Source organism: Sedimentitalea sp. (assembly GCF_039973035.1).
Classification (GTDB): domain Bacteria; phylum Pseudomonadota; class Alphaproteobacteria; order Rhodobacterales; family Rhodobacteraceae; genus Sedimentitalea.
This window is the reverse complement of record NZ_JBDWLR010000090.1, coordinates 56,557-111,775: the sequence shown is the minus strand read 5'-3', so window position 1 is coordinate 111,775 and position 55,219 is coordinate 56,557. Positions and strand designations below refer to the sequence as shown.

Sequence of the window (55,219 nt, the reverse complement as noted above, 5' to 3'; positions counted from 1 at the left end):
GCTGCAGGCGGTTTTGAAGGTCGGGTTCCAAGCCGTTGCTTGACGTCAAAAGCGGGGCAAAAATAGCCATCAGAACCAAAAGCAGAATGATCACGAGGCCGGTCATTGCGATTGGATTGGCGCGAAACGCCAGCCAGCTCAGATAACCGCGTTGGCAGCGCGCCTGAAGTGTCGATTGCGGGGCAGGTGACATTAGCCAGCCGCGCAGCCCTCCATTGGTTTGGGGCGATGTGCTGTCGGTCATGAGCGCGCCCTCGGGTCGACGAGTTTATAGAGCAGGTCAGACAGCATGTTGATCCCGACGAAACAGGTGCCGACGACAACAGTGCCGCCAAGGACCGCGTTCATGTCGGCGTTGAACAGCGACGTTGTGATGTACTGGCCAATGCCCGGCCATGAAAACACCGTCTCGGTCAGAACTGACCCTTCCAGTAGCGAGGCATAGGTCAGCCCGATGATGGTGATAAGCTGTACGAGCACATTACGAAACGCATGGCGCCAGATCACTGCGCCTTCGCTCACGCCTTTGACGCGGGCGGTCAGGATGTATTCCTGATTAAGTTGATCGAGCATGAAACTGCGCGTCATGCGCGCAATATAGGCCAGTGCAAACGCACCCAGAATGCTTGCGGGCAGGATCAGATGCGACACTGCATTCCAGAAGATGTCCCATTCCCCGGCAAGGGCCGCATCAATCAGGATGAATCCGGTTTGGGTCTCGACGATCCCGTCAAGGTAGACGTCTAGTCGTCCGGGCCCTGCCACCCAGCCAAGTTTGCCGTAAAATATCAGCAAGGCGACCATGCCAAGCCAGAACACCGGGATGGAGTAGCCGATCAGGCCCAACACCCTGACGGCGTGGTCGATGAACCGTCCCTGATTGACCGCAGCCCAGACCCCCATCGGCACACCGATCAGAACTCCCATCAGGGTTGCGATGGTGGCCAGTTCCAAGGTTGCGGGAAAGAACCGCTTGATGTCTTCAAGCACCGGCCGCGACGTCATGATAGACGTACCCAGATTGCCATGGGCCAGCTCGCTCAGATAGCGCCCGTATTGCTCATAGATCGGGCGGTCGAGCCCCATTTCCTTGTACACGCGGTCATAGGTTTCCTGCGGGGCGCGATCGCCGATGATGGCAAGAACCGGATCGGTGGGCATGACCCGACCGATTGTAAATGTGATCGCGGTTAGCCCGACAAAGGTCAGAACCAGCGTCAGCAAGACATTTGAAATGGCTTTGAGAGGGCGCTGCAGCGACAGGGATGAGCCCGTCGCTGCAGCTGTAGTTGTTTCGGTCAAATCACCGGCCTATTTGGTGATCGTGCGATAGAAGATCAGATCAAAGGTCGCGCCCGAAACATAGCCCTCGACCTCTTTGCGCAGGACTGACTGCTCCGTCTGCTGGAACATGATCGCATAGGGCGAATTGCTCTGAAGGCCCTTCTGGATGTCCTGATAGAGCTTTTCGCGCGTGGCCAGATCCGGTTCGTTGCGGGCCGCGACGACCATTGCGTTCGTATCGTCATCCGCCCATGCGTTACGCCAGGCCAGAACGCCAGTCAATTTCGCCTCGGGGCGGTTGTCCGGGTTATGGGCAAAGGCGTCCAAGTTGGAATGCGGATCGACATAGTCCGGCGACCATTGCGCCAGGATCAGCTGATGCTTTTGCGCACGGTACATGGGCCACAGGGTCTTGCCCTCGGCAGTGGTGATGGTTGCCTTGATCCCGGCTTGCGCCAGATTTGCCTGCACAGACTGGGCGATCTCGGGATAGGGCGAGTCTGTCAGAGTGTCGATCGCAACTTCAAACCCGTCCGGATAGCCGGCCTCGGCCAACAGTTCCTTGGCCTTTTCCACATCCAGGGAGAACGGAGTTTCGTCATAAGACCCCCACAAACCCGACGGCCACGCAGCCTGATGCACCTGAAATTGACCCTTGAGGAAGCTGTTGGACATGCCTTCATAGTCCACCAGATAGCGCAGCGCCTCGACCACCTTGGGGTTGCCAAGGATCGGATCGCTGGAATTGGCCGCCATGTAGATCAGGGCCGCCTTGCGATCGGCCTGCACCTTCAGGTCTTCATTGCCAGAAACGCCTTCGATCTGATCGGGGGTCAGATTGCGCGCGAGGTCTATATCGCCCTTTTCGATCAGCAGACGCTGGGCCGAGGGTTCCGGCACATGGCGGATGATCACGCGTTTCACACCCGGTGCGCCGTGGCGATAGTCGGGGTTGGCTTCGAGCGTAACCAGTTCGTTGGCTTTCCATGCCTTGAGCACGAAGGCACCAGAACCGGCGCTGTTGGTCTTGAGCCACGCATAGCCCATGTCGCCATCGACCTCATGCGCCATGACCTCTTTCATGTCGACAATCGACGCGATGCCTGCGGACATTGCGTTCAGGACCAGTGCGGGCGAAAACTCTTCGGTGATGGTGATCTTGGCCTTGTCGCCATCGACCACGACCAATTCGTCGACGTTTTCAGGCGTCCAGCCGAACTGCGAAAAGATGAACGATGGGGTTTTGCCCAGCTTGATCACACGGCGCAGGCTGTAAACGACATCTTCTGCCGTCACCGGGTTGCCGGAATGAAAGGTCATGTCCGGGCGAATGGTGAAGGTGATGGTTTTGCCATCTTCGGAAATGTCCCAGCTTTCCGCGACACCGCCGACCAAGGTCTGCAGGTCTTCGGCCTCAAACATCATCAAGCGGTCATAGACGTTGGCGATGACCTCGCCGCCGGAGAATTCGAACACCTCCGCCGGATCAAGCGTGATGATATCGGCAAAATCTTTTGCCATCACAAACGTGTCTTTGGGTGGTGCGGCCTGCGCCGACAGGCTCAGGAATAGGGACGCAAGCATAGCCAGCGGCCAGGCAATCAATTGCCGTAATATGGTCTTCATCCTAGTAACTCCCTGTTTTTATGCCTGTTCTGCGGACTTGGGTAGCAAGTGTTTACGCGCCGGATACCGAGTCGATCTGTCAGGCCTACGCCCACCGTTGAGGATTCAGAGCCAATCGTCAATAATGCTGTCATTGTTTACAATGTACGGGAATCTACCGTTTTCGCGGGAATAGCCGTGCCTGCCAAACCCATTCAGGAGCCTTTGATGACCGAACTCGTTCCCGTTTTCGATGGACATAACGATACACTTCTAAAGCTCGAAATTGCCGCCCGTTTGGGCAGGCCGCTGACCTTTGCAGAGCCTAATCCCACTTTGGATATCGATTTGCCCAGCGCTCGCAAAGGCGGGTTCGTAGGCGGCTTTTTCGCCATGTTCACACCGTCGCATCTGGACAGGTTCGATGCGGCGTTTGATCCTGATGACCCTAGCAATTTCGATCAGATCGACCAGCCTGCGGCCTTGAATTTCACACTGGCAATGTTTGCGCGGATGAGGCGGCTTGCGCGTGAATTGCCCGAAGATCTGGCAATTTGTGAACATGCCCAGGATGTGCGGTCTGCGATTGGTCGCAATCGGATCGCCGTTGTCCCGCATATCGAGGGCGCGGAATGCATCGACACGGATCTCAACGCGCTTGAGATGCTTCATGCGGCGGGTCTGCGCTCGCTGGGGTTGGTCTGGTCCCGTTCCAACGCATTTGGGCATGGCGCCCCGATGGAGGCCCAGCCGCAGCTTGATCCGGGAAAGGGGCTGACAGACGCCGGATTTGATCTGGTTCGAGAATGTGATCGCCTTGGCATTCTGGTCGACCTGTCACACCTCACCGAGGCTGGATTCTGGGATGTGGCGTCAGCGACGAACAAGCCCTTAATCGCCACCCATTCGAATGCGCATGCGGTGTCGCCCAGTGCGCGCAACCTGACAGATAGGCAATTGTCTGCAGTGGCGGAATCCGGAGGGGTTGTGGGACTGAACTTTCATGTCGGGTTCTTGCGGGCGGACTGCAAGCAAGACAGGAACACGCCGATCGAACAGATGGTCCGGCATCTGGATCACATGGTTGGCATTCTGGGGGAGGGTGGCGTTGCCCTCGGATCAGATTTTGACGGCTGCCTGCTCCCGTGCGAGATCGGCGGTGTGGCTGGGCTGACCAATCTGGTGGCAGGTATGCGGGATGCGGGGTTTGGCGACGCGCTTATTGCCAAGATTTGTCACAAGAACTGGCTGGCGGCGATTGACAAGGGTGTGCCGACGCCCGCCGCGTGACGCGCGCAATTAGCCGGGGCGCGGGCCGGTGTCCAACGCTCCCAGACTTGGAACATCCAGTTCCCGCTCCAGCTTGCGGCGCATTGCGCGTTCATAGTCATCAAAGCCCTGCGCGACCTCAAGAAACGCGCCGGGACCATGCAGCACCTCATCGCGGTAGAACTCGATAAGCGAAATTTCGGCCTCGTATTCAGCGGCATTCACGACAAGACCATTCACGGTTACGCCGCCAAACGGAAATTCCGCGTAGGCGGCAGCCGGAGGGAACCCTTCGTTGTTCTCGCCGTCCCCGGCAACGTCCAGCGTGTTGAACAGGCAGTTTGGCGCGCGTGCGAGCAACCCGGCGCCATAACCAAGCGCATAACCGATTGCTGTGGGAAACTCGTTGTGGCTTCGTTCGGATCGCCCGATTGTGCTTGCCACATCAACCAGCGCCGCCTGATCGGTTATCAATCGCCAGTCGACGATTATCTCCTGATTATAGCGCCCGCTCCATTCATAGACGGCCAGCGCCACGGGAAGGTCGCTGGCAAAAAAGGCGCGCCGCACTTCTGGGGCAATCAGCGAGGCGGCAAGCCCGCTGCGCTGTAGTTGGTCTTCGGCCTCATCGACCGAAGACGACACGTCCATGGCAAGTGCCAGTGCCAACCGGCATTCGGCGGCCTCTGCGCCACCGGCAAGGGCCAATCCCAAGGCGGCGGCGCGGATAATCACCAATGGCCAATGTTTTCCATGCTTGTCCACGGTTCTACGGGCTCAAGGGCATCGCCGTCCTGTAGCAGCTCGACCGAGATGTTGTCGGGGCTGCGCACAAAGGCCATGCGCCCGTCGCGCGGCGGGCGGTTGATGGTGACACCGTTGTCCATAAGGTGCTGGCACATGTCATAGATGTTATCGACGCTATAGGCGAGATGCCCGAAATGGCGGCTGTCGCTGGGCAGCCCGTCGTCACCGTCCCAGTTGTAGGTCAATTCGACCGGGCATTCTTCCTGACCCGGCGCGGCCATGAAAATCAGGCTGAACCGGCCTTGCTCGCTGTCCATATGCCGGGTCTTTTTCAATCCGAGCAGTTCAAAGAACGCGATCGTCTTGTCCAGATCGGCGACGCGTACCATGGTGTGAAGATATCGGGTGGTCATATTGTTCTCCTTGCTGACTGGCACATTAGCGTATTCCGTCACGACGGCCAGTCCGGCCAGGAGGATTTTAGAATTTTGATCCGACGCCGAGCGACAACGAAACTTCGCGGGATGAGTATCGGCTAAAGTTTGAATCCTTGCGCCCGGTGCGCAGGCGCAGCGTCGGCACGAACCCGGCATAGTCATAGCGATCAAAGATCAGGGTCAAATCCCCGTAAAGCGACTTGTCCTTGCGCGGCACCGCGCCATTGAGGCTAAAGAGAAACTGGTCATAGTCCGTATAACCCGCGACCAATCCCATCGACAGGCGGGCGGGGCCGACGGCGCGGCCAAGTGTATAGCTGGCACGCATGGATACCGTCGAATAGGTGCCGTTGATGCTGACCGCATTCGCGTCCTGAAATGCCAGAGCAAGATTAAAGATGTCGCCATTTTCCAGCGCCTTGCCATAGTCCGCCCCAAGGGTCAGCACCCGCGCGTCATTGGTGGTGTAGCGCGCATTGTACCGGCGCTCGGCACCTGCGCGGAGGGCGAACCGCGTGTCGGGATCGGGCCGCCAACTGCGTGTGGCTCCCACGCGCGCAAAACGAAAGTTGCGTTCACCGCCATACCAGCTTTCTCCGAATGCCACGTCAAAGCTGGCCTGACCTCGGGTCGTTTCGGACCCCACTGCAAGCGCGTGCGACAGCGAGACGGCGGCATAGGTCGATGCGAAATCCGATCCGGTTGCATCCGGGGCGGTCGCCTTGGCGCTGCCTGACAGCGATACCCGTTCAACGTAGAGCCGCGCGCCCAGTGTGGTCATACTGTTCTGATCGACGTGCAGGCGATAGGTTGGCGCGATGTCCAGCGATGCGATCAGCCCGGACAGCGCCAAACCGGCACCAGCAATCGTACCCTCGTCAGGAACGCCGTCGATGATATTGCGCGAGGTGTCAGAGCCGTAGTTTACATTGTCCGACGGGCGCAAATCGGCACGCAGGCGCAGCGACCATGGATTGACCTGACGCAGCAGTTTGTAATCTCTGGCGACGAGCTCTTCATCCGCCTCGGTTGGTGCGTGGATCGCGGTGCGCCGCAGCCAGAGCTGTGACAGGCTGTATTGTTCGCCTTCAAACGCCATCCGCGCCGCAAGCTGTGCGGCCTCAAAACGGGCGGCCCCGGCATCCGCATAGCGATAGGCGTAGCCAGCAGCACGGCGGGCAAGTCGCGGGTCGTCCAGCCGCGCATAGCTGCGGGCAATGATGTAATAGGCGAGCGGGTCCTTTGGGTCGGTTTTAAGCACGGCCTTGGACAGTTGAATAGCGAGACCCGGATCGCCGGACTCCAGCGCATCAATTGCCAGGTTGCGAACCTGTGCTGCGTCAAGCTCAATCGGTTGGGCATGACTTTGAATTGCCGACAAGGCCGTCAGGCTGAGCAACAACCCCAGACAGAGGGCCATCTTCCGAAACAGGTGAGAGCTAGGCGGGGAGGAAGCAGCACACGGCATCGACCGACGCCTTAGTTGCTGCGCTCAAGTACAAACAATCCAAACTCTTCAACTTCGGACACGCCGCCGACATGGCCCGTGGCATGGAGCGCACCCGCAACCGAATTGGCATTGGACCCACCAAAGGCACCGCCATAACTGCCGGCTCCTTGCTGGCCCTGGGTAATGTCGCCGGAAAAGGACCCATCGGACTGAATGTCAGTTGGCGCGATCTCAAGCGCCTCGAGTTCCGTTCCTTGCGCTGCATAGGTGCGGTTATAGACTTGCCCCTTGACGCGCATGGTCGAGAAATCTGCGTCGATACGGGCATCGCCATAGACGCGCGCGGCCTGTCTCGGACGTACAGCGGGGTCAGTACCCGGTGGCACTGGCAGCAGCGCATCGCCGTTGTCGGGGAGGTTCATGAGACCCACATATTCACCGTCGTACCGCACATCAGCATTCGCGGCGTTCGCCGCAGGCACGGCAAAGCCGTTCGCGGAGTAGGTCGCGCCGCCGTTGTAGTATCCGTCCAACCCACCGGACACGACCACCACCCCCTGCGCATTGTCGATCGCGCGCGCGTAGGCCGTAGTGTGGGTATTCAGCGCATCGGGTTGCCGCTCAAAGGCCTGATACTGGCCACGGGGTGAGTCCAGCGATGCCACACGGTCGTATTCGACGGCCAAAGGCGTCCCATTAAACGCGACACCGGTCACCACAAGGCGCGGGTTGGTCGGGTCGGGCGTATAAGAGGCCGCATCCAAATCGCTTTGAACGTCTTGAGGGATCGGGCTTGTCGGATCGACGGGATCCGTACCGCCGCTATCATCATCAAGAAATGGATTGCCACCGCTGCACGCCGACAATGCTGCCGCGAGTGCGACACCAACTACAAACCGCTTCATCTGCCTCATCAACCTTTTGATTGGTCGTTTAACCCAGAGTCCGTCCGCCGCATTGAAAAGTCAACGCGTATACATGTCAAAGGCGATTAACGTGGCCAATGTGTGACCCCGATATAGCGGTTCACGCGCGCGAGATCACAATATACAGTCAGGTTCTCAACAGATTCTGCCGGGAAAGGATTCGCTATGCCGCTGTCACCAGAACAACAGGCCGAAATCGACGCGTTGCGGGCCAGTCCGCAACCCACCTTGCGCGCCGTCGCGCCGGGGATGGAAAAGCATCTTTACACTGCGCGTCCGGTTCTGGACCACGGGTTTGTCAGAGTGATCGACTATATGGGCGACGATGCCGCGATCTGTCAGGCGGCGCGGGTGAGCTATGGCAAGGGCACGAAATCGGTTCAGAATGACGAAGGGCTGATCCGCTATCTGATGCGGCACTGGCATTCGACCCCGTTCGAGATGTGCGAACTGAAACTGCACGTCAAACTGCCGGTCTTTGTCGCCCGTCAATGGATTCGCCACCGCACAGCCAACGTGAACGAATATTCCGCCCGCTATTCAATTTTGGACCGCGAATTTTATATTCCTGCGCCTGAACACATCAACGCCCAGTCCGAGGTCAACAACCAAGGCCGTGGCGATGTGTTGCAAGGTGAAGAGGCGGCGCGGGTGCTTGAGATCCTCAAGGCCGATTCCGCCCGCTGCTATGACAATTACGAGGCAATGATCTCGGGCGACGGGCAGGCGGGGCTGGCGCGTGAGTTGGCGCGGATGAACCTGCCAGCGAACATCTATACGCAGTGGTACTGGAAAGTGGATCTGCACAATCTCTTCCACTTCTTGCGCCTGCGGGCCGACGCTCACGCGCAGTATGAAATCCGCGTCTACGCCGACGCGATCTGCGAGATGGTTGCCGACTGGGTGCCTGCGGCCTATGGCGCGTTTGAGGACTATCGTATGGGCGCCGTCACAATGTCGTCCCAGATGGTCGAATGCCTGCGCCGGATGCTGAAAGGCGAGGCCGTGACCAAAGAGAATTCAGGCATGAGTGCACGGGAATGGCGGGAGTTCGAAGAGGTTATCGCGTGAACCCCTGATCTGAGTGTTTTCCATTGTCGGTTGCGTTTCCTTGCAGCTTTCGGGAGTGCCAGGGTTCGTGAGCCGATATGGAGCCTTCGTTTCAGCTGATTTTGAGCGGCGGGCAGGCGGGCAACCGAGTTTTGCGGTAGTCCATTGATCCTTCGTCCACACACTTGAATTTGCATTGGTTCGTTCTTACCCATTGAAGTAAAGCTCAAGGGAGATTTCCAATGCAAATCCAAGTCAATACCGACAACTTCATCCATGGTGACGAACGGGTTGCGGAGGTGGCAGAGCTGGCTGTGAAGTCGGATCTCGGTCACTTTGAAGATCGGCTGACCCGTGTCGAGGTGCATCTTAAGGACCAGAATGCGGATAAGCATGGGCCGGACCACATTCGCTGTACGATAGAGGCTCGCCCGCGCGGTATGGGGCCCATCGCGGCTCATCACGATGCCGCTGATATTCCTGCGGCACTCAAGGGCGCGGCAAAAAAGCTTCGCGCCCGTCTGTCCAGTGAGTTTGACAAGCACGACGCGCATCATTGAGGTTCAGAACAAAGCAGGACAGCGATGCTGTCCTGCAATACGCGGTTGAGTGAATTTGCGCGATGGTTCTGTGGGTTGCGCATACTAGAATGTTTGTCTTGTGCGCGGATGAATGGGATCTACTCTAGCGCGAGCGCGACTTCCGCGGCGTCGCTCCATGGGCGAAACCTTCGAATTTTATCGGTGATTCGGTCAGGAAACACACTGTTTCCTGATTGTTTGGGGTGGACTCGACTCAGGCAGACCGGGATTATCACTGCATTGGTGCGTATGCCTGTCGTGAGTGGTGGGCCATTTTCAGTAAGAAGTGTTGGCGGCTTGGGGTGTGTTGCGTACTTTGGTGTGCGGACCAGACAGGTCAGAACTCTGCGGTTGCGATGCGCCGCAAGTCGCCGACAAATTTCCTTTGCCGACGTGATAACGTGTTTGCGCAGTTGGGCGTTACACGTATTCCTGACAATACTGTCCGGCTCTAACGCGTCCCGTATCTGTGCCGGGACGCGGCGTTTTCTTGCATCGGGCTGTTCAGAGCGGCTTCAGGTTGGCGGCCATTTCCCGACCGTCGCGACCTTCTTCCAGATCATAATCTACCTTCTGATTATCAGCGAGGCCGGTCAGGCCCGACCTTTCCACAGCCGAAATGTGCACAAATACATCCTTGCCCCCGGTATCGGGCGCAATGAAGCCGTAGCCTTTTGTCGTGTTAAACCATTTCACGGTGCCGGTTGGCATTTCCCGTGTCTCCTTCTAATTTAAGTAGCGCCCCGAAATCGCGGAGGCTTTCTTTTGCGTACGCCCCTCGGCCCGTGATTGCGCCGACCAACTGGAACAAGTGCACGAAAAAAGAGTGTACTGTTTCCAATTTCGCATGACCCGATGAAAAATCAAGAAAAAGGGGCTGCAATTCGCCGGATTGACGGATATTTGCCCATCGAACAAGGAGAGTTGCCATGGTGCTATATGGGCTAAAGACCTGCGATACTTGCCGCAAGGCGCTGAAATCATTGGCCGAGGCGCGTTTTGTTGACGTGCGTGGCGATGGCGTTCCGACAGATGTCCTCAAACGTGCACATGCGCAATTTGGCGCCGCCCTGCTCAATACCCGGTCCACAACCTGGCGCGGGCTCAATGAAACTGAACGCGCGCGCCCACCGTTTGATTTGCTTGCCGACCACCCGACCTTGATGAAGCGGCCACTGATCGAAAACGGCGATCAGTTGATGCTGGGGTGGGGTGCGGATGTGCAGGCGGCCCTTGGCGTCGTCTAAGTCGATACCTATCTCACTGTCACGCACAGGAGGGCAAAGATGCGCAACGCCGCACTGACTTTGGGAATACTGGCCGGTATCGCCGGCATGTTTGTCGGGTTCTTCAGCTACGGCTATACCGCCGCGATTGAACACTGGGGCGAGATCGATGGGCTGGCCGTTCAGGTGAGCGATGTCGACCTGATCCGCACCATGTCAGTACTCGCACCGATGCTGGCCATTGCAGGCGGTGCAATGGCGCGGGCACGGGCGCTGTGGGGTGGTGTGCTGTTGATCCTGTCGGCGGGCGGCATGTACCACGCTTTTGGTTTCAATGTGTTCACCATGTTCCCGATCGCCTTTGCGGCGACCGCCGGTCTACTGGCGCTTGCCGCCGGTAAGCCGGATCAGGAAACAGCTCATTTCTGATCCCGTCCGGCCCTGAGGTGTCCTCAGGAAAGCCGCCCGATGAGCCGGTCAAGCGACAGCGGACCCGCCCCCTTGACCACGATCACCAGCAAAACCATCACCCACAATGTCCGTTGGTCCATGATCAGACTGCCGGACGCGGCATCAAACCATGCCCCAAGGGTTGTCGCATCCGTGGCTCCATGTCCGACGATATCGGTGGCGGATTGCATAATAATAAAGCCGATCATTCCGATCGACGCCAACCTGCTGAACAGGCCAACAAGGATCAGCGCGGGCAGGATGAATTCGGCCCAGGTTCCGAGCAATGCGACAGCCCAGTAAAACACCCCCAATTGTGAACTGTCATAGCTTGCCGCCTCCATGGCGCGCGGAAAAATCTGAACATATGCGCCGTCAGAGGGTGAGAAGATACCGAATATTCCACTGCCGACCTTTGTGAGCGCCGATTTCCAGAAGTAGATCAACAGAACGGCGGCAAACACAAAGCGCGCAAGTGTTGGCAGGATCAGGCCGGACTGGCGGTCCAGCCAATCAAACACGGCATTGTGCATCGAGATCAGCGCGGTCATGGGGTCAGTCCTTGTATGTAAGTGATGTGATCGCATTCCCGGTGAGAAGCAGGGTAAGCGGAGTGGTCATGTCAAAATCAGGTGCTTCGCCAGTGGCGGTTTCCAGCGCGGCACCAATGCTCTGCCCCCGAGCGAGGGCGTCGATCCAAGCCGCGCCGCCGGGAGGCAGCAAATGTGGTAACGGGTCGAATTCTGGTCTGGTGATCAGTACATCCTGTGCGCCCGGCGTTGGTTTTGGCGCGTCGGTTTCCGTATTGAACAGCCAGATGTCGTGAATTGGCCAGCCGGAACACACAATCCGGACCGAAGGTGCCAGCGAAACCCGCGAGGCGAGCAGAGCATCTGGTGTCAATTCCGCCAACGCTTCTGGCGCGATCGGGGTGTCATCGGCGGCGTGATACGAACGCCGCAACGCCAGCTCCAGACGCGCTACATCGGGCAAATACCCTAGGTGGGACAATTGCGGCAGCGTGCTGATAAAGCCGGGCAAGGCCTCGCCATAAAACATCATGACAGGCGATGTCGGCGGGTGAGCCCGGACGAACTGCCCTGCCAACCCGTCCATGTTTTCTTTTCCAAGCAACTTTGCCAGCACGGGAAAGCCAGTGTGCAAAGCCTCGATGAGCGAGACAACCATGTTGTTGCGATACACGTCAAACCGCGCGCCTGCGGGCCGTCCGGCGCTGTCGCTCAGTCCAACGGGGGCATTGAGGTCCGGCTCGGTCAACGCCTTGCGGAACAGGGCCTCGGATACCATGCTCACGCCACGACCCGGTTCAGCAAGGTGGCGGCACGCGTGGCTTCTTCGCGCAGAACGGGCCAGTCCGGTACATCATTGTCCCACTCCACCAGAACAGGGCGCGGACCCGATTGGGCCAGCGTATGATCCAGCAGCGCCCAAACCGGGTCGGCCACCGGGGTTCCGTGGCTGTCAATGAGCAGAGGCGCGCCATGGTCATCGGTATCTTCGTCATGGCCGCCCACATGAATCTCGCCAACTTCGCCAAGGGCAAAACCGTCGATATAATCCTGTGGCGTGGTATTCAGGTTCGTCGCCGAGACAAAGACGTTGTTGACATCAAGCAGCAATCCACAGCCAGTCCGCTGTGCCAACTCGGCAAGGAAATCGGTTTCGGACCACGTGCTTTCGTCAAAGGCCAGATAGCTTGATGGGTTCTCAAGCAGCATCCGGCGGCCAAGGACGGTCTGAACCTGGTCAATGTGATCAGCGATGCGTGTGAGCGTGGCATTGGTGTAGGGCAGGGGCAGCAGGTCGTTCAGGAATTCGGCCCCGTGAGTAGACCAGGCGAGATGTTCGGAAAAGCTCGCGGGGTTCAGCCAGCCAACAAGCTGCTTCAGCCGCGCCAGATGGTCCGTATCCAGCGCGCCCTCGCCACCGATGGAGAGGCCGACGCCATGCACGGAAACTGGAAATTGCTCGGACAGAGCGCGTAGCTGCGCCAGCGGCCGCCCACCATCGCCCATGTAGTTTTCGGCATGAATTTCAAGCCATTCAACCGCGCCGGGGGCATTGGTGATTTCGGTGAAGTGCTGAGGCTTGTAGCCGACCCCGACACCTGCTGGCAGTGATTTGGTCTGATTTCTGGCATCCAGCATGGCACAGGTATCCTGTAGGTGGGGCGGGCCGAAATCGGCCCACCCGAATGCGTGGCTTATGCAGGCAGATCGCGCTTGAGAGCTTCGAGCGAACCGTGGCGCGCGGTGCCGTCGGCCATTGCCGGCAGGTCCATGTCAGCACATTTGCCCGCGTCGACAAGCGTCCAGGCGTTGCCCTGATAATCTACGGTCGATGTACCCGCGCAGGTGGTGCCGGGGCCAGCGGCGCAATCGTTCTGACCGGCCAGCGAAACGCCATAGCACTTTTCCTTGGCCTGCGCGCTTGCTGTGTTGGCGGTTGCGGCGAGCGCGGCGGCAACGGCGCCTGCTACGGCCAGTGTCTTTGCTGTGTTGGACATGGTTTGTCTCCCTTGCATTGATAAACGTTATTGATCGGTGATGGTGGAACGATACGTGGTCAGCAGCGCGACGTGAATTCACGAGCCCGTGCGTCACGTCCCCGTCAGGCCGTGTTACGGCAATCGAGAGTGAAACCGTCCAAAATTGGGGGGGAATTGTCAAATGTTTCAATCCGGCCCGGTTTTCGGGGCCGGATTGTTACGCTTGGATCGCGAATATTACAGAAGATCCGGAGGCGTCGCCTCGTGTGACAGGGCCGCTGTAACATCTGCCAGCGCCTGAACGCTTGTGCGCTTGTCGCCCAGTCGGCGCACCGACACGGTCCGCTCTTCGATTTCGCGCCCGCCAACCGCAAGGATCACAGGAACCTTGCCCAGCGAGTGCTCGCGGACCTTGTAGTTGATCTTTTCGTTGCGCGTGTCAGCCTCTGCACGCACACCGGCCTTTTGCAGTTCGGCAATGACCTCATGCACATAGTCATCAGCCTCGGAGGTGATTGAGGCAACGACAACCTGACGCGGGGCGAGCCAGAATGGCAGCTTGCCTGCATGCTCTTCGATCAGGATGCCGATGAACCGTTCAAACGACCCAAGGGTTGCGCGGTGCAACATGACCGGGGTGTGCCGATCGCCGTCTGCGCCGATATAGGTCGCGCCCAGCCGTTCGGGAATGATGAAATCCACCTGCAAGGTGCCACATTGCCAGTCCCGGCCAATTGCGTCGGTCAGCACGAATTCCAGCTTGGGACCGTAAAACGCACCTTCCCCCGGGTTGAGATCATAGGCACATCCGGCGGCATCGCAGGCTTCTTTCAGAAGCTTGTCGGCCTTGTCCCATTGTTCATCCGTGCCGGCGCGTACCTCCGGCCGATCCGAGAACTTGACCTTGAAGCTTTCAAAGCCGAGATCGCTGTAGACGTTGGACAGGAAGTCGAGAAATCGCTTTGTCTCGGATTCGATCTGGTCTTCTGAGCAGAAGATATGAGCGTCATCCTGTGTGAAACCGCGCACCCGCATAATACCGTGCAGTGCGCCCGAAGGTTCATACCTGTTGCAGGATCCGAACTCGGCCATGCGCAGGGGCAGATCGCGATACGATTTCAGCCCCTGCTTGAAAATCTCCACATGGCAAGGGCAGTTCATCGGCTTCAGCGCGTTGACGGCCTTTTCCCGTGCATGCTCCTCGTCGACTTCGACGATAAACATGTTCTCCTGGTATTTGTCCCAGTGCCCCGAGGCTTCCCACAGTTTCCGGTCGACCACTTGCGGTGTATTCACTTCAACATAGCCGCCGCGAGTTTGCTGGCGACGCATATAATCCTGAAGCTGGGTGTAGATTTTCCAGCCGTTGGGGTGCCAGAAAATTTGACCCGGTGCTTCCGGTTGCAGGTGGAACAGGTCCATCTCGCGGCCCAGCTTACGGTGGTCCCGTTTCGCAGCCTCTTCCAGCATGTTGAGATGCGCTTTCAGCTTTTCCTTGTTCTGAAAGGCAACTCCGTAAATTCGCTGCAACATCGCGCGGTCACTGTCACCACGCCAATAGGCACCTGCGATCGACATCAGCTTGAACGCATCACCCGGCACCTGCCCGGTATGTTGCAGGTGTGGGCCACGACACAGATCCTGCCAATGCCCATGCCAATACATGCGCAGGGGTTCGTCGCCCGGAATGGCTTCGATCAGCTCGACCTTATAGGGTTCGTTGTTGGCGGTGTAATGCTTGATCGCACGCTCGCGATCCCAGACCTCGGTGGTCACGGGGTCGCGCTTGTTGATGATCTCTTTCATCTTCTTTTCGATCAGCCCCAAATCTTCGGGGGTGAACGGATCCTCGCGATCGAAATCATAATACCAGCCATTGTCGATCACCGGGCCAATTGTAACCTTTGTGTCGGGCCAGATTTCCTGCACGGCACGGGCCATGATGTGCGCCAGATCGTGGCGAATCAGCTCGTTGGCCTGCGCCTCGTCTTTCAGGGTGTGAAGCGCGATGTCGGCATCCACGTCGATCGGCCACGCCAGATCCCAATGCTGCCCATTGACGGTCGCACTGATCGCCTTTTTGGCCAAGGAAGTGGAAATATCGGCTGCAACCTGCGCCGCGGTGATACCGGCGTTATAGGATCGTGCATTGCCATCAGGAAGAGTGAGAGAGATTTGGGCCATCTGGGCCTCCTCGTCGGTTTGGCGCCCACTGAACGCCCGGTTGCGGGTTATGTATGTGCCGCCTATTTGGGGCGCACTTAAGGGCAAGTCAACCGGCTATTGCACGACATCGGGACTTGCTTCCAATGATGTTGGCCTTGATAGTCCGCGCCAAAAGCTTCGGGTTCGGCAGGCCGGGGCATTGGAAGCCTAAGCGCGGAGTTTCATGACATGATCGCAACGGTTCGCGCTCTCGTTACACTTGTGCTGTGTGCCGGGCTGCTGTCCTGCACGCGTCCGCCCGATCTGATTGGCATCGATAATGGCACCGAGCCGGTTCTCAGCGTGAGCGACGCCAGCCGCCAGAAGATATTCATTGCAACCACCCGAGAAGCGACCGAAGCCATCGGAGTCTTCTATTCGGGCGAGCGTGCTCCTGATCTGGGGTTGTCCTCGGTTGTAGTGTCGATCCCGCCGAGCCATCAGTCAGGCATGATTGAGCGGCCAACGCGGTTGCCTCCGGACCCCAGAACCGAATTTGCAGTGATCGAACCGTCCGTCTATGCCAACTCGGACTCATTTGTGGCGGGTCTCAATGCCGAACTCGCGCGGCGGGCACCTCAGGACCGCGACGTGCTTTTGTTCATCCACGGCTACAACAATACCTTCACGGATTCGGTCCTGCGGATCGCGCAGTTCGTCGAAGACACGAATTTCTCGGGCGTACCGGTGCTGTTTGCCTGGGCGTCCGCCGGGAAGGCATCTCACTATGTTTATGACCTCAACAGCGCGCTTGCGGCACGACCGCAGTTGCTGAAAACAGCCAGAATACTGGGGTCGTCACGCGCACGGGGGATTGATCTGTTTGCTCATTCAATGGGGTCGCTGGTGACGGTGGAAGCCTTGGTCGAGGCGAGCGTATCGGAGAGGCCATATACCTTTGACAGGGTGAACAACGTCATGTTCGCGGCCCCGGATATTGATCTTGATCTGTTTAAGACTCAGTTGAACCGTATGCAGGGCGACACTGGGAACTTCTTTGTGTTCGTGTCCAGAGATGACCGTGCTTTGATGGTCTCGCGGCGGATTTCAGGGGGTGTCGAGCGGGTCGGTGCTGCGGATGCGGCGGAGCTTTCCAGTCTTGGCGTTACTGTCATCGACCTAAGCGAAATAGACGACTCCGCATCGGGGACGCATTCCAAGTTTGCCGGCTCTCCCGAGGTGGTTCAGTTGATCGGCTCAAGCCTCGAAAAGGACAACTTTGACACCAAGGTAAAGCCCCCGACACTGGTCGAAGTGCTGAACGATGTGCCGGTCGTTCGGGTGCTTGTCCCGGATTAGGGCGTATCTCTTGTTGGCGTGGGGACATCCTGCCGGATGGCCTCGGAAAAACCTGGCTTCAACCCGTACGCGTTGGCGCGGCGGTCGATCCTGCCCAATGCCCGCAGATCCGAGATTGAATACCGCATGTCCAGCGCCTGTTGGTCATAGGCGTAGTCGGGCACATATCCGTTCGCCAGCAAGCGCCAGTCAAATGGCAGACCGTTGCCGATCGCCCGCATCATGCGCACCACGACGGTTGTACAATTCGTGGTCAGGGAATTGTAGAACGCGGGCTGCCGCGCCAGCGCGTTTGCATCGCGCACGTATTCGGTCAGCAAGGCCCTTGCTGTCTTTGGGCTGGTGTGCAGTCGAAACAGTTGCACGTCTTCGTCGCGAAAGTTCGACCGCACACCTACAACGTCGCGTTCATCCGCCGCCAGAATGATCAATGTGTTGGACTTGAACGCATCCGCGATCGGGGAAAATTTGCCATCCACCTCGCGTCGCACCTCGACAGACCACGCAAGGTATTCACCGTCCGAAAAGCCGAAGCTGACGATGAAATGAGCCATCAAGGGGCCTGCCCAGTAGGACAGGAACATATCCACTGTTTGCAACTTGCTCAGGTCATAACTGCGGGTTTCCCACTGAGGCGTCGCGTCGTGGGCGCCGTGCCAGTCAAAATTGCGCCTATTCTCAAGTGTGAGGATGTCGCCATCGATCTGCCCGGTTACCTGTCGGGCCACATCCGGCGCCCAGTTGCGATCGGCCGGGGGCGTAATTCCGCCCCACCAGAACAGAATCCCGGCAAACACCAACCCAAACAGACCGAGCACACCGACCCTGCGCCGCGTGAACAGACCCAGACAGACCAGAAAGCCAAAGAATGTAAACGCGCCGATCACATAGGGTTTCTGCTGTTCAGCGACCGGCCCGTGATACCAGAACGCCAGCGCGCCCCACAGGGTCGCGAGCGCAATAGCCAACAGGCACAGGATAATAGGGATGAGGCGAATGATCCGGAACATGGGCGACCTTTGTTGAATAAATGAAGCCTTACGAAGTCCGGCAAGTGGCGACAACCCCGCGAACCGCGAGGAACCTCTGACGCGCGGGGCCTTGCTCAATTCGGCATTTGCAGCCAGCGCCGCGTCGTGCATGATCGCCCAAACTTCGGAGGGACCATGACCGAGCCAGCCTATCTTGAGACACCGCAGGGGCGGCGCATCGCCTATCACATGACCAAGGGAAACGGGCCCTGCATCGTGTTCCTCGGCGGACTGAAATCCGACATGCAGGGGACAAAGGCGGTGCATCTGGAAGACTGGGCAAAGCGCCATGGGCAGGCTTTTTTGCGGTTCGATTATTCCGGCCACGGCGAATCCAGTGGCACGTTCGAAGAGGGCTGTATTGGTGATTGGGCAGAAGACACGCTGGCGAGCGTTACTTCCCTGACAGAGGGACCGCTGGTTATTGTCGGCTCCTCCATGGGGGGTTGGCAGGCGCTGCTGCTGGCCCGAGCGATTCCCGAGCGCATTGCCGGTATGGTCACTATCGCTGCCGCGCCTGATTTCACCGAAGACGGATATTGGGCCAACTTCACGGATGCCCAGAAACAGGCGTTGGAAACGGTTGGCCACGTGGAGTTGCCGTCGGATTACATGGAACCTTACATCATCAGCAAACGCATGATCGAAGATGGCAGAACCCGTCTGGTCCTGCGCCAGTCCTTGTCATTGCCGTTTCCGGTCCGCTGTCTGCAAGGCACCCAAGATACCGCTGTCAGCACCGAAACCGCGCTGCGTCTGCTGGGCCATGCCGATTGTGCCGACATGCGGCTGACACTGGTCAAGGACGCAGATCACCGATTTTCGGATGAGCCTTGTCTGGGGCTGATTGAGGATGCCGTCGCGGATGTGCTGCGCGGGGTCAGCTAGATGCGCAAGCTCGGCAAGATATTAGGCCGCATCATTGCCAGTCTTGTCGGGATCGTTGCCGTGATTTGGTGGCTTGGCCCCTACGAGCCTGTCGATCTTTCGGCAGAGTTCGAGCCGCGAAAGTTTGGCGAAGGTGTCCAAGTCTACTTTGAGAGCATCGAGTCAAGGTATCAGGATATCACGCCGGGAACCGAAAAGCGTGTTGTCTGGGCCGGGCAAAGCGAAACGCGTACGCCCATTTCGATCCTCTACCTGCATGGTTTTTCTGCCACCTCCGAAGAAATCCGCCCGGTGCCAGACCGTGTTGCACGGGAGCTTGGGGCAAATCTGGTCTTTACCCGGTTGCGCGGTCATGGGCGTGGGGGCGAAGCCATGGCCGAAGCGACCGTCGCGGACTGGATGTATGACCTCGCGGAAGGATTGGCCGCTGCGCGCGCCACGGGGGACAAGGTGGTGGTATTGGCCACATCCACCGGCGCGACGCTGGCTGCGGTCGCGGCAGTGAACCCGGACCTTGCCAGGGACGTTGCCGCAATGGTCCTGATCTCGCCGAACTTTGGCCTTCACGATCCGGCCTCAGCGTTGCTGACGCTGCCGGCCGTGCGGTGGTGGGGGCCGCTGGTTGCAGGCGAGACGCAAGCGTTTCAACCCCAGAATGACGCTCATGCGCGCTATTGGACAAGCAGTTACCCCACAGTCGCGCTGTTGCCGATGGCGGCACTTGTCAAAGTGGTGAGTGCGCTGGACTTTGGCGGTGCGCAGATGCCGGTGCTGTTCTATCTCTCAGACGATGACGCCGTGGTAAGCCCCGACATATCGCGCCGCATTGCCAACGATTGGGGCGGGTCCGCAACGGTTCATGCTGTAACGATGGGCGAGGGCGACGATGCGTCCTCGCATGTGATTGCAGGTGATATACTGTCGCCGGGGCAAACCGATACTGCGGTGGCGACGATACTGAACTGGTTAACAGAGCAGGGGATTAGATGATGGAACAACGGATCAGCCTCATCACGTTGGGTGTTCCTGATATGGATGCCGCCGCCGCCTTCTACGAAGCATTGGGCTGGCAGAGTGTGCCAGCTCAGGAGGGTATCATCGCTTATGATCTGATCGGGCAGACCCTTGGGCTCTATCCGTTGGAAAATCTGGCGCGTGATATGGGGCTGCCGGTAGACGATCTTGGGCACGGGGCAATGACGCTGGCGTATAACGTTCGCGACAAGCAGGACGTTGCTGAAACTCTGAATGCAGCAGAGGCGGCAGGGGCGACCATTCTCAAACCCGCCCATGATGTGTTCTGGGGCGGTCATATCGGGTATTTTCGTGCGCCTGACGGTTGCATCTGGGAGGTGGCGTTTAATCCCTATTCGCCGCTGGCCGCAGATGGGGCCTTTCGCTGGACCGGATACGAGTGATGCGTGCCCCACGCAGTATGCGGGGGCTGGAGAATCTGGGGCGTGTTCGGTTATCGCGCTACTTTTTCATGCGTGACTTTCTGTATTCCGAGATCGCCAACATGCACGAACTGAGCAACATTCCCGAGGATCCGGACCGCGTCATCGAAAACGGTCGCGCGTTTTGTCAGACGCTGATGGACCCGCTCGAAGAAACATTTGGCCGGATCGCGGTGCGCTCTGGCTATCGCTCTCCGTCGTTGAATCGGTTCGGAAACGAGAACCGGCTGAACTGCGCACGCAACGACAACCCGCTGGAATGTCACATCTGGGATCGCGGAGAGGGCGATCAGCGGATAGCGGGCGCCTCCGTGGTCATTCCGTGGTTCGCCGATCAATATGAATCCGGCCGCGACTGGCGGGATCTGGCGTGGTGGCTGCATGATCATCTGACGTATTCAGAGATTTGGTTCTTTCCAAAACTCTGCGCCTTCAATCTCGTCTGGCGGCCCGTGCCGCTGCGCCGTATCGACAGCTATATCGCGCCGCGTGGCCATCTGTTGGTGGCCGGGCAAGAGCCGGAAGAACCCCTGTCGCAACGCAAGGCCCGCTATGCCGATTTTCCGCAGTTTCGGGGGATTTCAATGCCTGCTGTAGCTAAACAGACTGATGCGTAGGGAATTTGTCGCGATCTACCGAAAGGCGGGTCAGTTGTAAAGCGCTGCGCGTTCTTCCTTGTCGATCAGGCGGATGGGTGCGCGTGGTTCGCCCGTCGCGATATCAAAGAACGGTGTTTTCTTCCATCGTCCCGACAAACGCGCTGCAGCCAAACGGGACATGATGCCCATGACCATCCGCCCGCCGTTCTTGTGCTTGGGAGGACCACCCGCCTGAGGCACAAAACTCTCTGCGGCCACTGGCCCAAAGACTGCAGGATCGTCCGTGTTGGAGAGCAATACAGTCACAAAAGCGAGGCCAGGACGGCTTAGCGTATTGAACATTGGTGTATTGCAGCATGCGGCGTACCAGCGAAGGGGCCCCTTCGGGCTGAGCCGCAGGATCGCAAGGTGTTCGGCGCCGGATGAAAACTGGATGGTGTCCGGGCTGGTCTGAAACATGTCGACACCGGTCTGTGCCGAGTCAGTATGCCCAAAGTACCGACCCGCTGCGCGACAGTCGCCGCAATGACAGACCAAGTGTACGCCGGTCTTCGGGCCAGCGGCCGCTACGCGCCCGCAGACTTTGCCGCAGGAACAGGAAAACCCGGTTTCGGCCATGCTAATCGCGCCTTATTCGGCGGCGACGTTGCTGTTGGCCGCTCGTTTGCTTTTGCTCGGAGGTGATGTCCGGCTGTTCGCGTCAATGAACTCCAGCACGAGGGGGCGAATGTTATCGCGCCACGACTTTCCTGCGAAGATACCATAGTGGCCCGCGCCGGGTTCAACATGACTGGCTTTCTTGCTGTCCGGCAAGCCGGTACAGAGGTCCAGCGCGGCGATACATTGGCCCGGGGCGGAAATGTCGTCCTTGGCACCTTCTACAGTTTTCACCGCAACATTGGTGATCTTGCCAATATCGACCGTGTGACCATCCACGACAAAGACGTTTCGCGCGATTTCGCGTTCCTTGAATATCCGCTCGACCGTGGAAAGGTAGAATTCTGCAGTCATGTCCATAACCGCGAGGTATTCGTCATAGAAACGGTTGTGCGCATCGTGTTCCGATGCCTCGCCACTCGCGACTCGCCCGATCTGTTCTTTGAATGCGCTCGCGTGGCGGTCAGAGTTCATCGACACAAAGGATGCCAGTTGCAGAAGCCCGGGATAAACTTGGCGCCCGACACCTGGATATTTGAAACCGACCCGCTGGATCATGGTTTCCTCGAGTTGTCCCATCGTGACGCGGGCGCCAAAGTCGGTGACCTCGGTCGGGGCCGCGTCCGGATCGACAGGCCCGCCGATCAGCGTCAGCGAACTCGGCTGCGCGTCCGGGTCCTGTTCGGCCAGATAAGCGGTCGCAGCCAGTGTCAGCGGGACCGGTTGGCAAACGGCGATCACGTGCGTTTCAGGGCCCATTTCGCGCATGAAGTCGACGAGATAGAGGGTGTAATCCTCAATATCGAATTTGCCGGCAGAAACCGGGATGTCGCGGGCATTGTGCCAGTCGGTGATATAGACTTCGCAATCGATCAGCAGCGATTTGACGGTGCTGCGCAGCAGCGTTGCATAGTGACCGGACATCGGTGCGACCAAAAGCACCTTGCGGGGTTTCGGTTCACGTCCGCTGACCTTGAAATGAATCAGATCGCCAAATGGGCGCTCAACGACGGTTTCGATGTCGACAAGATGGTCTTTGCCATCCTCGCAGGTAAAGGTTCGGATGCCCCAGTCGGGCTTGACCACCATGCGTTGAAAGGTGCGTTCTGTGACTTCGCCCCAGGCAGCCATCCAATTGATCGCAGGGTTTGGAATCATGCTGAAGATCGGATAGGATGCAAGAGCAAGGGCCGACGCACCCATCCACTGATTGGTGTTACGAGTCGCCTCCATCAGGTCGTAGGTCATCATGTAGCGCATTCGGGACTCCAAATATCAAAGACGATCCCAAACAGGATCGCACCGGTCGTCGCTTTGCCCCCCGAACCTGGCGACGTTATTCTGCACAGCAGCGAGATTACGAGGTATTCCTTAAAATGACAACCAAACAAGAGGGCGTAACCGACATTTCCAGTGAACATTTGGAGAGCTTTCAGAAAAACCTAGAGAAAATCGAAGATTTATCTCGGCGCCTGATGGAAGTCATGACTCATAAAACCGGCCACAATGCTGCGCTGGACGCCCCGAAACAGGATTTGTTTGCAAAGGCAGCAACCGCCTATTGGGCCGAGGCGATGCAGAATCCATCAAAGCTGATCGAGCAGCAGGTTGCGTATTGGGGGAAATCGCTCAAGCATTTTGCCGACGTGCAGGAGAACCTGGTCAAGGGCAAGCTTACCGCGCCAGCCGATCCGGGCCCGCAGGACCGTCGGTTTGCCAATCCGATGTGGGATCAGCACCCTTACTTCAATTTCCTCAAGCAACAGTACCTGATCAACTCAGAGGCGATCAAGCAGGCGGTCGAGAGCGTTCAGGACATGGACGACAAGGAAAAGCAGCGCCTGTCCTACTTTGCCAGTCAAATTGTCGACATGATGGCGCCGACGAATTTCTTTGCGACCAACCCGGATGCTCTGGAAAAGGCACTGGAAACAGACGGCCAGTCTCTGGTCGCAGGGCTTGAGAACCTGATCTCGGATCTCGAAGCGAATAACGGCGAACTTGTTGTCCGGCTCGCGGACGAGAAAGCCTTTGAACTTGGCGGTAACATCGCGACGACACCCGGAGACGTGGTCTATCGCAACCGTATGATGGAACTGGTTCAATACAAACCCGTCACCGACACCGTACATGAGATCCCGCTGGTCATCTTTCCGCCATGGATCAACAAGTTTTACATTCTGGATCTCAAGGCACAGAACAGCCTGATCAAATGGATCACCGAGCAGGGCTATACACTGTTTGTGGTCAGCTGGATTAACCCGGATGCGAAATACTCTGAGACCGGGCTGGAGGACTATATTCAAGACGGCTATCTGACCGCGATCGAAGAGGTCAAAGCCATCTGCAAGACCAAGCAGGTCAACGCCGTTGGCTATTGCATTGCCGGAACCACCCTGTCGATGACCTTGTCCTTGATGAAGCAAAAAGGGGACAAATCGGTAAAATCAGCCACGTTGTTCACTGCGCTGACCGATTTTGGCGATCAGGGAGAGTTCACACCGTTCCTGACCGATGACTTTATCAACGGTATTGAGGCGGAGGTCGACGAAAAGGGCTATCTGCCCTCCTATATCATGGCGCGAACGTTCAGCTATTTGCGATCCAATGATCTGGTCTACAAGCCGGCAATCCGCAGCTACATGATGGGTGAATCTCCGCCAGCCTTTGATCTGCTCTATTGGAATGGCGACGGCGCCAACCTGCCTGCCAAGATGGCCAAGCAATATCTGCGCGGTCTTTGTCAGAGAAACGAGTTTACACAGAACGGCATCGAGTTGATGGGGCATACCCTCAAGGTGTCTGATGTGGACGTGCCAGTGTTTGCGGTGACCTGCGAAACCGATCACATCGCCGCCTGGAAAGATTGCTATCGCGGCGTGCAGATGATGGGCTCGCGCAGCAAGGAGTTCATTGTATCGGAGTCCGGACATATCGCGGGCATCGTGAACCCGCCGAGCAAGAACAAGTACGGGCACTATACCAACAGTGATCTTAAGCAATCGAGCGTCGACTGGATCAAAGGTGCCGAACGGCATGACGGATCGTGGTGGCCGCGTTGGGAAAGCTGGCTAAAAAAGCGGTCGGGCAAGCAAGTTCCGGCGCGTGAAATCAGTGATTCGAACCGGCCATCGCTCGCTCCAGCGCCGGGAACCTATGTGCGCATCAAGGCAACGACCTGATATTACTCGTAAATTAAGATAATGCTGCGGCGCAGCAAAAATAACTTGCAATGCCGCGCTGCAGCATACATATTGTCCTCAGCAGACAGACACGGGATCGTCCCGGTCAACAACGCAAGGATTAGGACAATGGCTAACACACAAGATTTCACCGCCGTCATGAAAGACATGATGGGTAGCTTCCCCGTTGACACCAAAGCAATGGAAGAAGCGTTCAAGACACAGGCAACCCTGAACGAAAAACTGTCGGGCGTCGCACTGGATGCAGCTTCCAAATCGGCCGCTCTGTCCAGCAAATGGACCACCGACACAATCGCCAAACTGGGCGAAATGGCCAAAGCCAAAGCTGAGCCCGCCGACTATGCCAAAGCGGCTACAGACTTTGCGTCGGCTTCCGCTGAAGTTGCTGCCGAAAACATGGCCGCCTTCGCTGAAATCGCGAAAAAAGTTCAGACAGACACCGTCGAGCTCCTGATGGCAGCTGGCAAAGACATCACCGAAGATGCAACTGCCGCCGTCAAAAAAGCCACAAACGACGTGACTGCTGCTGCTAAGAAAGCGGCGGCTAAGTAAGCCACGCAACTACAGAATTGCGCCAACTCCTCCCAACCGGTGCAATCGCGGGGGCAGGTCGAAAGACCTGTCCCCAATTTTTTTGGCCAAGTGTTGTTCTGAAAGCGTGCAAATGCAGCACCGGGCCTGATCACCGTAACCCATTCAGGGTTATCGTGATTGAAAAACCAGCATAAATTCGAGTGCCCTTTCTTTTTGTGCTGCGCTCGCATAGGCTTTTCTGCAATGCATCATGTCTCGGGAGGATATTTGGTGGCGGAAATGGAAAAACCTCTTCTTATCAAGCGATACGCCAGTCGACGGCTGTATAACACCGAGACCAGCGACTATGTCACACTGGAAGATATCGCGGGATTTATCCGGGGCGGGCGCGAAGTTCAGATCGTCGATCTGAAGTCCGGTGATGATCTGACCCGGCAATATCTGCTCCAAATCATTGCCGAACATGAAAGCCGGGGCGAGAATGTTCTGCCGGTCAACGTGCTGAACGATCTGGTGCGCAGCTATATGATTCCTGGTGGCGGCATGATGCCCCAGTTTTTGCAAAGCTCTTTCGAGATGTTGCGCGAGAACCAGACCAAGATGATGGAAGCCATGAACCCAATGTCCAAAATGCCGGGCTTTGAGGCGATGAAGGCGCAGCAGGCGGCCTTTCTCAAGGCGATGACCGGCGGTATCGGCAACACGTGGAGCGGACCGTCCGAAGGCGGAGAGGCGACTGCAGACGACAGTTCGTCCGAAAATCTTGAGGACATCAAGAAGCAGTTGGCTGAACTTCAGAACAAGCTGTCCAAGCTAAAGTAACCTGATGCAGCTGAGGCGCTGGCCATCGGGCCAGCGCTGTTCGTGACTTCTGAATTTATAGCGTCTGCGTGTCAGGTCCCGTAGGCTGGGATTGGACCCATGACATCTTCGACTGCATTCAGGATGATGTCTGCGATCACGTCCAGTTCGGCTTTGCTCAATCGTACCGGAAGACGCACGTCACATGCTCGCATCAGCATGGCGCGGGTCTGGGGCAATTCCGGCAGATCGGAAATGAACTGCCAGTTCCAGAACGCGCGGGCGTTGTCTGCACTTTGGCCAAAGACCTGCACCTTGACCCCACGCGCTTCTGCGGAGGCGGCGAAGGACAGGATTTCGTATTCATCCATTCCGACAAGATTGAACTGGATCGAATCCGGTGCTCGGGCCTCTTGTGGCAGGGGCAGTGGCACGTCAAAATTTGGTGAACCGTTCAGCCGTGCGGCGACGTAGTCATGATTAGCCAAGCCATCGCGAACCCGGCGTGCGAGCTCTGGTATCTGCGCCCGCGCAACCACCGCAGACAAATTGCTCATGCGCAGATTGTAGAGTGGCAACATGTTTTGCCACCGCGAAAACGCCGCCTGTAATTCGGGCGAGTTAGCCCCCTCGGGGCCCTTGTGCTTTTTCCAGTTGTGTTCGTAGGCACCGGACATGATCACCGCACGGGCCACAAGATCGGCGTCATCGGTGATCAGAATACCGCCTTCGCCAGCATTGATCATCTTGTAGGACTGGAATGAAAAACAACCCATCCGACCGATTGTGCCGATGTTCTTGCCGCTCCAGGTCGTGCCAAGCGAATGCGCGGCGTCTTCGATTACCGGAATATCGCGCGCGTCGCACAACGCCATGATTGCGTCCATGTCGCTGGTATGTCCGCGCATGTGGCTGATGATGACCGCCTGCACATCGGCAAGCTTTGCTTCGAAGTCCGTCATGTCGATGCGGTAGTTTTCACCAACCTCGCACAGAACCGGCAGGCAATCGGCGTGTATCACCGCTGAAGGAACCGCCGCGAACGTAAAACCGGGTATCAGAACACGGGCGTCGCGGGGCAAATCAAGCGCCTTTAGTGAAAGGAACAGAGCGGCAGAGCAGGACGACACGGCCAACGCATATTTGCAGCCCATCATCTCGGCGAACTCGGTCTCTAGCAGCGCCACCGGGGCATCGCTTGGTGCGGTGTACCGAAACAGGTCACCCGATTGCATCAGGGCATCAATAGCATCGCGGGCTGATTGGGGGATGGGTTCTGCGTCATGGACGTTCGGTGGCAAGGTCATATTTCGATTTCCTTAACTTAACCTGTGGCTTTATTAAATTAATCCGCGGAAACTGCCAACAGAAAATCGGGCAGGGTCGGCCACTCCCTGCCTATCGGTCTGATTCGGAAATCTACTCGCTAGTGTGACTCGTTCACTGGTCCATGGGCGCGATGCGCAGCATGGCAGACATTAACAGGCTTCTTGTGAAGAATTTTGGGGCTAGACGGTCAGGTGCCCAGCCGGTCGCGCAGACTGTACCAGGTCATGGCCAACACCAGCAGTGGAGAACGCAACATTGCGCCACCCGGAAACGAAGGGGCGGGCACACGGGCCATGGTGTCAAAGCCATCGGCCTGACCTTTTATTGCCAGCGCCATCAGCTGGCCCGCATGGGTCGCCGTGCCAACCCCATGCCCGGAATAGCCCGAAGCCGACAGCATGTTTGGTCCAAGCCGCGCAAGGAACGGCATACGCTTCATGGTGATCGCCAGCGTTCCGCCCCAGGCATAATCGATCCCGATATCCGCAAGATGCGGATAAATCTCGGTCATCGGTTTGCGCACCAATGCGGCTATGTCGGCAGGGAAGGTATAGCCATAGCTTTCACCACCGCCAAACAGCAGCCGGCCATCGGCACTCAGACGAAAATAGTTCACCACGAACTTGCTGTCGGCAATCGCCACGTCCCGTGTCAGAACCTGAGCTGTTTCTGCACCAAGAGGCTCTGTCGCGACGATGAAATTGTTGATCGGCATGACCCGTGCGGCAACTTTGCGGCTGAGCCCGCCGAGATAGCCGTTGCAGGCGAGGATCACATGATCGGCGATTACGCGGCCTTTGTCGGTCTGCACCGTCGCGGGTTGGCCCTCGGCGATGTGATGCACATGCGTTTCTTCGAAAATGCGCACCCCTGCCGCAGCCGCTGCGCGACCCAGCCCGAGAGCGTAGTTCAGCGGATGCAGATGCGCAGCACCCCAATCCAGCGTGCCGCCTTTGTAGGCCGGTGAGGGACAGAGAGCATGGCAACCCTGGGCATCCAGAGCCTCGATCTGGTCATAGCCATAGCGCGTTTGAAGATGCTCGGCATAGGCATGCAGGTCATCGACGTCGCGTCTGGATGACGCTGTATGTGCAACGCCGGGCTTGAGGTCACAGTCGATCTTGTGCCGCTCTATCAGGTTCTTGACCAGTGCCTTGCCGTCTTCGGCCAGTTGCCAGAGCTTGTCCGCCTCGGCATCCCCGAGCATCTTTTCCAGCCCGTCCTGATCCATCCGCTGACCGCTTCCCAGCTGCCCGCCATTGCGTCCGGATGCGCCAAAGCCGACGCGATGGGCATCCAGCAACACAACATCCATACCCGTCTCGGCAAGATGCAGGGCGGCAGACAGCCCGGTGTAACCCGCCCCGACAATACAGACATCGGCGCGGGTTTCGCCGCGCAAGGGGGCAAAGTGATCCAATGGATTGGCCGTCGCGGCATACCAGCTGTCAGGGTACTCGCCGCGCCGGTCGTTAGAGAACAAAAGATTCATGGTGCCCTCGCAGGTCGCTGTCTGGTCGGACCGACCTAGACGTTCAGCAGCAGATGTTCGCGTTCCCACGGCGAAATGACCTGAAGGAATTCTTCGTATTCCGCGCGTTTGACGATGCTGTAGACGCGGGCAAAGTCCGGACCGAGCACCTTGTGCAGGTCCGTGGCCGCTTCGAACAGGGTCAGGGCCTCGCCCATGACGCGGGGAATATCCTCGTCTCCCTCATAGGCGTCGCCACGGTATTGCTTGTCCGGACGACGCTCTTCCATCATGCCCAGATAGCCACAGGCCAGCGAGGCCGCGATGCAAAGGTATGGGTTGCAGTCCATACCGGCGAGCCGATTTTCCACACGACGTGCCTCGGGGCCGGAGAGGGGAATGCGGATGCCAGTCGTGCGGTTGTCGCGGCCCCATTCCAGATTGATCGGCGCGGCGTGATCGCGGGTATAGCGCCGATAGCTGTTCACATAGGGCGCCATCACGGCGATGGCAGACGGCAGGTGATGCTGAAGGCCACCAATGAAATGGTAAAATGCATCGGTTTCGCCACCTTGCGGTCCGGAAAAGATGTTGTTGCCGGTTTCGATATCCAGAATCGAATGGTGAATGTGCATCGCGCTGCCCGGCTCGTCGGCAATGGGTTTGGCCATGAAGGTTGCGAAACAATCGTGGCGCAAAGCGGCTTCGCGGATCAGCCGTTTGAAGTAGAACACTTCGTCCGCAAGCTTGACCGGATCGCCGTGACGCAGGTTGATCTCAAGCTGTCCCGCGCCGCCTTCCTGCGTGATGCCGTCAATCTCGAATCCCTGCGCCTCCGCAAAGTCATAAATATCGTCGATGACCGGACCAAATTCGTCGACCGCAGTCATCGAATAGGCCTGACGCGCGGCGGCAGGACGACCGGATCGCCCCATCATCGGTTCGATCTGTTTGGCGGGGTCAATATTGCGAGCGACCAGAAAGAACTCCATCTCCGGCGCAATCACGGGTTTCCACCCCTGATCTTCGTAGAGCTTGACCACCCGTTTCAGAACATTGCGGGGCGAACAGGGCACCGGGTTGTCCTTGCGGTCATAGGCGTCATGTATCACCTGCAACGTCCAATCGCCGGTCCAGGGGGCCGCTGTGGCGGTGGACATGTCGGGGCGCAGGATCATGTCTTTTTCGATGAATCCGTCTTCGCCTGCCGCTTCGCCCCAGTCGCCGGTGATGGTCTGGTAAAAGATGCTGTCGGGCAGGTGAAAGTAATCCTGTTTCGCGAATTTGCTGGCCGGTACGGCCTTGCCGCGCGCAATGCCGGGCAGGTCGGAAATAATACACTCCACCTCGTCCAGACGCCGACCTTCGAGATAGGTTCGGGCGGCTTCGGGCAGGCGATCGGAAAAGTCGGTCATGTCTTACGCCCCTTCTTGAAGAACTCGGCCATTTGCGCCGCAATCTTGTCATTGTCGTTCGGCTGGGCGAGTCGCTTTGTCGCCGCGTCCAGCAGGTCGTCAGGCACCACGCCCCGACCACGGGTTTGGATCAGCCCATCGATAAAATCATTCCCGAATTCAGGATGTGGTTGCACCGTCCAGATCGTGTCACCATAGGCGAGGACAGCGTTCTGGCAAAAGTCACTGGAACCCAGCACCCGCGCGCCTTTCGGCAGTTCGGTCACCTGATCTTGGTGCCAAGCGTTCAGGGTCAGCGTTTCATCGCCCACTTGATAGGTCGTGCCGCCTACGGCCCAGCCGCCACCGAACTTTTCAACTTTTCCGCCGAGCGCCTGAGCAATGATCTGGTGGCCAAAACACACGCCAATCAGGGGGCGACCGCTTTGCGCAATATCGCGGATCAGATCCTCAAGTGGCGGTATCCACGGATGATCCTCATAGGCACCGTGCTTTGACCCGGTGATCAGCCAGCCATCAGCGTCATCCACACCCTTGGGAAACTGGCCATCGACCACCGGAAAATTGACAAAGTCGAAATCATACCCGGCGAGCAGAGTTTCGAATATCGTGTCGTAGTTTCCCATGGACGCGCGCATGTTGTCTGGCGCGTGTCCGGTTTGCAGGATGCCGATTTTCATGTTTCACCAGAAATTTGATCAAATTCAGGATAGCAGCAGCGTGATGCGGCGGCAAGAGTACTCAGACAGACTCGAGATAGCTGAGCCAGTGAGTTTCGGGCGCGCGCCGGGAAAAGACCTCTTGCTCTTGTCTCTTGGTCATCACGAGGTTGCGGATCATCTGCGGAGAAAAGATACGGGCGATCAATGGATCGCTTTCAAACGTGTCGATTGCGGCGTCCCAGTTTGGCGCAAGGCGCGGCAAGCCTTCGACCTCGTAGGCATTGCCGGTGACCGGGGGCGGCGGGGTCATCGCGTCTTCGATGCCGATGAGGGCAGCGCCAAGGATAACCCCAAGCACAAGGTAAGGATTGATGTCACCACCAGCGACGCGATGCTCGATCCGCCGCGCGGCGGGCGGGCCACCGGGGATGCGGATCGCGGCCGTGCGATTTTCATAGGCCCAGGCCGCGTTTGTCGGAGCATGAGCCCCCGGTACAAGCCGGTCATATGAATTGCCATGCGGCGCAAAGATCAGCGTGCTGGGGGGCATCGCGGCGATACAGCCGGCGACGGCGGACAACAACAGGTCGCTTCCCTTGGCATTGCCATTGTTGAAGATGTTGTTGCCTTCGGAATCCAGAACCGAGAAATGCACATGCATCCCATTACCGGCATCGTCGGCATAGGGTTTGGCCATGAATGTCGCCGCGAACCCGTGTTGACGGGCAATCCCACGCACCAAAGCCTTGAAAAGCCACGCATCATCTGCTGCCCGCAGCGCATCCTGATGGTTCAGGTTGATCTCGAACTGGCCCATGCCGCTCTCGGAAATGGCGGTTTGCGCCGGAATTCCCATCGCCTCGCAACCGTCATACAGGTCGGTGAAAAAGTCATCAAAGGCATCCATTTGTGCAAGCGACAGGATCGCCTCACCATGCAGCGGACGACCGGTCACCGGGTTCAACGGGGCTGTCGGGGCCATGCCGCTGTCATCCACCAGCGTGAATTCCATTTCGGTGGCTGCCAACACACGCCAGTCGCGCGCGGCATAGCGATCCAGAACCGAAATCAGTGCGTGGCGCGGATCACCTGAAAACGGCGCGCCGCGTTCGGTGAACATCGACATCGGAACCAGTGCCGAGGGCTTGGCAAGCCAGGGCATCGGTACCGGGCCGCGTTCGGTCGGACGCATGATCCCGTCGGCGTCGCCACTTTCAAACACCAGCGGGCTGTCTTCGATATCCGCTCCCCAGAGATCGACGTTGAGCGTTGAGAACGGCATCCGCACAGCACCTGTATCAAGCTTGGAGGCGAAGGATGCGGGAACACGCTTGCCGCGCATCTGCCCGTTCAGATCACAGGCGGCGATGCGAAACGTCGGAAAGGCGCGAAGGTCCATGATGAATGTCCTGAGTGGATACTGGCATTGTCTGCCCTACGGTCTATCCGATGGATTTTGATCTGTCATGTAAATTTGATCAAATTATTCGCCAGCCCAATGAACAGCCATGCCACCCGGGCAGTTTTAGGGCATTTCCTACGTCGTGAGCAGGCAGGATTAGCGGATCAGGGTCAGCCGCATCGGCGGGCGGGCACGGCGTTCTGCCGGCAGATGCCGATTGAGACGTTTGCCGATGAGCCCGAACACCGACACGATGACCAGCGTCACTAGAATGAAATATCCGGCAAGGATGGGGTAGGGCACGAACGGGTTGAACGTCTTGTCCGCGAAATAGCTCGCGTAATAGAGCGCGTCGCCGCGTTGCTGCCACGCGGGAAATCCGGAAAAGAACACCAGTGTCGTCGCGTGAAACAGAAAGATAGCCTCGTTGGTATAGGCGGGCCATGCCAGCCGGAGCATTGTCGGCCAGACAATTCGCCGGAAACGTGGCCACCCGGTCATGCCATAGGCGTCGGCGGCTTCGGTGTCGCCTTTGGGAATCGAGCGCAGCGCACCATAGAAAATCTCGCCGGTATAAGCCGCCGTGTTCAGGAACAGAACGATCAGCGCCCCCAGCCACGCAGCGGTAAAGGCACCAAAGGCAGGGTTGGCGCTCTTGAGACTGAGAAACAGGAAGTAGGCAAAGAAGAACTGAATGAACAACGGCGAACCACGGAACACAAAGATGAACCATTCCGCCGGTTTGCGGACCCAGCGATTTTGCGACCCTTTGGCGACGGCCAGCCCTGTGGCCAGAAAGAACCCGATGGTCAGGGCCATGACGCCGAAATAGACATTCCAGATCATCCCCGACCCGATCAGGGTGGCTTGTTCGCACAGGGTAAAGCCTTCGCGCGGCAGGAGGCGCTCGCCAATGCCGATCGAGCGCAGGCCATAGTCGTGGATGGTTTGTAGACAGCTCGACATCAGGCGGCCGCCTTTCGTTGTGCTTCTCCGCCGGCGGTTGCCTGCCCATGTGTCAGGCGCTGCATCAGGCGTTCCAGCACGATTTCGGAGACGCGGGTGAAGGCGAGATAAAAGATCAGCAGGAACAGGAAATACCACATGCGCCAGTCCCCATGCGGATAGTTGGTGAACTTGCTGGTCTTGGTGCCACCCAGTTCCCGCGCCCAATAAACGATATCCTCGATCCCGAGCAGGAACAGCAAGGGCGTCGCCTTGATTAGCACCATCCAAAGGTTTGACAGACCGGGCAGGGCGAACACCCACATCTGCGGCACCAGCACCCGCCAAAAGGTCTGGCGGTGCGTCATGCCATAGGCCTCGGCGGTTTCGAGTTGCGCGTTGGGCACGGCCCGCATGCCACCGAACAGGACATTGGCGGCAAAGGCGCCAAAAACGATGGCAAAGGTGAATACAGCGAGGAAAAAACCGTAGGTCTCGTGCAGGTATTGCGGCGCGTTGCCGAGCGGCATCTTGGCGGCCTGACAGACGACAAAATCCGAACCTTGCCGGATCGGTTCTTGCCAATCCGGACACAGAACCTTGTGACGCAGATATTCGACAGCCTGATCCAGCGCGATCACGAAAAACAGGAAAAAGGCGATGTCGGGAACGCCGCGCACGATCGCGATGTAAATCTTGCCGAGCCAGCGAAGTGGTGCGACCCGCGATCTTGCGGCCATTGCACCAAGAAAACCGAAACCAAGCGCAACAGGCGCTGTGATCGCCAACAGCAGCAGGACCTTGAAGAAGGCCACGTAGAACGACATATGCACGCCGGTCGTCAGATAGCACGAGAACCAGGCAAATGTGCCGAGCGTTTCAGGATCGCTGCAATAGGAAAACATGAGATGCTTTGGGTCCGGGGATCAGGCCCGCCGGGATGGCGGACCTGATTGCCACTGTTTAGTAAGTTGTGGTGTCGTCGCCGAACCACTTTTTCAGCATGGTATTCAGCGTGCCGTCTTCTTTCATCGAGGTGATCGCGGCATCGAACTTTGCCTTGAGCTCTGCGTCGCTCTCGCGCAGGCCAAGACCGATTCCGCCGCCCAGAGGCACTTCGTCACCAACAAACGTCAGCTCACCACCGGATTCCTCGACCAGAGGCACCAGATAGTCCTTGTCGGCAAAGACCGCGTCGGCTTCGCCGTTGCGGACGGCGGCCACGGTTTCTTCGGGTGTCGCGAATTCAACCAGTGTTGCGCCGCTTTCGGCGACATGGCCGGCCTGAATGGTTGCCGTTTGTGCGGCAACGACGCCACCGAGCACGTCAACGTCCTCAGACGCTCCGACATAGGCAGAGGCCGTGGGCGGGTAATAGTTCTGGGTAAAGTCGATCACTTCTTCGCGTTCGTCGGTGATGCTCATCCCGGCCATGATGGTGTCATAGTTGCCGGAAACGAGGTTGGGAATGATCGAATCCCAATCGTTCTTGACCCATTCACAGGTCAGTTCGGCGCGCGTGCACAGCTCGTCACCCAATTCACGCTCGAACCCATCGACTTCGCCAGCGTCATTGATAAAGTTATACGGAGGATAGGCACCCTCAGTCCCCATGCGGATGGTCTTGTCTTGGGCAATTGCCATTCCCGCGGTTACTGCGAGAACGGCTGCGCTCAGGATCAAATTCTTCATTTAGAGTACTCCCTTAGTTTTTTTATTTACGCAGCGTGGGTTGCAGACAGGAACCCGCGCAGGCGTTCCGATTTGGGGCTCCCGAACAGCGTGTCCGGTGGCCCTTGTTCTTCGATCAGGCCCTGATGCAGAAACACGACATGGTCGGATACGTCATGGGCCAGCTTCATATCATGGGTCACGATCAGCATGGTCCGGCCTTCGCGGGCCAAATCCTTGATGACCTTGACAACTTCCTGTTCCAATTCCGGGTCCAGCGCCGAGGTGGGTTCGTCAAACAGCAGCGCCTCGGGCTCCATGCACAGGGCACGGGCGATGGCGGCGCGCTGTTGCTGACCACCTGACAGTTGCGCCGGATAGACATCACATTTGTCGCCGATGCCCACTTTTTGCAGATATCCGCGCGCGGCCTCTTCGACCTCGCCCTTGGCACGTCCCAAAACGGTGACGGGCGCTTCCATCACGTTCTGCAAGATCGACATGTGGGACCACAGGTTGAACTGCTGAAACACCATTGACAGGTTGGTGCGGATGCGGATGACCTGCTTTTGGTCCGCAGGGCGGCGATGATGGGCGTTGCCTTTCCAAAGGACCGGCTCGCCCTTGAACAGGATATCGCCTTGTTGGCTGTCTTCCAGCAGGTTGGCGCAGCGCAGCAGGGTTGATTTCCCGGACCCCGATGACCCGATCAACGATACGACATCGCCGCGTCGGGCATTGATATCAACGCCCTTGAGCACTTCGAGCTCGCCATAGCTTTTGTGCAGGTTGTTGATCTCGATGACAGATGGGGTGTCTTGCACGTGTGATCCGGTGTTGGGTACGGTGTTAGTGCATCAATAGGAATGAATTTTTTGCGCAATGCAATGCGCAATGCGGCAAAATCACCGCCGAACCTGTGGAAGTGACGGCGGGGAACCTGTTTTTTAATCAGGGCGAAGGCGGGTTTGGAACCGTCAGATAGGTGTGCGTCGGGATGTCGATCAACCCTTTGATGTGCAGCGCTGCACGGTCATCGGGTGCCAATTCAACAATGGCTCTGCGGACGGCGGCGGCGATAGACGCGGTGTCGCGACCCTGCGCGGTGATCAGGGGCAGGCCGGGGGTTGGTGTGGTTGTGGCGATGACCTTCAGCCGCTTTGCAACCGGGTCGTGGTCCTGCAGCAGGGTCCATGTCACCACGTCAAGACCAGCCATGTCTGCCACGTCATCGGCAACCGCCTTGGCCGAGGCGGCATGTGCGCCAGTTTTGATATGTTCAGCAAACGCGACGCCCAAGGCATTCAGATACGTCATTGGCGCCGCCCAGCCCGATTGCGACATCGCTTCGTTATAGGCAAAGCGGCCACCTGAAAAATCATGCAGACGATCGCCGGGTGCATCCGCGCGCACCACAAGAACGGAATTGTAATGCCCCGGCGGACATCCGACCATACCGTAGTCCGGCGTTCCAACCAAGGCGACAGTCTCGTGCAAGCGTGTTCGATAGGGCATGCCGCAGGTTTGTGCGAGCAGCAGTTCCGGCGACTGCCACAGTACCCAAGGGTCGATGTCTCGGGTCAGCCGTGAAGGACCATATCCCAGATGCGCATGGATCCGCGCCCAGAACCGGTCATTTGCTGTTTGAACCGCGGGCATGTCATACATGCCCAGCGATGCAATCATGACTTTTCGGCGTGTTGTCGTGCCATCGCGCTGTCGACGTCGCTAACTCCCAGCAGGTTTGCGACCAGCCGCAGCACTGCATCCTCTTCCTGGGCGCGTTCGCCATCGGCCAGCACGACGGTCCACAGCGATTGAACAACCGAGCGACGATCCTCGTAAGGCACCGCGTCCTTGATCGCGCGGGTGAAGCGGACGGTATCGGGTGCCTCGGATTCGAGCGTTTCGGCCTGTCCGCGAAGTTGTGTGGCTTCAAACGGGGATAAGCCATAGCGATCCGCAGTAATGCGGTCGATCCGGGCAATCTCTGCACCCGAATAGTCGTTATCTGAGCGTGCGACGCGAACCAATAGGGCGGTCAAGGCCAGCCGGGCGTCCGTATGGGCGAGCGGCTCGGGTTCCGGCTGTGTCAGCCGTTTCAGGAAATCACCAAACATGGCTCAGATATAGGCAAAGGTCACGGGAACGCAAACCCGAGATTACCGGGACGGTCAGGAAATTGCGCGATCGCCCTGTTCAACCTTTTCGCGTGCCGCCTTGCTTTCAAGAAAGCTGAGACCCATCGCCTTGCGGGCACTTTCCAGAACGCGCAGTTCGTCTTCCTTGGGGTTGCCATCAGCCAGAACCACTTCCCAGAGCGCATCCAGCGCGGCCAGACGTTCTTTCAACCCGGTGGTTTCGCGGATCAGTTTGGCAAACGTGTCGGTCTCGGGGGCTGCCGCATGCAGTTTCTCGCAGGTTGCGCGAATTTTCGCCGCCTCGATCGCGTTATGTTGAAAGAGCCGGGCCAGAATCCGGTCAATCAGGCTGATTTCCTCGACCTGATAGTTCTGATCCGACTTGGCAACGCGCACCAAAAGTGCCCCCAAGGCCAGTTCGGCATCGGGGTCAGGAAGATCTTCGGCATTGTTGGCGCGAAACGCGGCAAATAGCTTGTTCAACATTGTGAAAGATTATCCGGTATCGCGGGGTTCGCCAAGAGAATCCTATCCGTCATAGCCTTCGATGACGACAAGATCGCCAGTCGAGACCGGATCGCGAATATCTTTGGCGGCCTGATAGGCGGGACTTTCGTAACAGGCCAGAGCGTTTTCATAACTGTCAAATTCAATCACCACAGTGCGTTTTCGGGCTGTGCCTTCGCGCACTTCGCGTTGACCGCCGCGCACCAAAAACCGGGCCCCAAACTCAGCGAACGGAGCAGCATTTACAGTGACGTATGTTTTGTAGGTTTCCATGTCGTCCACGTCGACATGGGCAATCCAGTACCCTTTGGCCATTGCCGGCTCCCTTGCGCTTGCATCGCGCTGAAATTCGCCCGGTTTGCCGGTACATGCAATACGGGAAACGACGGGGATGGTCACCCAATGGAACGCAGGAGCAACCCTCCGGCAATTAGCGCGATCACCAGACCGGCGAAGATCTCGACAGCAGGCAGCAATCGTGCGGCCAGCCCGCCGTTTGCCAGCGACGCGACCAACCCACCGCGCATTCCGACGGCACCCAGCCCAACAGCAATCGTTATGGTTGCGGTGCCAAGCGCCATGGCAAAGGCTCCGGCGATTCCCGCCAGTGGAATCCCCATCTGCCAGGTGATGATCAACACAAAGAGCGCACCGGTGCAGGGGCGGATCGCGATACTGCCGATCAATGCCAGCACTTCGGTAATTGACCGGGCGCCAGCGACTTCTTCGGGCGTTGGGCCGTGTCGATGTCCACAAGAGCTGCATGCGCCGTCGTGATCGTGGTCGTGATGATGGTCATGATCGTGATTATGATCCACGGTAGAGGTCCGGACATGGCGAACACCGCGCAGGATCAGCCATCCGCCAATCAGCGCGATCGCCCCATAAGAGACCGGTGCCATGAAATCCTCGGTCAGGCCGACCATCTGTTCCCGGCCGAGCGATAACAGCAACACACCAGCGTAAACCAACACAACTGCAGTCACCGCCTGTCCCAGCGAGGCGGCAAGCCCGATAGCGGCCAATCGTAGAGCCGCGACTTTGCGGCCCAGCCCGTAGCCTCCGAGCAGCACCTTGCCATGTCCCGGTCCGACAGCGTGAAAAAAGCCGTAGGCGAAACAGGCCGTTAGCAGCACGATCAGAGACCCTTCGCCGCCGCCACGCAGATCGCGCAGGGTTCGGGCAATCTGGTTCTGGAAATCACGCTGCTCCGCCGCAGCCATTGCTGCGATCTGATCAAAGCCGCCGCCGACCCAAAGCCACAGGGCGTAGGCCAGCGCCAACAGGACCGGAATGATCAGGAAGCGGGACATGACACGCGAATCTCGGTTGCAAACCTGCCGCCGATCAGGGGGATTTCATTTTCCTCGAGATCTGCATCGGCGTTGATCGTCAACAGCATTTGCCGCATCTGCTCCAACTCGCCATCAATGTCAGGGGCGATCTTGTCCAGCGTGCAGGTCGATGCCGGCTCGATCTTTACAGGCAGCGTCACATCATATGCGGTGTAATAGGTTTCATCATATGCAAGCAATGACAGGACGTGCCCGGCGAGGCTTGGCGTACCCTTGACCTGTCGGACGTGGGTCGTGGTGATGCGTCCATTGCGAAGGATCGCGGTCGGCACTTGCGGCCCGGACAGTTCGAGCGGGGCGTCATCAAGCAGCGCCACCAGATCGCCGTTGAACCCGGGAGTCCAGTTCATGTCGAATCCGGTCAAAAGGGCGTTGTCTTCGTCGGTCAGCACACCGTCGAAATCCTGATCAATCTTCAGGTCTTCGGTGATGAGCAACGAATAATATTCGTCATAGGTCCACGTGATTTTTACGTGTGACAGCGCGCCTGCCTCGTCCATGGTGATCTCCACCCCCGTATCAACAAAGATATGGGGATGCGCCAGCGCGGGAAAAGGTGTGGTACACAGCAGGATGGCCAGCAAACGTTTCATGACCAGAACCTAGTCTGTCGGTGGCAGCGCGGCAATCGAATAGCAGCGGCGATCAGGTCAGACCAACCGTGATGTTTCCTTGGCGGCGCGCACAAAGTCGGCAAACAGCGGATGCGGTGCAAACGGTTTTGATTTCAGTTCGGGGTGGAACTGCACCCCGATGAACCAAGGATGATCGCTCCATTCGACGATTTCCGGCAGACGACCATCCGGGGACATGCCCGAAAACTGCAATCCGACCTCTTCGAGCTTTTCGCGATACTTGATATCGACTTCATAGCGGTGCCGGTGACGCTCTTCGATATGGGTGGTGCCGTAGACCTCGGCCACGCGCGAGCCCTCTTTGAGCGTGGCGTCGTAGGCGCCCAACCGCATGGTGCCGCCTTTGTCGTCGCCTACCTTGCGTTCGACACGCTGGCTGCCCTGCACCCATTCCTTGAGGTGATAGACCACGGGTTCAAAACGTTTCTTGCCGGATTCGTGGTCGAACTCCTCGGAGCCGGCGGTTTTCAGCCCGGCAACGTTTCGCGCGGCCTCGATCACCGCCATCTGCATACCCAGACAAATGCCCAGATAGGGCACCTTGTGCGAGCGGGCGAATTCGGCCGCCTTGATCTTGCCTTCGGTACCGCGCTCGCCAAAGCCGCCGGGGACCAGAATGGCGTGGAACCCTTCAAGATACGGGGCGGGATCCTCGGTGTCGAAAATCTCGGCATCGACCCACTCCACCTGAACCCTGACCCGGTTGGCCATGCCGCCATGAGTCAGCGCCTCGGCAATGGATTTGTAGGCATCTTCCAGCTGGGTGTACTTACCAACGATAGCCACCTTGATGGTGCCTTCGGGATTATAAATGCGATCGGCGACATCTTCCCAACGGGCAAGATTGGGTTTCGGGGCAGGGGTGATGGCAAAGGCATCAAGTACCGCCTGATCCAGCCCTTCCCGATGATAGGCCAGCGGTGCCTCGTAGATGGATTTCAGGTCCTGCGCCGCGATCACCGAATCCGGGCGCACGTTACAGAACAGCGCCAGCTTTTCGCGCTCTTTCTCGGGGATCGGCCCCTCAGAGCGGCACACGAGAATGTCAGGCGCCAGACCAATACTGCGCAATTCCTTGACGCTGTGCTGGGTTGGCTTGGTCTTCAGCTCGCCACTTGCCTTGATATAGGGCAAAAGCGTCAGGTGCATGAAAATGCACTGGCCGCGCGCACGGTCCTGACTGAACTGTCGGATCGCTTCAAAGAACGGCAGGCCCTCGATGTCACCGACGGTGCCGCCGATTTCACACAGCATGAAATCGACCTCGTCCTCGCCAATGGCGATGAAATCCTTGATTTCATTCGTAACGTGGGGAATGACCTGAATGGTTTTGCCCAGATAATCGCCGCGTCGCTCCTTTTCCAGCACGGTGGAATAGATGCGTCCGGAGCTGACGGAATCGGTGTTGCGGGCGGCGACACCGGTAAAGCGTTCGTAGTGCCCGAGATCGAGATCGGTTTCCGCACCATCATCGGTGACGAACACCTCGCCATGTTCAAACGGGCTCATCGTTCCGGGATCGACGTTGAGATAAGGGTCCAGCTTGCGCAACCGAACCGAAAATCCGCGCGCCTGCAAGAGCGAGCCAAGTGCAGCCGAAGCCAGCCCCTTGCCCAGAGAAGACACAACACCGCCGGTGATAAAGATAAAACGCGCCATACTGTTGGCTGCTCCCGTGACTGTCGAATTTCAGAGTCGCATCGGCTCAAAAAACCGATGCATCACGGGAGTTCACCCATACAGGATTCGCCCGTCATGCGCAAGAGAACCGCAAGATGCTGTTACGGTTCTCCGAGTTTGGTCAAGGTATTGTACGTGGCCGGGTTAGTCGGCTTTGGGCACCAGTGGGGCGTCGCTGCCTTCGCTTGGCGGCAACAGGTCCTGTGCATCCGGCAGGGCCGGAACAGTTTCCTCAGCTGCAGGTGCAGAGCCGCCCAGCCGGTCGATGACCGATGTGCCTGCCGCCTTCTGTGCCGCCAGAACGGTCAGCGTGATCGAGGTGCAGATAAACGCAATCGCCAGGATCCAAGTCACCTTGCCGAGTGCCGTCGCGGCTGCGCGACCGGAGATCGCTCCGCCGCCACCACCGCCCATTCCAAGCCCGCCGCCCTCAGAGCGTTGCAACAGCACGACTCCGATCAGGCCAAGGGCCAGTATCAGGTGGACGATAAGAATGACATTTTCCATGAGGACCTGCGGCGTAGGGCGTTTGTATCGGGGGGTATGTAGGCAAGAATGCCGAAAGGGGCAAGGGACGATCTGGGGGCTGGACAAATCACGGTCAGGGCGCTCATGTTGAGTTCATGCCCCATGACCATTCTCACGACGAACATCCTCATGCCCTGTTGCCGTCTGACCCTGCGCTGCGGGTCAAGGCGCTGGAGACTGTGCTGACACGCAAGGGATTGATTGATCCCGAGGCGATCGACGTGCTGATCGACCAATTCGAGAATCGCGTCGGCCCACAGCATGGCGCGCGCGTGGTCGCGCGGGCCTGGAGCGATCCGGACTTCAAGGCGCGCATCCTGAACGACCCGATGCCCGACCTGATCGAGATGGACATGACCGGTGGTCAGGGCGAGCATGTCGTCGTGGTCGAGAACACCGAACAGCAACATAACATGGTGGTTTGCACCCTGTGCAGTTGCTATCCATGGCCGTTGCTGGGTGTGCCGCCTGCCTGGTACAAATCTGATACTTACAGATCCCGCGCCGTGCGCGAGCCTCGCAAGGTGCTGGCCGAGTTCGGGGTAACGTTGCCCGAGGGCACATCGGTGCGCGTCTGGGATTCTACGGCCGAGGTTCGGTACTTGGTTTTGCCGATGCGTCCACCCGAAACCGAGGGGCTGTCAGAGGCCGACCTCGCCAAATGGGTCACACGCAATTCCATGATTGGCACCGGCCTGCCAGAGGCACCGGCATGAGCCGCATTCATGATATGGGGGGCCGCTATGGCACTGGCCCCGTCGATCCGGGTCAATCGGATGACGCGCCGTTCACCGCCGACTGGCAGAAACGTGCACATGCGGTCACAACCTTGTCGATGCCATTGGGCCAATGGAACATAGACATGCGCCGACATGCCCGCGAACGGCTGGCGCCCAAGGATTACACCCGGTTCACCTATTATGAAAAATGGATTGCCGCTGTCACTGATATGCTTGTCGCGGGGCAGGTGCTTTCAAACGCTGATCTGACGGGCGACGAAACGCCGGCCCTTGATGAGGCTATCACGGCCCGCAAGGCCAGCGCCGATCAGGTGCGAGCGGCAGCAGGCAAGCGTTTCCCTTATACACGCGAGACCGAAACCAAAGCAAAATACGCGCCCGGCGATGCGGTTATGACACTGTCCCACGCGGGCAACCGGCTCGTTGACGGGGGGCACACCCGGCTTCCGGCATATGCCGTAGGGGCGCGCGGGCGCATCCTATTGAGCCACGGCGAGCATGTGTTTCCGGACAGCAACGCGCATGGTCTGGGCGAAGCGCCTCAGCCGCTTTACACGGTGGTGTTTCCGGCTTCTGAACTTTGGACGCATCCGGAACACCCCGATGACGAGGTCACGCTTGATCTCTGGGAAAGCTATCTGGAGCCGGCATGACATCCCGGCCAGATCCCGCTTTTGCCGAACCATGGCATGCACAGGTGTTTGCCTTGACCGTTCACCTCAACGAATCCGGGCGTTTTACTTGGGCCGATTGGACCACGCGTTTCGGGGCAACCTTGGCGCGGCATGGCCTGAACCGCGAGCTGGATGGTGGAAACGACTATTTCAACGCGTGGCTCGAAACGCTCGAAACGTTGCTGGCCGAAGACGGCAGCGCAGAACGTACAGAGGCGGAACAGATGCGTGCAGCCTGGGAACAGGCCTATCTGACCACGCCGCATGGCGCGCCTGTACGCCTGACGCGCTGAGTTCTGCCGCCTGCGGCGAATTTGAGGTTTCGCTGCCCGCACACCGCCGCTATACCGGCGCGGGTTTCATATACGCATAGAAGGAACGGGCATGGCCAATGTCGTTGTTGTCGGCGCTCAATGGGGTGACGAGGGAAAAGGCAAGATCGTGGATTGGCTCAGCGAGCGGGCCGATGTGATTGCCCGGTTTCAGGGCGGCCATAACGCGGGCCACACGTTGGTCATCGATGGCGAAGTCTACAAACTGCACGCGCTGCCGTCGGGTGTGGTGCGGGGCGGCAAGTTGTCGGTGATCGGTAATGGCGTTGTCCTTGATCCGTGGCATCTGCTGAACGAGATCGAAAGCATCCGCTCGCAAGGCGTCGTGATTACGCCCGAAACCCTGATGATTGCGGAAAACACACCGCTGATCCTGCCATTCCATGGGGAATTGGACCGCGCGCGGGAAGGCCAGAATTCGGTTGCAAAAATCGGCACGACCGGGCGGGGCATTGGACCCTGCTACGAAGACAAGGTTGGCCGCCGCGTGATCCGCGTTGCCGATCTGGCGGATGATGCGACACTGGCGCTGCGGGTGGATCGGGCGCTGGTCCACCATAACGCGCTGCGGTCGGGTCTTGGCCTAGAGGCGATTGATCGCAACGGGCTGATTGCCGAACTGAAGGAGATTGCGCCCAAAATCCTCGAATTTGCCGCGCCCGTCTGGAAGGTGCTGAACGAAAAGCGCAAGGCGGGCAAACGCATCCTGTTCGAAGGCGCACAAGGCGCGTTGCTGGATATTGATTTCGGCACATACCCCTTTGTCACATCATCCAACGTGATCGCCGGACAAGCCGCGACCGGCACCGGTATCGGCCCGGGATCGATCGATTTTGTCCTTGGTATCGTCAAGGCTTACACCACCCGCGTGGGTGAGGGGCCGTTCCCGACGGAACTGGATGACGATGATGGTCAGCGTCTGGGCGAACGGGGCCACGAATTTGGTACCACTACCGGGCGCAAGCGGCGCTGTGGCTGGTTCGATGCATGCCTCGTGCGCCAGACCTGCGCCACCTCGGGCGTGAACGGCATTTCCCTGACCAAGCTCGACGTGCTGGATGGGTTTGAAACGCTGAAAATCTGCGTGGGATACGAACTGGACGGCCAGCGGCTGGATTACCTCCCGACCGCCGCCGACCAGCAGGCACGGTGTGTACCCATCTACGAAGAGATGCCCGGCTGGTCCGAGAGCACTGAAGGCGCACGCAGTTGGGCAGACTTGCCTGCTGCCGCAATCAAATATGTGCGCCGGGTGGAAGAACTGATCGAATGCCCGGTTGCGCTCTTGTCGACCTCGCCCGAGCGGGACGATACGATTCTGGTCACTGACCCGTTTGCCGACTGACATGACCAAACCCGCAAAACCCGGTCTCAGCTACAAGGCCCGTCGTCGATGGGCCTTGGTGATCCTGCTGGTGGGGCTGCCGATCTACATCATGGTCGCGGTCACCATCATGAACAGCCTGAACCGCCCGCCCATTCTGGTCGAGTTCCTGATCTACATCGTGCTTGGGGTTGTCTGGGCGCTGCCATTCAAGTTTGTTTTTCGCGGGATCGGTCAGGCGGATCCGGACGCAAAACGGTTCGATGACGATCCGCGCTGATCGGCAGAAATCGAAATTTTGCGAATGATCATGTCGCATTCAGCGCCATCGAACTGCAATTTTCGCGGTGAAAAAATGCTTGCGCTCGCGTGCGAATCTGTGGCGCCAAAGTTCTAGGCATCGTGCTGAATTATTTAACTAACTGAAAAATATGAATTTTTCCGAGAGGCGATTTGCAGCGTGACAGCTTCAAAAAGCGGCATTTGTCATATTTTTGTGCCATTGCCTTCTAAACACGCAAGAATCACGCCCTGATTTCCGACTGTTGCGCCTATAGTCGCACCTGAAAGACATCAACAATGACTCGCGCGTTCCGATCAGAAGTCGGCCTTGGTGATAGCCGGGGGGCAGTCTTTTCCGAACTCTGATCACCGTCGCGGATGCGCGGACTGGAGGTATTACATAATGACGGCAAAATTAGTGGTTGGCGTTGACGGACACGGTTCAGGCGATCGCGCCTTGGACTATGCCCAGCAGCTCGCCGGCAAGATCGACGCCTGCGAATTGCTCGTGGTGTATATTATTGAATGGTCTCCCTATTCGTTCCAGACACCCGAGGAAAACGAACAGCGCCACAAACGGCGCGAAAAGGAAATCGCGATCGCCCAAGAGCGAATCATCCAGCCTGCAGTCGAGAAATTGACCAAAGAGGGGCTTAACGCACGGGGCATCGTGCGTCACGGCAATGTGGCGGATGCACTGAATGAGGTCGCGGTCAAAGAGAAGGCGGAGCAGATCATTGTTGCGCGAGCGAGCGAACGCAGCCTGTCTCAGCGGATATTTGGCAGTTCAACGGCCAACCTGGTGATGGAAGCCAGCGTCCCAGTCACCGTTGTCGGATAGAAGGATCTTCATATGAAACGCGCAGTTACAACAGCGCTGTCTGCTGCGACAGCAATTGGGTTGGCGGCTCCCGCCGTCGCTCAGGAAGCCGTGACGCTGGACCAAAAGGTAAACGCAGCCTTTGCCAGTGCAACCGGTCCCTTTGTCAGCCTCATCTTTGCCCCGCTTCCGGGAACGAACTTTCCATGGATCGTGCTGTGGCTGGTGGTCGCGGCCTCGATCTTTACCCTCTATTTTGCCTTCGTTCAGTTCCGGTTCTTCGGACATGCGATTTCGCTGGTCAAGGGCGACTATTCCGATCCCAACGACGCGGGCGAGGTAAGTCACTTTCAAGCGCTCGCAACGGCTTTGTCCGGTACGGTCGGGCTTGGTAACATCGCCGGCGTTGCGGTGGCCGTTGGCATCGGCGGACCCGGTGCAACGTTCTGGATGATCCTCGCCGGCCTTTTGGGCATGGCGTCAAAGTTCACCGAATGTACGCTGGGTGTGAAGTATCGGAACGAATATCCTGACGGTTCGGTTTCCGGTGGCCCGATGTACTATATGTCCAAGGGGTTCAACGAACTTGGCCTGCCGGGTGGTAAGATCCTTGCGGTCCTGTTCTCGATCTTCTGTATCCTTGGTGCACTTGGCGGCGGCAACATGTTCCAGGCCAACCAGGCGCATGCACAGATCTCCGGGATCGTTGGCGACTATCCGGGCTGGATTACGGGTGTAATCTTTGCCGGTGTGGTGTTTGCAGTGATCGTAGGCGGCATCAAGTCGATCGCCCGCGTGACCGAAAAAGTTGTGCCATTCATGGGCATTCTTTACGTCGGTGCTGCGGTGATCATTCTGATCGTGAATTTTGATCAGATTGGCTGGGCCTTTGGCCAGATCTTCGCCGGTGCCTTTACAGGTCTGGGCGTTGCAGGCGGTATGGTCGGAGCGCTTATTCAGGGCTTCAAGCGGGCGGCGTTCTCGAACGAAGCTGGCGTTGGTTCTGCGGCGATTGCCCACTCGGCGGTCCGCACCAAGGAACCGATCACCGAAGGATTTGTATCCCTGCTCGAGCCGCTGATTGACACAGTTGTGATCTGTACAATGACGGCTCTGGTGATCACCATCTCCGGTGTTCAGCAAATTGATCCGGCAACAGGCCTGTTCATTCTGACTGAAGACGGCAGCATGATCGCGACCGAAGGCGGTGTTCAGGGCGTTCAGTTGACCTCGGCGGCCTTTGCGTCCGGGATCAGTTGGTTCCCGTTTGTGCTGGCGATCGCGGTGGTCCTGTTTGCCTTCTCGACGATGATCTCTTGGTCCTACTACGGTCTCAAGGCGTGGACCTACCTGTTCGGCGAAGGCAAGGTGACAGAACTGATCTTCAAGGTGATCTTCTGTATCTTCGTTGTCATCGGTGCGGCTGCGAGCCTCGGGCCAGTCATCGACTTCTCTGATGCGGCAATCTTTGCGATGGCTGTGGTTAACGTCTTTGCGCTCTATTTCCTGATGAAGGTCGTGCGCAAGGAACTGGCATCCTACAGCAGCCGTCTGGCATCTGGCGAAATTCACAAGTTTACACACTGAATTTCGCTGGCGGGCTGCAATCGCAGCCTGCCACGATCTAGAATAAAAAACGGCGGCCTATCATGGGCCGCCGTTTCCTGTTTGGGACTTGGGCCTGTTACCCGGTGGCGTGCTTGGCTGGACGAAATCCAATATCATCGGATGCGGTGAACCTCCCACCGCCCGCTTCCTCAATCTTGCCATCACGCAGCAAATCGCCAAATGAACGCAGGCTGTCCTCGCGGTCATAGGCGGTAGCGCCATCGATCTGGCGCAGTTTGCTCATCAGCTGAGGGCGCGAGAACTGTTTGCGGCCTTCGACGAAAGACAGGTAGGCCGCCGCCGCCTCCAGCACATCGGGCATTTCGGTGATGCCATTTTCCCGGACAAATTCGGCAAAGGCCGTGTCGCTGCCTGCTGGTACCGCGTCATATTCGGTCGTCGCCGCGTAGACACGACGCGGGCGCACGGGACCACGGCGTGCAGCGCTGTCTTCGACGTCGATCCGCTGCTCCTGCACCAGTTTCAATGGGGCGTTCTGAACTTGATCGGTCGGGCGGCCAGGGCGCTTAGGCGCCGGGCGTGACGGTTTGACGACGCTGGCGAGATCGTCGCGATACACATCATCAGAGTCTTGCCTGCCGCCTGAGCGGGTTCCACCTGCCACGGCTGCGGCAGCACGCAGATGGCTGTAGGTGTCTCGCGACGTCGATGATTCTGGCTCATCCATCCTTGCATCGGCGGTCGCCATCAAGCGCGCGAGTTCATTGCCGCCCAGCAGAAGCTTGTTCTTTTGCGAATGGGGGGCTGTGGATTGCTCTGCGACCTCATGCAGATCTCCTGCGGCCAGTGCGGCATCGATATCCGCACGTTTGACCTTGACCACTTGCGGCGTATCCGTTGTTGCCTCGGCTTTTCTGGCAGAAGTCCCGTCAGAAATCATTTCTTCCGGCTTCAAAAGGTAGGGAATCAGGTAATCCTCCTCTGCCTCTGCCTCTGCCTCTGCCTCTGCCTCTGCCTCTGCCTCTGCCTCTGCCTCTGCCTCTGCCTCTGCCTCTGCCTCTGCATTTGGGGGAGTGTCTTCGGTTGCCGAAATGGTGCCGAGCACTTTTTCCATGACCGCGTCTTCATCGGGGTCCGCTTCAGTCACGTGTTCTCTCTGAGAGGCCGGCTCATCAACCTCGGCAGCAATTGGCTCCTCTGTCGCAGCAGAGAACTCCGCTTGATCCGCCGCATCGTCGGCTGGCGTGTCATCTTCTGGCGCAGGCGCGGTTTCCGGTTCTGCCTGTTCCTCGCGAAGCGCATCGGTCATGTCGTCGGTGTAGGAGCCGGCAAAGAACTCTTCGACCGTGTCCACATCTTCGGGCTGGTCATCGTCTTCGAGCTTTGCCGCGTTGCGCGCGACGACGGCGCGAAGCCGTTGCAGCTTGGCAGAGACACTGTCGTCGGGAAGCTCCTCTGTGGCGTCTTTTGCCGTTTCGGCCTGCGGCTGATCGGGTTCTGAGACCTGCGCCATCACCTCGGCCAGACTGAGGGCTTCGTTTTCCCGGTCGCTGTGCGGGTCCGCCCGACGTTCCGATGCGCCGTCAGTATCGGGCACGAATTCGGCGTCTTCTGCCCGGAGCAGGATACTGCCACGCTCACTGGTGTGGATATCGACGGGGCGGGGTTCGTTGTTTTTGGCGATCCGCGCAAGATTTGCGGTATCGGGGAGCATTTCCTGTTCACCGAAATTGGGATCCGACGCAGACAGGGCGCGGAAATATTCGGTAATTTCCTTGAGTGTTCCAACGGAGTCGTCAAACCCCTCGAGCGTGCAGGAAAATGCACCGTAGGAAACCGTCAGAACTTTATTGTTGTTCGCCATGCTGCCCATCCTCAGAGAGTTGCCGCTGACCCTTACACAATCACTTGGTTTAATTTACCATACCGTGGGCGTCAAAAAATCGTCCGATTATGATCTGATATCATTATCTCTTTGTGGCCAGAATGTGTTCCCGCTCCAAAAAAGAGGATCAACTCACGCATGAATGATGCAAAAATCCAGAGCGACACCGGCGTTACGCTCGTTGGCGGAGGCGAGATTGGGCCCGAGGATATCTCGCTGGCGTTGCGTCTTGCGCCCTTGCTTGTCGCAGTGGATGGCGGGGCTTCGGTGGCACTAGACGGCGGGCATGACATTCACGCGGTCGTTGGGGATTTCGACAGTCTGAAGGCGCGCGATCGCGCGCGGATTCCTGCCGATCGCCTGCTTCGGGTCGAGGAACAGGACAGTACGGACTTTGAAAAGGCGCTGCGCAGCATCTCGGCGCCGGTGATTCTCGGGGTGGGGTTCCTCGGCGCTCGGCTGGATCATCAGTTTGCGGCGTTCAACGCGCTGGCCCGTTTTCCTGAAAAACCCTGCATCCTGATCGGAGAGACCGAGATCGTGCTGCACGTGCCGCCGGTGCTGGAACTGGAGTTGGCGGATGGCGACGTGGTGTCGCTGTTCCCGATGGCCGCAGTCAGCGGGCGGTCTCAGGGGTTGAAATGGCCCATCGACGGGCTTGCTTTGGCCCCCAACGGACGCATCGGGACCTCGAACCGTGCGACGGGTCGGACAACGCTGCAGATGGATGGACCTGGGCTTCTCGCAATCCTGCCGCGTCGGGCATTGGCGTCTGCTCTTACTGCGCTGGCAGAGACTCATCCTCGGGCGTCTGTCGGGCAATCGCCCGTGCGACGGCCTGCTCGCGCATGATCACATAAAGCCCTGCGGCAATCGTGACCATAATCCCAATGCTGGCTAACGTGTTGGGCAGGTCCCGGAAAATGAGCCAGCCGATAACCGTGGCGACGGGGATCTCGAGATATTGCATCGGCGCGAGTGTCGCGGCGGGCGCATAGCGCAGCGACCATGTCATCAACAGATGCGCTCCGGTCCCGAGCAAACCGATGGCCAAGAGCAAGCCCCATTCCGTCGCATTGGGTTGAATGAGGCTCAGGCCGGGCCACCCCGCAGCATTCCCGATCAGAATCGCAGGCAGCAACAGGATCGTCGCAATCACCCCGCTCACGGCCTGCAATCCGATCGGATCGGTCTCCTTGGCCAATTGACGGGTCACAAGCATGAAGAACGAGAAATTGACCGCCACGACAAGCGGCCACAACGCCGGCCAGCCGATTTCAGCAAAGCTTGGTTGAATGACCATCAGCGTTCCGATGAAACCGACGATGCAGCCGATCAGCCTGCGACTGCCGACCTCTTCGGACAGCACGAACTTGCCGAGCAACAACATGATGAAAGGCATGACAAAGGCAATTGCGACCGCGTCGGCGAGTGGCAGGTACTTTAGCGCAGTGAACATGGCGCCGATACCGGTGATATGCAGCACCGTTCGCACAATCGTCAGTGTCAGCACCCGCCCGCGCATTCGCCACAGTCGCCCGGTGAGATAGACAATCGGGATGAGCGCGATCGCCTGAATGGCAAATCGCACCACCAGCAGCTGACCAAGCGGGACCGAATGTCCAAGCAATTTCGCCACCGCATCGCCCATCGGCGCCACGATGCAGAAACCAAGCATCAAAAGAACGCCCAAGAGGGGCTGGTCGGTGGACATAGCAGTCACGCTAGCAGTGCCGAGAAATCATGCAAGGAAACGTTCTGGTTACCAAACGTTACACTGGATGGTGTCTCAGAAGTTGGCAGATATTCCGAAGTGATTGGCCGGAAAGCGAAATTCCGTGCCGCGTGGAAGACACGCTGCATCCGAAATTGGTGCCGCAAGACACGTTCATCGCGACACTTTTTAACAAAGCTCGCGCAATGCGCGAATCATTCGTTCAGCAGTTTGGGACATTTACCGCCAGCCCACCAAGCGACGTTTCCTTATAGCGTTCGCTCATATCTTCGCCGGTTTGCCGCATGGTTTCGATGCAGGCGTCGAGCGGAACCAGGTGCGTGCCGTCGCCGCGTAGGGCAAGGCTTGCGGCGGACACGGCCTTGATCGCGCCGAGCCCGTTTCGTTCGATGCATGGCACCTGAACAAGCCCGCGCACCGGGTCACAGGTCATTCCCAGATGATGCTCAAGCGCGATTTCAGCGGCGTTTTCCACCTGCTCGGGTTTGCCGCCCATGACGGCACAGAGTCCGGCGGCGGCCATGGCTGCGGCGCTGCCGACTTCGGCCTGACAGCCCGCTTCTGCCCCGGAAATCGAGGCGTTGAACTTGACCAACCCGCCGATGGCCGCTGCAGTCAGCAGGAAATCCTCGATATGCGCCGTGGATGCGCCCGGAACATGGTCAAGGTAATAGCGCAGCACCGCAGGCAACACACCCGCCGCCCCGTTTGTTGGGGCGGTTACGACCTGCCCGCCAGCGGCGTTTTCCTCGTTCACCGCCATCGCATAGACGCTCATCCAGTCGTTGATCGTATGCGGTGCGGTCAGGTTCATTCCACGCTCGGCAATCAGCGCATCATGGATGCCCTTGGCGCGCCGTTTGACGCTGAGCCCGCCGGGGAGAATGCCATCCGTCGTCAAGCCGCGATCTATGCAGCCGTTCATGACCTCCCAAATGCGCGCTGTGCCCGCTGCCAGCTGGTCTGCACCGCCGCGGGACAGTTCGTTTGCTCGCTTCATCGCGGCAATGGACTTGCCAGTTTGTCTTGCCATCTCGAGCATCTCGGCGGCGGATTTGAACGGGTGGGGGACCGGTGCGCCGGAATCAGTGTCCTTGCCAGCGGCAAGTTCATCCTCGGTCATCACAAACCCGCCGCCGATTGAGTAATAGGTCTGGCGCAACGTCACGTCGCCCTGGGCATCGGTAGCCATCAGGACCATGCCGTTGGCATGGCCCGGCAGCACATGGTCGTAATCAAAGATCAGGTCGGTGGCCGGGTTGAAAGACAGCTGGCCAAGCCCCTCGGGCGACATGCGATGTGTCGATTTGATCTCGGCAAGGGCAATTGCGGCGGCGTCGGCATCGTAGGTTTCGGGCCGAAATCCGGCGAGCCCCAGTATAGTGGCCCGATCCGTGGCGTGACCCACACCGGTAAATGCCAGACTGCCGTGCAACGATACCCGTAACCCGGCAAAGCCGAAGGGCGAGGCGCGCATCTGGTCGAGGAACCGCGCGGCGGCGACCATCGGACCCATCGTGTGCGACGAGGACGGTCCGACACCGATCTTGAACATGTCAAATACCGAAAGGAACATGGCGCACCCTCTGCTTATTCGTGCCAATTGCTCTATCACACGCCGATCGGGCGATTGTCGTCAAGAAAGCGACGCTTTGCCCGACGATATGACACTTTCACGGATCAGGTCGCGCTGCCCTCTGGCGGGTTTGCATGACGCGGGGCGGTGAACGGTGTCGGCCCTAACCCTTCGGCGACCTCTGCCGCGCGGGTTGCCGGATGGCATTCGAGACCTGCTAGAAGCGCATAGAGAGCCGGATGCGCCGACAGGTCGAACCAGCCTCGGTCCGAATCGCTGGGATACAACACCATCCAGCGCAAAAGACAGGCCAAATACCAGCACAATCCGGTTGGCGCATCCGCTGCCAGCCAAGCAGGGGACTGCGCCGCCAAAGCGTCAAGGTTGGCGAGATGAGTGCGCAGCCGACCCTGTACCGTTTCGCGCAATACAGCCTGCGCGGCCAGGTCGCGACCGACGTAGAGATGCGGGTAGAATGTCATCCTTTGATCTGCATGCAGTGTGTTGGAGACAAAGAACAACCACTTCAGATAGGCGCCACGGTCCGGCTTACCTGGCGCAGGGGCGCTGCTGTGATGGGTATCGGCCAGCCACAACAGGATCGCGCCGGTCTCAAACATCGGCCCTTGTGGCGTTTCCAGAACCGGGATCAGGCCGTTGGGGTTCAATCTGAGATAGGTGGGGTCGCGCTGGGCCTGCCGGGAACGGTCGACGAGCACAGTTTCGTAGCCCAGCCCCAACTGTTCCAGCGTCAGCCGAACAATCAGTGACGCATTGTCGGGCGCGTAGTGCAAACGATAGACCGGGATCATTGGCGCCTTGCAACGGTTACGAAGTGACTCAGCGAGAACCAGAAGCGTCCGACTTTTGCAAGGTCCGTCTGCTCTTGCGCCCAGGCGCTGGTTTCGTCTTCGGGCATGGCCCCGGTCGACATTGCATATGCCGTCATCAGGCGGATCATCATCTGCGCCAACCCATCAGGCCGCATATCAATGTCGCATGTGGTGTACGGGATCACGGTTTCCATCCTGAAACCTGCGGCCAAAAGTGCGCCCGGTAAAATCTGCGGCACGCGCCGTTCCGCGACATGACGATCCCAGATGCCCACCATCTTGGCCATTCGTTCGGGGTCATCGCTGTGCCAGGCCAGCGTATCAAAATGCATGTCGGAAATGACGACGCGCCCGCCAAGGCGTAGAACTCGGTGCAATTCCGTGAGGGCAGGGCGCATATCATCGAAATACTCGAACACCTGAAGCGACACCGCCTTGTCGATACTGGCCGCCTCAAAGGGCAGCGAGTCTGCGGACCCTTGCAACAGCGTCACGTTCTCTCGTTCTTGGCATCGCTGTTTGGCCGCGCTCAGCATGTCGGCGCTGGCGTCCAGCCCCAGAATATGCCCTGCCGCGCCCACGGCTCGCGCGAGTTCCAATGTCAGCAATCCGTTGCCGCATCCGAGATCAAGAATGCGTTCGCCCGGACGGGGCGCCACGGCGTCAAAACTTATCCGCCGCCGTCGTGTGAAATCGGCGCCTTGATAAGCGTCTTCCAGCAGGCGTGCGGTCTGTTCGTCAAATTTCAGCATGCCAACCCCGCGAATGACCTTTCTCAAACCTAACACAACCCGGCAGGTCTCACCAAACCGCCAATCCCTGCATTTCGCCCCTCGCCCCTCTGGATCAACTCGCCTATAAGGCCGGGAACTGACTTGGAGACCTGCCCATGACCGGAGAAATGTCGCCCGCCGACAAGGCCAAATTAGTCGCTGCAAATCGTGCTGCAGAGCATGTCGAGGACGGGATGCAGGTGGGTCTTGGTACAGGAAGCACGGCGGCCTGGCTGGTCAAACGGCTCGGCGAACGGGTGCGCGACGAAGGGTTAACGTTCCGTGGTGTGCCGACCTCGACCCGCACCGCGACACAGGCGCGCGAAGAAGGGATCGAAGTGATCACGCTGGATCAGGCCGGTTGGCTGGACCTGACCATCGACGGTGCCGACGAATTTGACAGTGAACTCACCCTGATCAAAGGCGGTGGCGGGGCGCATTTGCAGGAAAAGATCGTTGCAAAGGCCAGCGACCGGATGATCGTGATTGCGGACGCGGCGAAAGAGGTTGCAACCCTTGGTGCCTTTCCATTGCCGGTCGAGGTGATCCCCTTTGGCCTGAACAGCACGCAAAAGCTGATCGAAGAGGCGCTTGTCGCGATGGATGTTCAGGGGCGGACAACGGCCCTGCGGATGAACGGCGATGCGCCGTTCGTGACCGATGAGGGTAACCACATCATCGACTTGCGCCTGCAACGGATCGGCGATGCGCGCGCAATGTCCCTGAT

At 58.4% G+C, this 55,219-nt stretch carries 60 protein-coding genes (2 of these 60 running past the window's edge); 22 read left to right on the top strand and 38 right to left on the bottom strand.

The genetic code is table 11. The features are described from left to right. The 3 genes in view from nikC to ABJO75_RS24030 are tightly spaced (at most 48 nt apart) and all read right to left on the bottom strand, a layout consistent with a single transcriptional unit that may run on beyond the window. Window positions 1–244, bottom strand: the start of a protein-coding gene (nikC, locus tag ABJO75_RS24040) for a nickel transporter permease (protein ID WP_348127723.1). Its footprint begins 686 nt before the window's first position; the window shows 244 of its 930 coding nt (coding positions 1–244); it begins with the start codon at window positions 242–244; its stop codon lies beyond the left edge, outside the window. Then, window positions 241–1,263: an ABC transporter permease gene (locus ABJO75_RS24035; protein WP_348127786.1), complete on the bottom strand. Its 1,023-nt coding sequence runs from the start codon at window positions 1,261–1,263 to the stop codon at window positions 241–243. Before ABJO75_RS24035 ends, nikC begins: the two co-directional genes overlap by 4 nt. 48 nt (window positions 1,264–1,311) lie before the next feature. Beyond that, window positions 1,312–2,910 (bottom strand): ABC transporter substrate-binding protein, encoded by a 1,599-nt coding sequence (locus ABJO75_RS24030; protein ID WP_348127720.1) that lies wholly within the window; start codon window positions 2,908–2,910, stop codon window positions 1,312–1,314. Window positions 2,911–3,117: 207 nt separating this feature from the next. Here ABJO75_RS24030 and ABJO75_RS24025 point away from each other — a divergent pair, with 207 nt between their 5' ends. Then, the gene (locus tag ABJO75_RS24025) at window positions 3,118–4,179 is read left to right on the top strand and encodes a dipeptidase (protein WP_348127717.1); all 1,062 of its coding nucleotides are present in this window, start codon (window positions 3,118–3,120) and stop codon (window positions 4,177–4,179) included. Between the two features lie 9 nt (window positions 4,180–4,188). Here the strand turns inward: ABJO75_RS24025 and ABJO75_RS24020 are convergent, their stop codons facing one another. From ABJO75_RS24020 to ABJO75_RS24005, 4 genes are all read right to left on the bottom strand, one after another. Further along, entirely contained in the window at window positions 4,189–4,890 is a 702-nt protein-coding gene (locus ABJO75_RS24020; protein WP_348127783.1) for a DUF1194 domain-containing protein, read from the bottom strand. Then, window positions 4,890–5,318: a VOC family protein gene (locus ABJO75_RS24015; protein WP_348127714.1), complete on the bottom strand. Its 429-nt coding sequence runs from the start codon at window positions 5,316–5,318 to the stop codon at window positions 4,890–4,892. The genes ABJO75_RS24020 and ABJO75_RS24015 overlap by 1 nt, the downstream gene beginning before the upstream one ends. Before the next feature lie 67 nt (window positions 5,319–5,385). Next, window positions 5,386–6,762, bottom strand: coding sequence for a hypothetical protein (locus tag ABJO75_RS24010; protein WP_348127711.1), 1,377 nt, complete (start codon window positions 6,760–6,762; stop codon window positions 5,386–5,388). Between the two features lie 59 nt (window positions 6,763–6,821). After that, window positions 6,822–7,697, bottom strand: a complete 876-nt coding sequence (locus ABJO75_RS24005) for a thymidylate synthase (protein WP_348127708.1) — start codon at window positions 7,695–7,697, stop codon at window positions 6,822–6,824. A 186-nt stretch (window positions 7,698–7,883) separates the two neighbouring features. Between ABJO75_RS24005 and thyX the strand changes: the two genes are divergently transcribed. Next, window positions 7,884–8,789: an FAD-dependent thymidylate synthase gene (gene thyX, locus ABJO75_RS24000; RefSeq protein ID WP_348127705.1), complete on the top strand. Its 906-nt coding sequence runs from the start codon at window positions 7,884–7,886 to the stop codon at window positions 8,787–8,789. Between the two features lie 221 nt (window positions 8,790–9,010). Continuing rightward, window positions 9,011–9,328: an HPF/RaiA family ribosome-associated protein gene (locus ABJO75_RS23995; RefSeq protein WP_348127702.1), complete on the top strand. Its 318-nt coding sequence runs from the start codon at window positions 9,011–9,013 to the stop codon at window positions 9,326–9,328. A gap of 525 nt (window positions 9,329–9,853) precedes the next feature. Here ABJO75_RS23995 and ABJO75_RS23990 read toward each other — a convergent pair. Then, window positions 9,854–10,060 (bottom strand): cold-shock protein, encoded by a 207-nt coding sequence (locus ABJO75_RS23990; RefSeq protein ID WP_316777040.1) that lies wholly within the window; start codon window positions 10,058–10,060, stop codon window positions 9,854–9,856. A 218-nt stretch (window positions 10,061–10,278) separates the two neighbouring features. Between ABJO75_RS23990 and ABJO75_RS23985 the strand changes: the two genes are divergently transcribed. Both ABJO75_RS23985 and ABJO75_RS23980 read left to right on the top strand, forming a co-directional pair. Next, on the top strand, window positions 10,279–10,596 hold the full coding sequence (locus ABJO75_RS23985; protein WP_348127699.1) for an ArsC/Spx/MgsR family protein: 318 nt from the start codon (window positions 10,279–10,281) through the stop codon (window positions 10,594–10,596). A gap of 39 nt (window positions 10,597–10,635) precedes the next feature. Then, a complete protein-coding gene (locus ABJO75_RS23980) occupies window positions 10,636–11,004 on the top strand; it encodes a hypothetical protein (RefSeq protein ID WP_348127697.1) in 369 nt (122 codons plus the stop codon). A gap of 23 nt (window positions 11,005–11,027) precedes the next feature. On the opposite strand, the gene ABJO75_RS23975 is transcribed toward ABJO75_RS23980, so the two are convergent. From ABJO75_RS23975 to thrS, 5 genes are all read right to left on the bottom strand, one after another. Then, window positions 11,028–11,576, bottom strand: a complete 549-nt coding sequence (locus tag ABJO75_RS23975; protein WP_348127694.1) for a hypothetical protein — start codon at window positions 11,574–11,576, stop codon at window positions 11,028–11,030. Between the two features lie 4 nt (window positions 11,577–11,580). Beyond that, window positions 11,581–12,333: a DNA-binding domain-containing protein gene (locus ABJO75_RS23970; RefSeq protein WP_348127780.1), complete on the bottom strand. Its 753-nt coding sequence runs from the start codon at window positions 12,331–12,333 to the stop codon at window positions 11,581–11,583. Window positions 12,334–12,335: 2 nt separating this feature from the next. After that, window positions 12,336–13,193, bottom strand: a complete 858-nt coding sequence (locus ABJO75_RS23965; protein WP_348127692.1) for a DUF692 domain-containing protein — start codon at window positions 13,191–13,193, stop codon at window positions 12,336–12,338. A gap of 56 nt (window positions 13,194–13,249) precedes the next feature. Then, window positions 13,250–13,552 (bottom strand): DUF2282 domain-containing protein, encoded by a 303-nt coding sequence (locus ABJO75_RS23960; protein ID WP_348127689.1) that lies wholly within the window; start codon window positions 13,550–13,552, stop codon window positions 13,250–13,252. A gap of 219 nt (window positions 13,553–13,771) precedes the next feature. Then, entirely contained in the window at window positions 13,772–15,718 is a 1,947-nt protein-coding gene (thrS, locus tag ABJO75_RS23955) for a threonine--tRNA ligase (protein WP_348127686.1), read from the bottom strand. Window positions 15,719–15,928: 210 nt separating this feature from the next. Here thrS and ABJO75_RS23950 point away from each other — a divergent pair, with 210 nt between their 5' ends. Then, a complete protein-coding gene (locus ABJO75_RS23950; protein ID WP_348127683.1) occupies window positions 15,929–17,038 on the top strand; it encodes an alpha/beta hydrolase in 1,110 nt (369 codons plus the stop codon). Here ABJO75_RS23950 and ABJO75_RS23945 read toward each other — a convergent pair. Continuing rightward, window positions 17,035–18,048, bottom strand: coding sequence for a DUF4105 domain-containing protein (locus ABJO75_RS23945; RefSeq protein ID WP_348127680.1), 1,014 nt, complete (start codon window positions 18,046–18,048; stop codon window positions 17,035–17,037). The genes ABJO75_RS23950 and ABJO75_RS23945 overlap by 4 nt on opposite strands. Window positions 18,049–18,204: 156 nt before the next feature. On the opposite strand from ABJO75_RS23945, the gene ABJO75_RS23940 reads away from it, so the two are divergent. Genes ABJO75_RS23940 through ABJO75_RS23925 form a run of 4 tightly spaced genes read left to right on the top strand, consistent with a single transcriptional unit; the run spans window position 18,205 to window position 21,031 of the window. Beyond that, on the top strand, window positions 18,205–18,957 hold the full coding sequence (locus tag ABJO75_RS23940) for an alpha/beta hydrolase (RefSeq protein WP_348127677.1): 753 nt from the start codon (window positions 18,205–18,207) through the stop codon (window positions 18,955–18,957). Beyond that, entirely contained in the window at window positions 18,958–19,947 is a 990-nt protein-coding gene (locus ABJO75_RS23935) for an alpha/beta fold hydrolase (RefSeq protein WP_348127675.1), read from the top strand. Further along, window positions 19,947–20,375, top strand: a complete 429-nt coding sequence (locus ABJO75_RS23930; RefSeq protein WP_348127777.1) for a VOC family protein — start codon at window positions 19,947–19,949, stop codon at window positions 20,373–20,375. The genes ABJO75_RS23935 and ABJO75_RS23930 overlap by 1 nt, the downstream gene beginning before the upstream one ends. Before the next feature lie 17 nt (window positions 20,376–20,392). Continuing rightward, window positions 20,393–21,031, top strand: a complete 639-nt coding sequence (locus tag ABJO75_RS23925) for a hypothetical protein (RefSeq protein WP_348127774.1) — start codon at window positions 20,393–20,395, stop codon at window positions 21,029–21,031. Window positions 21,032–21,061: 30 nt separating this feature from the next. Here ABJO75_RS23925 and ABJO75_RS23920 read toward each other — a convergent pair whose 3' ends face one another. Continuing rightward, window positions 21,062–21,631: a DUF6151 family protein gene (locus ABJO75_RS23920; protein ID WP_348127672.1), complete on the bottom strand. Its 570-nt coding sequence runs from the start codon at window positions 21,629–21,631 to the stop codon at window positions 21,062–21,064. A gap of 12 nt (window positions 21,632–21,643) precedes the next feature. Continuing rightward, entirely contained in the window at window positions 21,644–22,930 is a 1,287-nt protein-coding gene (gene phaZ / locus ABJO75_RS23915) for a polyhydroxyalkanoate depolymerase (RefSeq protein ID WP_348127669.1), read from the bottom strand. A 116-nt stretch (window positions 22,931–23,046) separates the two neighbouring features. On the opposite strand from phaZ, the gene phaC reads away from it, so the two are divergent. From phaC to phaR, 3 genes are all read left to right on the top strand, one after another. Then, window positions 23,047–24,852, top strand: coding sequence for a class I poly(R)-hydroxyalkanoic acid synthase (gene phaC / locus ABJO75_RS23910; RefSeq protein ID WP_348127666.1), 1,806 nt, complete (start codon window positions 23,047–23,049; stop codon window positions 24,850–24,852). 129 nt (window positions 24,853–24,981) lie between these two features. Next, window positions 24,982–25,425: a phasin, PhaP gene (locus ABJO75_RS23905; RefSeq protein ID WP_348127663.1), complete on the top strand. Its 444-nt coding sequence runs from the start codon at window positions 24,982–24,984 to the stop codon at window positions 25,423–25,425. A 252-nt stretch (window positions 25,426–25,677) separates the two neighbouring features. Beyond that, a complete protein-coding gene (phaR, locus tag ABJO75_RS23900) occupies window positions 25,678–26,229 on the top strand; it encodes a polyhydroxyalkanoate synthesis repressor PhaR (RefSeq protein ID WP_348127660.1) in 552 nt (183 codons plus the stop codon). Window positions 26,230–26,300: 71 nt separating this feature from the next. Here phaR and ABJO75_RS23895 read toward each other — a convergent pair whose 3' ends face one another. From ABJO75_RS23895 to secG, 17 genes are all read right to left on the bottom strand, one after another. Continuing rightward, window positions 26,301–27,515, bottom strand: coding sequence for an aminotransferase class I/II-fold pyridoxal phosphate-dependent enzyme (locus ABJO75_RS23895; protein ID WP_348127657.1), 1,215 nt, complete (start codon window positions 27,513–27,515; stop codon window positions 26,301–26,303). 209 nt (window positions 27,516–27,724) lie between these two features. Then, window positions 27,725–29,029: an FAD-binding oxidoreductase gene (locus tag ABJO75_RS23890; RefSeq protein WP_348127654.1), complete on the bottom strand. Its 1,305-nt coding sequence runs from the start codon at window positions 29,027–29,029 to the stop codon at window positions 27,725–27,727. A 35-nt stretch (window positions 29,030–29,064) separates the two neighbouring features. Beyond that, entirely contained in the window at window positions 29,065–30,423 is a 1,359-nt protein-coding gene (locus ABJO75_RS23885) for a glutamine synthetase family protein (protein ID WP_348127651.1), read from the bottom strand. Beyond that, window positions 30,420–31,103 carry a type 1 glutamine amidotransferase gene (locus tag ABJO75_RS23880; RefSeq protein ID WP_348127648.1) on the bottom strand — a complete coding sequence of 228 codons (684 nt, stop codon included), beginning with the start codon at window positions 31,101–31,103 and terminating at the stop codon, window positions 30,420–30,422. Before ABJO75_RS23880 ends, ABJO75_RS23885 begins: the two co-directional genes overlap by 4 nt. 61 nt (window positions 31,104–31,164) lie before the next feature. Further along, window positions 31,165–32,484, bottom strand: a complete 1,320-nt coding sequence (locus tag ABJO75_RS23875; protein ID WP_348127646.1) for a glutamine synthetase family protein — start codon at window positions 32,482–32,484, stop codon at window positions 31,165–31,167. A 159-nt stretch (window positions 32,485–32,643) separates the two neighbouring features. Then, complete coding sequence (locus ABJO75_RS23870) at window positions 32,644–33,453, bottom strand: ABC transporter permease subunit (protein ID WP_348127643.1); 810 nt, start codon at window positions 33,451–33,453, stop codon at window positions 32,644–32,646. Next, entirely contained in the window at window positions 33,453–34,337 is an 885-nt protein-coding gene (locus tag ABJO75_RS23865; protein WP_348127640.1) for an ABC transporter permease subunit, read from the bottom strand. The genes ABJO75_RS23870 and ABJO75_RS23865 overlap by 1 nt, the downstream gene beginning before the upstream one ends. Before the next feature lie 58 nt (window positions 34,338–34,395). After that, complete coding sequence (locus ABJO75_RS23860; protein ID WP_348127637.1) at window positions 34,396–35,124, bottom strand: transporter substrate-binding domain-containing protein; 729 nt, start codon at window positions 35,122–35,124, stop codon at window positions 34,396–34,398. A 26-nt stretch (window positions 35,125–35,150) separates the two neighbouring features. Next, window positions 35,151–35,927, bottom strand: a complete 777-nt coding sequence (locus ABJO75_RS23855) for an ATP-binding cassette domain-containing protein (protein WP_348127634.1) — start codon at window positions 35,925–35,927, stop codon at window positions 35,151–35,153. Window positions 35,928–36,054: 127 nt separating this feature from the next. Then, on the bottom strand, window positions 36,055–36,789 hold the full coding sequence (locus tag ABJO75_RS23850; RefSeq protein WP_348127631.1) for a PhnD/SsuA/transferrin family substrate-binding protein: 735 nt from the start codon (window positions 36,787–36,789) through the stop codon (window positions 36,055–36,057). Further along, a complete protein-coding gene (locus ABJO75_RS23845) occupies window positions 36,786–37,223 on the bottom strand; it encodes a TerB family tellurite resistance protein (RefSeq protein WP_348127629.1) in 438 nt (145 codons plus the stop codon). Before ABJO75_RS23845 ends, ABJO75_RS23850 begins: the two co-directional genes overlap by 4 nt. A gap of 54 nt (window positions 37,224–37,277) precedes the next feature. Next, window positions 37,278–37,730, bottom strand: a complete 453-nt coding sequence (locus ABJO75_RS23840; RefSeq protein ID WP_348127627.1) for a TerB family tellurite resistance protein — start codon at window positions 37,728–37,730, stop codon at window positions 37,278–37,280. Window positions 37,731–37,772: 42 nt separating this feature from the next. After that, window positions 37,773–38,066 (bottom strand): DUF1330 domain-containing protein, encoded by a 294-nt coding sequence (locus ABJO75_RS23835; RefSeq protein ID WP_348127624.1) that lies wholly within the window; start codon window positions 38,064–38,066, stop codon window positions 37,773–37,775. A gap of 80 nt (window positions 38,067–38,146) precedes the next feature. After that, window positions 38,147–39,064, bottom strand: coding sequence for a hypothetical protein (locus tag ABJO75_RS23830; RefSeq protein WP_348127622.1), 918 nt, complete (start codon window positions 39,062–39,064; stop codon window positions 38,147–38,149). Further along, window positions 39,049–39,699, bottom strand: coding sequence for a DUF1007 family protein (locus tag ABJO75_RS23825; RefSeq protein ID WP_348127619.1), 651 nt, complete (start codon window positions 39,697–39,699; stop codon window positions 39,049–39,051). Before ABJO75_RS23825 ends, ABJO75_RS23830 begins: the two co-directional genes overlap by 16 nt. Window positions 39,700–39,756: 57 nt before the next feature. Beyond that, window positions 39,757–41,400: a CTP synthase gene (locus tag ABJO75_RS23820; RefSeq protein ID WP_348127617.1), complete on the bottom strand. Its 1,644-nt coding sequence runs from the start codon at window positions 41,398–41,400 to the stop codon at window positions 39,757–39,759. A gap of 165 nt (window positions 41,401–41,565) precedes the next feature. Continuing rightward, entirely contained in the window at window positions 41,566–41,928 is a 363-nt protein-coding gene (secG, locus tag ABJO75_RS23815) for a preprotein translocase subunit SecG (RefSeq protein ID WP_348127614.1), read from the bottom strand. Between the two features lie 116 nt (window positions 41,929–42,044). Between secG and nthA the strand changes: the two genes are divergently transcribed. The 7 genes from nthA (at window position 42,045) to ABJO75_RS23780 (ending at window position 47,708) form a co-directional block, all read left to right on the top strand. Beyond that, window positions 42,045–42,665 carry a nitrile hydratase subunit alpha gene (gene nthA, locus ABJO75_RS23810; RefSeq protein WP_348127611.1) on the top strand — a complete coding sequence of 207 codons (621 nt, stop codon included), beginning with the start codon at window positions 42,045–42,047 and terminating at the stop codon, window positions 42,663–42,665. Then, window positions 42,662–43,342 (top strand): nitrile hydratase subunit beta, encoded by a 681-nt coding sequence (gene nthB / locus ABJO75_RS23805; protein WP_348127609.1) that lies wholly within the window; start codon window positions 42,662–42,664, stop codon window positions 43,340–43,342. The genes nthA and nthB overlap by 4 nt, the downstream gene beginning before the upstream one ends. Then, complete coding sequence (locus ABJO75_RS23800; protein ID WP_348127606.1) at window positions 43,339–43,656, top strand: nitrile hydratase accessory protein; 318 nt, start codon at window positions 43,339–43,341, stop codon at window positions 43,654–43,656. The genes nthB and ABJO75_RS23800 overlap by 4 nt, the downstream gene beginning before the upstream one ends. Window positions 43,657–43,747: 91 nt before the next feature. Next, complete coding sequence (locus ABJO75_RS23795; RefSeq protein WP_348127604.1) at window positions 43,748–45,040, top strand: adenylosuccinate synthase; 1,293 nt, start codon at window positions 43,748–43,750, stop codon at window positions 45,038–45,040. A gap of 1 nt (window position 45,041) precedes the next feature. Further along, window positions 45,042–45,299, top strand: a complete 258-nt coding sequence (locus ABJO75_RS23790; RefSeq protein ID WP_348127602.1) for a DUF2842 domain-containing protein — start codon at window positions 45,042–45,044, stop codon at window positions 45,297–45,299. A 405-nt stretch (window positions 45,300–45,704) separates the two neighbouring features. Further along, a complete protein-coding gene (locus tag ABJO75_RS23785) occupies window positions 45,705–46,142 on the top strand; it encodes a universal stress protein (RefSeq protein ID WP_348127599.1) in 438 nt (145 codons plus the stop codon). Between the two features lie 12 nt (window positions 46,143–46,154). Then, the gene (locus tag ABJO75_RS23780; RefSeq protein ID WP_348127596.1) at window positions 46,155–47,708 is read left to right on the top strand and encodes an alanine/glycine:cation symporter family protein; all 1,554 of its coding nucleotides are present in this window, start codon (window positions 46,155–46,157) and stop codon (window positions 47,706–47,708) included. A 97-nt stretch (window positions 47,709–47,805) separates the two neighbouring features. On the opposite strand, the gene ABJO75_RS23775 is transcribed toward ABJO75_RS23780, so the two are convergent. Next, the gene (locus ABJO75_RS23775; protein ID WP_348127593.1) at window positions 47,806–49,554 is read right to left on the bottom strand and encodes a hypothetical protein; all 1,749 of its coding nucleotides are present in this window, start codon (window positions 49,552–49,554) and stop codon (window positions 47,806–47,808) included. A gap of 159 nt (window positions 49,555–49,713) precedes the next feature. Between ABJO75_RS23775 and ABJO75_RS23770 the strand changes: the two genes are divergently transcribed. Next, window positions 49,714–50,427 carry a thiamine diphosphokinase gene (locus tag ABJO75_RS23770; RefSeq protein ID WP_348127591.1) on the top strand — a complete coding sequence of 238 codons (714 nt, stop codon included), beginning with the start codon at window positions 49,714–49,716 and terminating at the stop codon, window positions 50,425–50,427. Here the strand turns inward: ABJO75_RS23770 and ABJO75_RS23765 are convergent. The 4 genes from ABJO75_RS23765 to ABJO75_RS23750 all read right to left on the bottom strand — a co-directional run bounded on the left by ABJO75_RS23765 (window position 50,354) and on the right by ABJO75_RS23750 (window position 54,471). After that, window positions 50,354–51,289 (bottom strand): DMT family transporter, encoded by a 936-nt coding sequence (locus ABJO75_RS23765; RefSeq protein ID WP_348127588.1) that lies wholly within the window; start codon window positions 51,287–51,289, stop codon window positions 50,354–50,356. The genes ABJO75_RS23770 and ABJO75_RS23765 overlap by 74 nt on opposite strands. A gap of 223 nt (window positions 51,290–51,512) precedes the next feature. Continuing rightward, the gene (locus ABJO75_RS23760) at window positions 51,513–52,886 is read right to left on the bottom strand and encodes an L-serine ammonia-lyase (RefSeq protein ID WP_348127585.1); all 1,374 of its coding nucleotides are present in this window, start codon (window positions 52,884–52,886) and stop codon (window positions 51,513–51,515) included. A gap of 104 nt (window positions 52,887–52,990) precedes the next feature. Further along, window positions 52,991–53,698: a glutathione S-transferase family protein gene (locus tag ABJO75_RS23755; protein ID WP_348127583.1), complete on the bottom strand. Its 708-nt coding sequence runs from the start codon at window positions 53,696–53,698 to the stop codon at window positions 52,991–52,993. Continuing rightward, the gene (locus ABJO75_RS23750) at window positions 53,695–54,471 is read right to left on the bottom strand and encodes a methyltransferase domain-containing protein (RefSeq protein ID WP_348127580.1); all 777 of its coding nucleotides are present in this window, start codon (window positions 54,469–54,471) and stop codon (window positions 53,695–53,697) included. Before ABJO75_RS23750 ends, ABJO75_RS23755 begins: the two co-directional genes overlap by 4 nt. A gap of 137 nt (window positions 54,472–54,608) precedes the next feature. Between ABJO75_RS23750 and rpiA the strand changes: the two genes are divergently transcribed. Beyond that, a protein-coding gene (gene rpiA / locus ABJO75_RS23745) for a ribose-5-phosphate isomerase RpiA (protein WP_348127578.1) crosses the window boundary here: on the top strand, window positions 54,609–55,219 show its 5' portion. The gene runs 121 nt beyond the window's last position; 611 of the gene's 732 nt are visible here — the first part of the coding sequence; its start codon is at window positions 54,609–54,611; its stop codon lies off the right edge, out of view.

Bases quoted from the DNA above. Each gene is read 5' to 3' on its own strand.
- ABJO75_RS23940 (WP_348127677.1), top strand. From the start codon at position 18,205: ATGACCGAGCCAGCCTATCTTGAGACACCGCAGGGGCGGCGCATCGCC.
- ABJO75_RS23780 (WP_348127596.1), top strand. From the start codon at position 46,155: ATGAAACGCGCAGTTACAACAGCGCTGTCTGCTGCGACAGCAATTGGG.
- ABJO75_RS23970 (WP_348127780.1), bottom strand. From the start codon at position 12,333: ATGGTATCCGAGGCCCTGTTCCGCAAGGCGTTGACCGAGCCGGACCTC.
- ABJO75_RS23840 (WP_348127627.1), bottom strand. From the start codon at position 37,730: ATGTTGAACAAGCTATTTGCCGCGTTTCGCGCCAACAATGCCGAAGAT.
- secG (WP_348127614.1), bottom strand. From the start codon at position 41,928: ATGGAAAATGTCATTCTTATCGTCCACCTGATACTGGCCCTTGGCCTG.
- ABJO75_RS24010 (WP_348127711.1), bottom strand. From the start codon at position 6,762: ATGGCCCTCTGTCTGGGGTTGTTGCTCAGCCTGACGGCCTTGTCGGCA.
- ABJO75_RS23795 (WP_348127604.1), top strand. From the start codon at position 43,748: ATGGCCAATGTCGTTGTTGTCGGCGCTCAATGGGGTGACGAGGGAAAA.
- ABJO75_RS23790 (WP_348127602.1), top strand. From the start codon at position 45,042: ATGACCAAACCCGCAAAACCCGGTCTCAGCTACAAGGCCCGTCGTCGA.
- ABJO75_RS24030 (WP_348127720.1), bottom strand. From the start codon at position 2,910: ATGAAGACCATATTACGGCAATTGATTGCCTGGCCGCTGGCTATGCTT.
- ABJO75_RS23845 (WP_348127629.1), bottom strand. From the start codon at position 37,223: ATGTTTGGTGATTTCCTGAAACGGCTGACACAGCCGGAACCCGAGCCG.
- ABJO75_RS23995 (WP_348127702.1), top strand. From the start codon at position 9,011: ATGCAAATCCAAGTCAATACCGACAACTTCATCCATGGTGACGAACGG.
- ABJO75_RS23905 (WP_348127663.1), top strand. From the start codon at position 24,982: ATGGCTAACACACAAGATTTCACCGCCGTCATGAAAGACATGATGGGT.
- ABJO75_RS23765 (WP_348127588.1), bottom strand. From the start codon at position 51,289: ATGTCCACCGACCAGCCCCTCTTGGGCGTTCTTTTGATGCTTGGTTTC.
- ABJO75_RS23820 (WP_348127617.1), bottom strand. From the start codon at position 41,400: ATGGCGCGTTTTATCTTTATCACCGGCGGTGTTGTGTCTTCTCTGGGC.
- ABJO75_RS23985 (WP_348127699.1), top strand. From the start codon at position 10,279: ATGGTGCTATATGGGCTAAAGACCTGCGATACTTGCCGCAAGGCGCTG.
- ABJO75_RS23835 (WP_348127624.1), bottom strand. From the start codon at position 38,066: ATGGCCAAAGGGTACTGGATTGCCCATGTCGACGTGGACGACATGGAA.
- ABJO75_RS23850 (WP_348127631.1), bottom strand. From the start codon at position 36,789: ATGATTGCATCGCTGGGCATGTATGACATGCCCGCGGTTCAAACAGCA.
- ABJO75_RS23930 (WP_348127777.1), top strand. From the start codon at position 19,947: ATGGAACAACGGATCAGCCTCATCACGTTGGGTGTTCCTGATATGGAT.
- ABJO75_RS23990 (WP_316777040.1), bottom strand. From the start codon at position 10,060: ATGCCAACCGGCACCGTGAAATGGTTTAACACGACAAAAGGCTACGGC.
- thrS (WP_348127686.1), bottom strand. From the start codon at position 15,718: ATGGCCCAAATCTCTCTCACTCTTCCTGATGGCAATGCACGATCCTAT.
- ABJO75_RS24015 (WP_348127714.1), bottom strand. From the start codon at position 5,318: ATGACCACCCGATATCTTCACACCATGGTACGCGTCGCCGATCTGGAC.
- ABJO75_RS23925 (WP_348127774.1), top strand. From the start codon at position 20,393: ATGCGGGGGCTGGAGAATCTGGGGCGTGTTCGGTTATCGCGCTACTTT.
- ABJO75_RS23860 (WP_348127637.1), bottom strand. From the start codon at position 35,124: ATGAAGAATTTGATCCTGAGCGCAGCCGTTCTCGCAGTAACCGCGGGA.
- ABJO75_RS23800 (WP_348127606.1), top strand. From the start codon at position 43,339: ATGACATCCCGGCCAGATCCCGCTTTTGCCGAACCATGGCATGCACAG.
- ABJO75_RS23785 (WP_348127599.1), top strand. From the start codon at position 45,705: ATGACGGCAAAATTAGTGGTTGGCGTTGACGGACACGGTTCAGGCGAT.
- ABJO75_RS23975 (WP_348127694.1), bottom strand. From the start codon at position 11,576: ATGACCGCGCTGATCTCGATGCACAATGCCGTGTTTGATTGGCTGGAC.
- ABJO75_RS23825 (WP_348127619.1), bottom strand. From the start codon at position 39,699: ATGAAACGTTTGCTGGCCATCCTGCTGTGTACCACACCTTTTCCCGCG.
- ABJO75_RS23890 (WP_348127654.1), bottom strand. From the start codon at position 29,029: ATGAATCTTTTGTTCTCTAACGACCGGCGCGGCGAGTACCCTGACAGC.
- ABJO75_RS24005 (WP_348127708.1), bottom strand. From the start codon at position 7,697: ATGAAGCGGTTTGTAGTTGGTGTCGCACTCGCGGCAGCATTGTCGGCG.
- ABJO75_RS23945 (WP_348127680.1), bottom strand. From the start codon at position 18,048: ATGTTCCGGATCATTCGCCTCATCCCTATTATCCTGTGCCTGTTGGCT.
- ABJO75_RS23830 (WP_348127622.1), bottom strand. From the start codon at position 39,064: ATGTCCCGCTTCCTGATCATTCCGGTCCTGTTGGCGCTGGCCTACGCC.
- ABJO75_RS23935 (WP_348127675.1), top strand. From the start codon at position 18,958: ATGCGCAAGCTCGGCAAGATATTAGGCCGCATCATTGCCAGTCTTGTC.
- nthB (WP_348127609.1), top strand. From the start codon at position 42,662: ATGAGCCGCATTCATGATATGGGGGGCCGCTATGGCACTGGCCCCGTC.
- ABJO75_RS23965 (WP_348127692.1), bottom strand. From the start codon at position 13,193: ATGCTGGATGCCAGAAATCAGACCAAATCACTGCCAGCAGGTGTCGGG.
- ABJO75_RS23755 (WP_348127583.1), bottom strand. From the start codon at position 53,698: ATGATCCCGGTCTATCGTTTGCACTACGCGCCCGACAATGCGTCACTG.
- phaC (WP_348127666.1), top strand. From the start codon at position 23,047: ATGACAACCAAACAAGAGGGCGTAACCGACATTTCCAGTGAACATTTG.
- ABJO75_RS23960 (WP_348127689.1), bottom strand. From the start codon at position 13,552: ATGTCCAACACAGCAAAGACACTGGCCGTAGCAGGCGCCGTTGCCGCC.
- ABJO75_RS23750 (WP_348127580.1), bottom strand. From the start codon at position 54,471: ATGCTGAAATTTGACGAACAGACCGCACGCCTGCTGGAAGACGCTTAT.
- ABJO75_RS23870 (WP_348127643.1), bottom strand. From the start codon at position 33,453: ATGTCGAGCTGTCTACAAACCATCCACGACTATGGCCTGCGCTCGATC.
- ABJO75_RS23875 (WP_348127646.1), bottom strand. From the start codon at position 32,484: ATGGACCTTCGCGCCTTTCCGACGTTTCGCATCGCCGCCTGTGATCTG.
- ABJO75_RS23950 (WP_348127683.1), top strand. From the start codon at position 15,929: ATGATCGCAACGGTTCGCGCTCTCGTTACACTTGTGCTGTGTGCCGGG.
- ABJO75_RS23885 (WP_348127651.1), bottom strand. From the start codon at position 30,423: ATGACCGACTTTTCCGATCGCCTGCCCGAAGCCGCCCGAACCTATCTC.
- ABJO75_RS23760 (WP_348127585.1), bottom strand. From the start codon at position 52,886: ATGTTCCTTTCGGTATTTGACATGTTCAAGATCGGTGTCGGACCGTCC.
- ABJO75_RS23775 (WP_348127593.1), bottom strand. From the start codon at position 49,554: ATGGCGAACAACAATAAAGTTCTGACGGTTTCCTACGGTGCATTTTCC.
- ABJO75_RS24025 (WP_348127717.1), top strand. From the start codon at position 3,118: ATGACCGAACTCGTTCCCGTTTTCGATGGACATAACGATACACTTCTA.
- phaZ (WP_348127669.1), bottom strand. From the start codon at position 22,930: ATGCGCTACATGATGACCTACGACCTGATGGAGGCGACTCGTAACACC.
- ABJO75_RS23980 (WP_348127697.1), top strand. From the start codon at position 10,636: ATGCGCAACGCCGCACTGACTTTGGGAATACTGGCCGGTATCGCCGGC.
- ABJO75_RS23895 (WP_348127657.1), bottom strand. From the start codon at position 27,515: ATGACCTTGCCACCGAACGTCCATGACGCAGAACCCATCCCCCAATCA.
- thyX (WP_348127705.1), top strand. From the start codon at position 7,884: ATGCCGCTGTCACCAGAACAACAGGCCGAAATCGACGCGTTGCGGGCC.
- ABJO75_RS23880 (WP_348127648.1), bottom strand. From the start codon at position 31,103: ATGAAAATCGGCATCCTGCAAACCGGACACGCGCCAGACAACATGCGC.
- ABJO75_RS23770 (WP_348127591.1), top strand. From the start codon at position 49,714: ATGAATGATGCAAAAATCCAGAGCGACACCGGCGTTACGCTCGTTGGC.
- ABJO75_RS23920 (WP_348127672.1), bottom strand. From the start codon at position 21,631: ATGGCCGAAACCGGGTTTTCCTGTTCCTGCGGCAAAGTCTGCGGGCGC.
- ABJO75_RS23865 (WP_348127640.1), bottom strand. From the start codon at position 34,337: ATGTTTTCCTATTGCAGCGATCCTGAAACGCTCGGCACATTTGCCTGG.
- nthA (WP_348127611.1), top strand. From the start codon at position 42,045: ATGCCCCATGACCATTCTCACGACGAACATCCTCATGCCCTGTTGCCG.